Source organism: Algoriphagus aquatilis (assembly GCF_042657405.1).
Lineage (GTDB): Bacteria > Bacteroidota > Bacteroidia > Cytophagales > Cyclobacteriaceae > Algoriphagus > Algoriphagus aquatilis.
Window position 1 is genome coordinate 57,672 of the sequence record NZ_JBHSKS010000002.1, and the last position, 56,979, is coordinate 114,650.

Annotated in this window: 53 protein-coding genes and 2 tRNA genes (2 of these 55 running past the window's edge); 32 read left to right on the forward strand and 23 right to left on the reverse strand. The window is 43.2% G+C overall.

Annotated features, from left to right (window positions below; translation table 11 throughout):
• Window positions 1-1,108, forward strand: the 3' portion of a protein-coding gene (locus ACFPIK_RS02535) for a THUMP domain-containing class I SAM-dependent RNA methyltransferase (protein ID WP_377911896.1). The gene continues 53 nt to the left of window position 1, outside the view; only the last 1,108 of its 1,161 coding nucleotides appear in the window; its start codon lies off the left edge, out of view; the stop codon is at window positions 1,106-1,108.
• Window positions 1,109-1,218: 110 nt separating this feature from the next.
• On the opposite strand, the gene ACFPIK_RS02540 is transcribed toward ACFPIK_RS02535, so the two are convergent.
• On the reverse strand, window positions 1,219-1,410 hold the full coding sequence (locus tag ACFPIK_RS02540) for a hypothetical protein (protein WP_377911898.1): 192 nt from the start codon (window positions 1,408-1,410) through the stop codon (window positions 1,219-1,221).
• Window positions 1,411-1,672: 262 nt separating this feature from the next.
• Here ACFPIK_RS02540 and ACFPIK_RS02545 point away from each other — a divergent pair, with 262 nt between their 5' ends.
• The gene (locus tag ACFPIK_RS02545; RefSeq protein ID WP_377911900.1) at window positions 1,673-4,411 is read left to right on the forward strand and encodes a carboxypeptidase-like regulatory domain-containing protein; all 2,739 of its coding nucleotides are present in this window, start codon (window positions 1,673-1,675) and stop codon (window positions 4,409-4,411) included.
• On the opposite strand, the gene ACFPIK_RS02550 is transcribed toward ACFPIK_RS02545, so the two are convergent.
• The 6 genes from ACFPIK_RS02550 to ACFPIK_RS02575 form a co-directional block, all read right to left on the reverse strand.
• Window positions 4,408-4,749 carry a nucleotidyltransferase domain-containing protein gene (locus ACFPIK_RS02550; protein ID WP_377911902.1) on the reverse strand — a complete coding sequence of 114 codons (342 nt, stop codon included), beginning with the start codon at window positions 4,747-4,749 and terminating at the stop codon, window positions 4,408-4,410. The genes ACFPIK_RS02545 and ACFPIK_RS02550 overlap by 4 nt on opposite strands.
• On the reverse strand, window positions 4,746-5,147 hold the full coding sequence (locus ACFPIK_RS02555) for a nucleotidyltransferase substrate binding protein (protein ID WP_377911904.1): 402 nt from the start codon (window positions 5,145-5,147) through the stop codon (window positions 4,746-4,748). The genes ACFPIK_RS02550 and ACFPIK_RS02555 overlap by 4 nt, the downstream gene beginning before the upstream one ends.
• A gap of 75 nt (window positions 5,148-5,222) precedes the next feature.
• A complete protein-coding gene (locus ACFPIK_RS02560) occupies window positions 5,223-7,319 on the reverse strand; it encodes a M28 family peptidase (RefSeq protein WP_377911906.1) in 2,097 nt (698 codons plus the stop codon).
• Window positions 7,320-7,462: 143 nt separating this feature from the next.
• Window positions 7,463-8,764 (reverse strand): amidohydrolase family protein, encoded by a 1,302-nt coding sequence (locus ACFPIK_RS02565; RefSeq protein ID WP_377911908.1) that lies wholly within the window; start codon window positions 8,762-8,764, stop codon window positions 7,463-7,465.
• A 24-nt stretch (window positions 8,765-8,788) separates the two neighbouring features.
• Entirely contained in the window at window positions 8,789-10,180 is a 1,392-nt protein-coding gene (locus tag ACFPIK_RS02570; protein WP_377911910.1) for an amidohydrolase family protein, read from the reverse strand.
• Window positions 10,181-10,184: 4 nt separating this feature from the next.
• Entirely contained in the window at window positions 10,185-11,882 is a 1,698-nt protein-coding gene (locus tag ACFPIK_RS02575) for an amidohydrolase family protein (RefSeq protein ID WP_377911913.1), read from the reverse strand.
• A gap of 227 nt (window positions 11,883-12,109) precedes the next feature.
• Here ACFPIK_RS02575 and ACFPIK_RS02580 point away from each other — a divergent pair, with 227 nt between their 5' ends.
• Genes ACFPIK_RS02580 through ACFPIK_RS02600 form a run of 5 tightly spaced genes read left to right on the forward strand, consistent with a single transcriptional unit; the run spans window position 12,110 to window position 17,918 of the window.
• A complete protein-coding gene (locus tag ACFPIK_RS02580) occupies window positions 12,110-12,469 on the forward strand; it encodes a response regulator transcription factor (protein WP_377911915.1) in 360 nt (119 codons plus the stop codon).
• A 5-nt stretch (window positions 12,470-12,474) separates the two neighbouring features.
• A complete protein-coding gene (locus ACFPIK_RS02585; protein WP_377911917.1) occupies window positions 12,475-14,052 on the forward strand; it encodes a hypothetical protein in 1,578 nt (525 codons plus the stop codon).
• On the forward strand, window positions 14,045-15,508 hold the full coding sequence (locus ACFPIK_RS02590) for a glycosyltransferase family 2 protein (RefSeq protein WP_377911919.1): 1,464 nt from the start codon (window positions 14,045-14,047) through the stop codon (window positions 15,506-15,508). Before ACFPIK_RS02585 ends, ACFPIK_RS02590 begins: the two co-directional genes overlap by 8 nt.
• Window positions 15,508-16,734: a YaiO family outer membrane beta-barrel protein gene (locus ACFPIK_RS02595; protein ID WP_377911921.1), complete on the forward strand. Its 1,227-nt coding sequence runs from the start codon at window positions 15,508-15,510 to the stop codon at window positions 16,732-16,734. Before ACFPIK_RS02590 ends, ACFPIK_RS02595 begins: the two co-directional genes overlap by 1 nt.
• Before the next feature lie 14 nt (window positions 16,735-16,748).
• Entirely contained in the window at window positions 16,749-17,918 is a 1,170-nt protein-coding gene (locus tag ACFPIK_RS02600; protein ID WP_377911922.1) for a hypothetical protein, read from the forward strand.
• A gap of 162 nt (window positions 17,919-18,080) precedes the next feature.
• Here ACFPIK_RS02600 and ACFPIK_RS02605 read toward each other — a convergent pair whose 3' ends face one another.
• On the reverse strand, window positions 18,081-20,027 hold the full coding sequence (locus tag ACFPIK_RS02605; protein WP_377911924.1) for an LTA synthase family protein: 1,947 nt from the start codon (window positions 20,025-20,027) through the stop codon (window positions 18,081-18,083).
• Between the two features lie 149 nt (window positions 20,028-20,176).
• Here ACFPIK_RS02605 and ACFPIK_RS02610 point away from each other — a divergent pair, with 149 nt between their 5' ends.
• The 5 genes from ACFPIK_RS02610 (at window position 20,177) to ACFPIK_RS02630 (ending at window position 24,232) form a co-directional block, all read left to right on the forward strand.
• Window positions 20,177-20,719, forward strand: a complete 543-nt coding sequence (locus ACFPIK_RS02610; protein WP_377911926.1) for a class I SAM-dependent methyltransferase — start codon at window positions 20,177-20,179, stop codon at window positions 20,717-20,719.
• Between the two features lie 9 nt (window positions 20,720-20,728).
• Window positions 20,729-20,971 (forward strand): DUF3253 domain-containing protein, encoded by a 243-nt coding sequence (locus ACFPIK_RS02615; RefSeq protein ID WP_377911928.1) that lies wholly within the window; start codon window positions 20,729-20,731, stop codon window positions 20,969-20,971.
• Window positions 20,972-21,003: 32 nt separating this feature from the next.
• Window positions 21,004-21,585 (forward strand): peptide-methionine (S)-S-oxide reductase MsrA, encoded by a 582-nt coding sequence (msrA, locus tag ACFPIK_RS02620; protein WP_377911930.1) that lies wholly within the window; start codon window positions 21,004-21,006, stop codon window positions 21,583-21,585.
• A 175-nt stretch (window positions 21,586-21,760) separates the two neighbouring features.
• A complete protein-coding gene (locus ACFPIK_RS02625) occupies window positions 21,761-22,258 on the forward strand; it encodes a hypothetical protein (protein ID WP_377911932.1) in 498 nt (165 codons plus the stop codon).
• A 306-nt stretch (window positions 22,259-22,564) separates the two neighbouring features.
• Entirely contained in the window at window positions 22,565-24,232 is a 1,668-nt protein-coding gene (locus ACFPIK_RS02630; RefSeq protein WP_377911934.1) for a DUF6909 family protein, read from the forward strand.
• A 36-nt stretch (window positions 24,233-24,268) separates the two neighbouring features.
• Here ACFPIK_RS02630 and ACFPIK_RS02635 read toward each other — a convergent pair whose 3' ends face one another.
• From ACFPIK_RS02635 to ACFPIK_RS02650, 4 genes are all read right to left on the reverse strand, one after another.
• Window positions 24,269-24,718 (reverse strand): DUF4440 domain-containing protein, encoded by a 450-nt coding sequence (locus tag ACFPIK_RS02635; protein WP_377911936.1) that lies wholly within the window; start codon window positions 24,716-24,718, stop codon window positions 24,269-24,271.
• Window positions 24,719-24,866: 148 nt separating this feature from the next.
• Window positions 24,867-25,685 (reverse strand): sterol desaturase family protein, encoded by an 819-nt coding sequence (locus tag ACFPIK_RS02640; RefSeq protein ID WP_377911938.1) that lies wholly within the window; start codon window positions 25,683-25,685, stop codon window positions 24,867-24,869.
• Window positions 25,686-25,783: 98 nt separating this feature from the next.
• Window positions 25,784-26,530, reverse strand: coding sequence for a sialate O-acetylesterase (locus ACFPIK_RS02645; RefSeq protein ID WP_377911940.1), 747 nt, complete (start codon window positions 26,528-26,530; stop codon window positions 25,784-25,786).
• Between the two features lie 191 nt (window positions 26,531-26,721).
• Entirely contained in the window at window positions 26,722-28,173 is a 1,452-nt protein-coding gene (locus ACFPIK_RS02650; RefSeq protein WP_377911942.1) for an amidohydrolase, read from the reverse strand.
• Between the two features lie 928 nt (window positions 28,174-29,101).
• On the opposite strand from ACFPIK_RS02650, the gene ACFPIK_RS02655 reads away from it, so the two are divergent.
• From ACFPIK_RS02655 to ACFPIK_RS02685, 7 genes are all read left to right on the forward strand, one after another.
• On the forward strand, window positions 29,102-29,812 hold the full coding sequence (locus ACFPIK_RS02655) for a 6-phosphogluconolactonase (RefSeq protein ID WP_377911944.1): 711 nt from the start codon (window positions 29,102-29,104) through the stop codon (window positions 29,810-29,812).
• Between the two features lie 272 nt (window positions 29,813-30,084).
• Window positions 30,085-30,158 (forward strand) — tRNA-Asp (locus tag ACFPIK_RS02660).
• A 28-nt stretch (window positions 30,159-30,186) separates the two neighbouring features.
• Window positions 30,187-30,260 (forward strand) — tRNA-Asp (locus tag ACFPIK_RS02665).
• 403 nt (window positions 30,261-30,663) lie between these two features.
• A complete protein-coding gene (locus tag ACFPIK_RS02670; RefSeq protein WP_377911946.1) occupies window positions 30,664-31,611 on the forward strand; it encodes an acetyl-CoA carboxylase carboxyltransferase subunit alpha in 948 nt (315 codons plus the stop codon).
• Between the two features lie 116 nt (window positions 31,612-31,727).
• Window positions 31,728-32,567 carry an MBL fold metallo-hydrolase gene (locus ACFPIK_RS02675; RefSeq protein WP_377911948.1) on the forward strand — a complete coding sequence of 280 codons (840 nt, stop codon included), beginning with the start codon at window positions 31,728-31,730 and terminating at the stop codon, window positions 32,565-32,567.
• A complete protein-coding gene (locus ACFPIK_RS02680) occupies window positions 32,557-33,366 on the forward strand; it encodes a patatin-like phospholipase family protein (RefSeq protein ID WP_377911950.1) in 810 nt (269 codons plus the stop codon). The genes ACFPIK_RS02675 and ACFPIK_RS02680 overlap by 11 nt, the downstream gene beginning before the upstream one ends.
• Window positions 33,363-33,923, forward strand: coding sequence for a 1-acyl-sn-glycerol-3-phosphate acyltransferase (locus ACFPIK_RS02685; RefSeq protein WP_377911952.1), 561 nt, complete (start codon window positions 33,363-33,365; stop codon window positions 33,921-33,923). Before ACFPIK_RS02680 ends, ACFPIK_RS02685 begins: the two co-directional genes overlap by 4 nt.
• A gap of 148 nt (window positions 33,924-34,071) precedes the next feature.
• Here ACFPIK_RS02685 and ACFPIK_RS02690 read toward each other — a convergent pair whose 3' ends face one another.
• From ACFPIK_RS02690 to ACFPIK_RS02710, 5 genes are all read right to left on the reverse strand, one after another.
• Window positions 34,072-35,172: a lipase family protein gene (locus ACFPIK_RS02690; protein WP_377911954.1), complete on the reverse strand. Its 1,101-nt coding sequence runs from the start codon at window positions 35,170-35,172 to the stop codon at window positions 34,072-34,074.
• Window positions 35,173-35,195: 23 nt separating this feature from the next.
• Entirely contained in the window at window positions 35,196-36,290 is a 1,095-nt protein-coding gene (locus ACFPIK_RS02695) for a formylglycine-generating enzyme family protein (RefSeq protein ID WP_377911956.1), read from the reverse strand.
• Window positions 36,291-36,358: 68 nt separating this feature from the next.
• A complete protein-coding gene (locus tag ACFPIK_RS02700) occupies window positions 36,359-37,363 on the reverse strand; it encodes a helix-turn-helix domain-containing protein (protein WP_377911958.1) in 1,005 nt (334 codons plus the stop codon).
• 182 nt (window positions 37,364-37,545) lie between these two features.
• Window positions 37,546-38,088: a ferritin gene (locus ACFPIK_RS02705; protein WP_377911960.1), complete on the reverse strand. Its 543-nt coding sequence runs from the start codon at window positions 38,086-38,088 to the stop codon at window positions 37,546-37,548.
• Between the two features lie 97 nt (window positions 38,089-38,185).
• Window positions 38,186-39,532, reverse strand: a complete 1,347-nt coding sequence (locus ACFPIK_RS02710) for a M20/M25/M40 family metallo-hydrolase (protein ID WP_377911962.1) — start codon at window positions 39,530-39,532, stop codon at window positions 38,186-38,188.
• A 67-nt stretch (window positions 39,533-39,599) separates the two neighbouring features.
• Between ACFPIK_RS02710 and ACFPIK_RS02715 the strand changes: the two genes are divergently transcribed.
• From ACFPIK_RS02715 to ACFPIK_RS02730, 4 genes are all read left to right on the forward strand, one after another.
• Window positions 39,600-40,115, forward strand: coding sequence for a DinB family protein (locus tag ACFPIK_RS02715; protein ID WP_377911964.1), 516 nt, complete (start codon window positions 39,600-39,602; stop codon window positions 40,113-40,115).
• Window positions 40,115-40,915 (forward strand): PhzF family phenazine biosynthesis protein, encoded by an 801-nt coding sequence (locus ACFPIK_RS02720; protein WP_377911966.1) that lies wholly within the window; start codon window positions 40,115-40,117, stop codon window positions 40,913-40,915. Before ACFPIK_RS02715 ends, ACFPIK_RS02720 begins: the two co-directional genes overlap by 1 nt.
• Window positions 40,916-40,919: 4 nt before the next feature.
• Complete coding sequence (locus ACFPIK_RS02725; protein WP_377911968.1) at window positions 40,920-41,612, forward strand: potassium channel family protein; 693 nt, start codon at window positions 40,920-40,922, stop codon at window positions 41,610-41,612.
• Window positions 41,613-41,690: 78 nt separating this feature from the next.
• Window positions 41,691-43,175 carry a S10 family peptidase gene (locus ACFPIK_RS02730; RefSeq protein ID WP_377911970.1) on the forward strand — a complete coding sequence of 495 codons (1,485 nt, stop codon included), beginning with the start codon at window positions 41,691-41,693 and terminating at the stop codon, window positions 43,173-43,175.
• 227 nt (window positions 43,176-43,402) lie between these two features.
• Here the strand turns inward: ACFPIK_RS02730 and ACFPIK_RS02735 are convergent, their stop codons facing one another.
• Window positions 43,403-44,281 carry a glutamate--tRNA ligase family protein gene (locus ACFPIK_RS02735; RefSeq protein WP_377911972.1) on the reverse strand — a complete coding sequence of 293 codons (879 nt, stop codon included), beginning with the start codon at window positions 44,279-44,281 and terminating at the stop codon, window positions 43,403-43,405.
• Between the two features lie 114 nt (window positions 44,282-44,395).
• Here ACFPIK_RS02735 and ACFPIK_RS02740 point away from each other — a divergent pair, with 114 nt between their 5' ends.
• Window positions 44,396-45,127: a peptidase associated/transthyretin-like domain-containing protein gene (locus ACFPIK_RS02740; RefSeq protein ID WP_377911974.1), complete on the forward strand. Its 732-nt coding sequence runs from the start codon at window positions 44,396-44,398 to the stop codon at window positions 45,125-45,127.
• Here the strand turns inward: ACFPIK_RS02740 and ACFPIK_RS02745 are convergent.
• Window positions 45,124-45,612, reverse strand: coding sequence for a DUF4442 domain-containing protein (locus ACFPIK_RS02745; RefSeq protein ID WP_377911976.1), 489 nt, complete (start codon window positions 45,610-45,612; stop codon window positions 45,124-45,126). The genes ACFPIK_RS02740 and ACFPIK_RS02745 overlap by 4 nt on opposite strands.
• A 109-nt stretch (window positions 45,613-45,721) precedes the next feature.
• Here ACFPIK_RS02745 and ACFPIK_RS02750 point away from each other — a divergent pair, with 109 nt between their 5' ends.
• Window positions 45,722-46,519, forward strand: coding sequence for a M48 family metalloprotease (locus tag ACFPIK_RS02750; RefSeq protein WP_465251612.1), 798 nt, complete (start codon window positions 45,722-45,724; stop codon window positions 46,517-46,519).
• Between the two features lie 104 nt (window positions 46,520-46,623).
• Here the strand turns inward: ACFPIK_RS02750 and ACFPIK_RS02755 are convergent, their stop codons facing one another.
• Both ACFPIK_RS02755 and ACFPIK_RS02760 read right to left on the reverse strand, forming a co-directional pair.
• Window positions 46,624-47,430: an exonuclease domain-containing protein gene (locus ACFPIK_RS02755; RefSeq protein ID WP_377911979.1), complete on the reverse strand. Its 807-nt coding sequence runs from the start codon at window positions 47,428-47,430 to the stop codon at window positions 46,624-46,626.
• On the reverse strand, window positions 47,420-48,787 hold the full coding sequence (locus ACFPIK_RS02760; RefSeq protein WP_377911981.1) for a UDP-N-acetylmuramate--L-alanine ligase: 1,368 nt from the start codon (window positions 48,785-48,787) through the stop codon (window positions 47,420-47,422). Before ACFPIK_RS02760 ends, ACFPIK_RS02755 begins: the two co-directional genes overlap by 11 nt.
• Before the next feature lie 141 nt (window positions 48,788-48,928).
• Between ACFPIK_RS02760 and ACFPIK_RS02765 the strand changes: the two genes are divergently transcribed.
• The 3 genes from ACFPIK_RS02765 to ACFPIK_RS02775 all read left to right on the forward strand — a co-directional run bounded on the left by ACFPIK_RS02765 (window position 48,929) and on the right by ACFPIK_RS02775 (window position 52,304).
• Entirely contained in the window at window positions 48,929-49,636 is a 708-nt protein-coding gene (locus tag ACFPIK_RS02765; protein ID WP_377911983.1) for a lycopene cyclase domain-containing protein, read from the forward strand.
• Between the two features lie 79 nt (window positions 49,637-49,715).
• Complete coding sequence (gene dnaB / locus ACFPIK_RS02770) at window positions 49,716-51,302, forward strand: replicative DNA helicase (RefSeq protein ID WP_377911985.1); 1,587 nt, start codon at window positions 49,716-49,718, stop codon at window positions 51,300-51,302.
• Window positions 51,303-51,305: 3 nt separating this feature from the next.
• Complete coding sequence (locus ACFPIK_RS02775) at window positions 51,306-52,304, forward strand: zinc-binding dehydrogenase (protein ID WP_377911987.1); 999 nt, start codon at window positions 51,306-51,308, stop codon at window positions 52,302-52,304.
• Between the two features lie 30 nt (window positions 52,305-52,334).
• On the opposite strand, the gene ACFPIK_RS02780 is transcribed toward ACFPIK_RS02775, so the two are convergent.
• A complete protein-coding gene (locus ACFPIK_RS02780; RefSeq protein ID WP_377911989.1) occupies window positions 52,335-52,667 on the reverse strand; it encodes a tetratricopeptide repeat protein in 333 nt (110 codons plus the stop codon).
• Between the two features lie 74 nt (window positions 52,668-52,741).
• Between ACFPIK_RS02780 and ACFPIK_RS02785 the strand changes: the two genes are divergently transcribed.
• The 4 genes from ACFPIK_RS02785 (at window position 52,742) to ACFPIK_RS02800 (ending at window position 56,452) form a co-directional block, all read left to right on the forward strand.
• Window positions 52,742-53,479 (forward strand): electron transfer flavoprotein subunit beta/FixA family protein, encoded by a 738-nt coding sequence (locus ACFPIK_RS02785; RefSeq protein ID WP_377911991.1) that lies wholly within the window; start codon window positions 52,742-52,744, stop codon window positions 53,477-53,479.
• A gap of 35 nt (window positions 53,480-53,514) precedes the next feature.
• Entirely contained in the window at window positions 53,515-54,483 is a 969-nt protein-coding gene (locus ACFPIK_RS02790; protein ID WP_377911993.1) for an electron transfer flavoprotein subunit alpha/FixB family protein, read from the forward strand.
• A gap of 5 nt (window positions 54,484-54,488) precedes the next feature.
• Window positions 54,489-55,088, forward strand: a complete 600-nt coding sequence (locus ACFPIK_RS02795; protein ID WP_377911995.1) for a bifunctional nuclease family protein — start codon at window positions 54,489-54,491, stop codon at window positions 55,086-55,088.
• Window positions 55,089-55,168: 80 nt separating this feature from the next.
• Window positions 55,169-56,452: a NupC/NupG family nucleoside CNT transporter gene (locus ACFPIK_RS02800; protein WP_377911997.1), complete on the forward strand. Its 1,284-nt coding sequence runs from the start codon at window positions 55,169-55,171 to the stop codon at window positions 56,450-56,452.
• Window positions 56,453-56,524: 72 nt separating this feature from the next.
• On the opposite strand, the gene ACFPIK_RS02805 is transcribed toward ACFPIK_RS02800, so the two are convergent.
• Window positions 56,525-56,979, reverse strand: partial view of an acyl-CoA dehydrogenase family protein gene (locus ACFPIK_RS02805; protein ID WP_377911999.1) — the end only. It continues 751 nt past the right edge of the window; the window shows 455 of its 1,206 coding nt (coding positions 752-1,206); its start codon lies off the right edge, out of view — the gene reads right to left on this strand; the stop codon is at window positions 56,525-56,527.

The following is a 56,979-nucleotide window of genomic DNA, read 5'->3' on the forward strand; positions in this document are numbered from 1 at the left end:
GGTCATGTATCTTGAGCAGGAAGTTCGGGAATTAGGATTTGTACCCAAAGAAGTAACTCGGACAGGCATAGAGCTGATCGCTTCGATGGAGGATTGCATGGATCTCAATCTTCACCTCCGCACGGCTTCCCATGTGCTTTATGAGATCAAATCTTTTTACCTCCGAGGGGCAGAGGATATTTACCGACGATTCAAAGCCATTCCTTGGGAAGACTATCTCGATGTGGATGGGTATTTTTCAGTGAATTCGGTAGTGGAAAATGAATCCGTAACAACGCCGCTGATCGTGAATGTCAAGGTGAAGGATGCCATTGTGGACCGTTTCCGAGAGTTGAAAGGTAGAAGACCGGATTCGGGCTCGGATTTTATCGGCATGGTTTTTCAAGTTTTTTGGAAAGAAACGCAAGCCTCGGTTTACATCAATACCTCAGGTGAAACGCTGGCCAAGCACGGTTACCGCAAGATCCCCGGAAAAGCACCCATGATGGAAGCTCTTGCAGCTGCAACAATTTATGCAACTGAGTGGAACACCCGAGTACCCTTTATCAATCCCATGTGCGGTTCGGGTACCTTGGCGATTGAGGCGGCCTTGATGGCGTCCAAGCGCTATCCGGGGTTGTATCGAACTGAATATGCCTTTCAGCATATCCTCGGCTACGATCCGCAGGCTTTTTTGGCTAAAAAGAAAAAGCTGGAAAGTAAAGTCATCCATGATCCTGGTGTGGTCATTGTTGCTTCTGATATTTCACTACAGGCCATTTCTTTTGCCCAAGAAAATGCGGCCTTCGCCGGAGTGGAGCACATGATTGATTTTCAAGTGTGTGATTTTGCGGAAACCGAAATTCCGGAACGACCTCGAGGTGTGATTATGTTTAATCCTGAGTACGGAGAGCGATTGGGTGAAAACGATGAACTCGAAGTGACCTACAAACGAATGGGGGATTTTATGAAGCAAAAATGTGCCGGATACAGGGGTTATATTTTCACCGGAAATCTGGAACTAGCCAAGAAAGTAGGACTAAAGGCGAGCCGAAGGATTGAATTTTGGAATGGGACGATTGACTGCCGATTGCTCAAATATGAAATGTACGAGGGGAAGAGGGAGTAGGTAGCAGGCAGTGGTCAGTCTCAGTAAGTTTAGAAGTATGAAGTGAGAAAGCTGAATCAGTGGTCGTGTTTACAATTCAGTAGACCTTTTTCAGTATTAAGTTTTGAAGTTTATTTCATACCTACCAACCGAAAGGGAAGCATAAAGAGATTTCTGACTAGGTCAAAGCTTAAGTTGACCGCAAATCCTAAAAGCCGGAAGGGTAGAAGCAAAAGCCAAATGATCGGATATAGGATCAAGGCAGCGATAGCTAATGGCCAACAAACGATAAAAAGGAAAATCCAAAGTAGAAAGGTAAGCATTGAGTTCAGGTTTGGTTGCTTGGTGTCAAATTGCATTCCAAGATAAAAAAGATGCCTTCCCATTTCAGAAACATGATATTTACCATCAAGCTTGTTTAAAAATCGGACAGTTTTCTGCGGACACTTTTTGTAAAGAGACAGGAAGGAGCGAAGTCTCGAATAAAGGCTATTCGGATAAGCAAAAAGATGGGTGCAAAGGCTGTAATGGGGGAAATTAGCTTATATTCGAGAGTTAGGTAACTAATTGTCCCCCGTGATTTTCATGCGCCTGTTTCTTTTGCTATTGTTTTGTATGGGAAATGGATTCTGTTTTTCCCAATCCATTTCCGGTACGGTGCGAGAAAAAGACTCGGGTTTGCCGCTTCCGTTTGCCAATGTGTTTGTCAACAATACGACCTTAGGATCTTCAACAGATGCCGCGGGTCGGTTTCAGATCAGCGGAAATTTTACCAATGAGATTGAGTTGGTGGCCTCTTTTGTAGGCTATTCGACCGAGGTAAAGACGATTTCTTTTCGAAACAAAAAAGATGTACAAGTCGACTTTGTCCTGGCTTTCAACGAGAGTAATCTTACCGAGATTGAGCTCAAAGCCAAGCGTGATAAGTCCTGGGAGCGGGAATTACGCCGATTTAAAGAAGTCTTTCTTGCTTTGCCAGACGATCCCTACAGATCGCAAATCGAACTTGAGAACCCGTGGGTGGTAGAATTCGAAAAAGTCAAACCTGAAAAAGGTCCGAATTACCTTCAAGCTTCTGCGCAAGAGCCGTTGAAAATTACCAACAAGGCTTTGGGATATAGGATCGATTATTACCTCGAGGATTTTCGGGTATTACGAAATGGGTCAAGGTTTTATGGTCAGGTTTTTTATTCCCCCATAGATTCTTCCGACGAAAAAGAGATCAATAAATGGGAGGAGGCGAGAGAATCCAATTTTCATAGCTCACTCCGTCATTTGAATCAAATTCTTCTCTTGAATAGTTCTGATTCTGTTTATTTCAAAGTTTACCATGCATTGCCTGAACAGATGGATCGTCGTCGAACCAATGATTTTCAGGAAGAATTGAATGAATCAATCGTGTTGGTTTCCAAAGACTCAATCCTAAGAAGGCCTTTGGGGGATGGCAATTTTCGGATTTTTCTACAGGGCAGGATGGAAGTTCACCACTTGGACAAGCCTTGGCGAAATGACTATTACACCAACATTTATCACGCGATCAGTTGGATTCAGGCGCCGGATGGCTACTACGATGTGGATCGAAAAGGTGTTCTGCTCAACCCCACCCAACTCGTCCTTTCTGGCTATTTAAGCCGGCAGCGAATGGCCAGGATCCTTCCGCTTGATTTTGAGCCGGAAGGGAATTTTGTCACAGAAGAAGCCCTGCAGGAGGTGATCACAAGTCCTGCCATCCGCTTCAACCGACTTCGTGAAAAGGCCTGGCTTACAACCAATAAACCTTACTTCTATCCTGGGGAGACAGCTTGGGTTGGAGGCCGGATGCTGTATCAGGGACCGACCATGGCCGATTCCCTCAGCCGGGTGCTCTACGTGGACTTGATCAATTCCAAGTTGGAAGTCATTCAGTCGGCCACGTTTCCGATTGAGCAGGGGAAAATTTCAGGAGGATTAGCTTTGTCAGCGGATTTAGCTCCTGGAGATTACGTGATGCGAGGATATACCCATTGGAATCAGAATTTTGGGGAGCTCGATCAGTTTGTAGCTCCGTTTCTGGTGATGGAATCAGGGTTTCAGCCCAAAGTAGAGGCTGTCGAATCGGAATCCGTACAGGGAGAGATCACCGTAAAGCCTGATTTTTCGCTTAGCGATTCGCTGAGTTACCGGGTGATGGATCTCAAGCTGGAGTTTTTGGATGAATTTCAAAATCCGATTGACGGAGAATTTATTCTATCCCTGACCGATGGGGAAACGGTGGTGGAATTAGGACAAGCCAATTCCCTGGAAGAGGAGTTGAACTGGCTGGACAAAAAACTTCCGGATGACTTTGACTCACCGCTTTCTTATCCGATCGAGTACGGGATTTCCGTTCAGGGGAAGTTTATCGCTGACAACAAACGTCGTCCGGCAATCAATCCGATTACGGTGGTTCGGGGAGATTTGGAAGATTATGGTCAGGTGATGACAGATTCACTGGGTAATTTTTGGGCAACCGGATTGTATTACAAAGACACTGCACAGATTGCTATAGCGGCGATGGACGAAAAGAGAAGGCCCTATGGTTCGGTGGAGCTTTTGCCGCTGAATCGTCCGAAAGTATCAATCAATCATCCGAAGTTATCCTATACCAAGGAACCCATTCTCATTGAAAACAAGGAATTGGATGTTTCCGGAGATTACATTTTGCTCGAGGAGTTTGTGAAAGAAGAAGTCAAGGAGCGGGAAACCATGGCTGAGCGGAATTATGATTATGGAATACCTACTCGAGAGATGGGGCAGGAGGAATTGGAAAAAATGGCTACTTGGGAGCAAGTCTTTGGAAAATTAGCTTCATTTAGCAATTATAACTATGGGGAGAATACCGGTCCTCCGATGGTCATCTTGAACGGACAAAAATTTCCTTTTATAGATCCCGGTGAGATTTTAAGTACTTTGGTGCCAGCTGAGGTGGAGTCGATAAAATTATACACTGACAATCTCAGTAAATCTATTTTTGGTATGCTAGGCTATGCAGGAGTGATAATGATTGAGACCAAAAAAGGGTTTAGAACAGGGCCTGAATCCGATAGGAAATTCAATTCTGAAGGTTTCCAAATCTTTCCAGTACCTGGATTTACAGATTTCGCAGAATTCCCCAAAAACCCGCCTTCTGACCAATACCTAAAGAGAAAACCTACTGTTTATTGGGAGCCAAATGCCGAAACCACAGAGGGTCTGTTTAAAGCCAAGGTGAAAGTGCCTTATGGTGTGAAATCGATCCAAATCCGCGTGGAAGGCAGAACTTCGGATGGAGAGGCTTTTTCAAAAATGCTGAAGATTGAACTTTAGCGTCCTCTTTGGTAGATGGCCTTCCCCACTCGCTGAATATGTTCCAAAAGGGAATCGTTCTGAATCTGGTGTAATATTGCCACATCAAAAAAGTAAGGCTGATAGCTATCGTCCAGATCGTTCCAAAAGGCGAGTTGATCGGATAGTTTGAGATCTTTTCCTATCAACACCATATCCACATCACTACCGGGTCTATAGTTTCCTTTTGCTCGGGAACCATACACCACGATCTTTTCGATCGAAGGGTATTTTCTGGCAAATGCCCTGATTTCCTCCAATTGGGAGTCTTTCAGACCCAATTCGGATGCTAAAATCTCATTTGCTAAGGATAAATTCATTCTTTGGTTTCAAGGTTATCGAGCAATTGCTTTATCAACGGGTAATACGTAGTGATTACGTCTTCCTCTATAGATTCGGCAGTATCTTGATTATAAGTGTGTGAGGTGAGATTTCTACTTTTTACCATTTCCATCCAAATTTCTCCATCGGAGATCAATCCTAATTGAAAGGCTTGACGAAAGGTGTCCTTTGATCCCATAAGTTCGGTATAGCCCATTTCTATCAGGTAATCTTTTAAAGTAGTCCAAGCTAGTTCATAGGTGAATTCAAAGGCTTTTATCAAACCTTGCCTTTCTAATTCATTAAGATCAGGAGTTTTTACAGCTTTTTCCAGTTGAATAAAAGCCCTCTTAAAATTTTGAAGTCTCTGCTTCCATCGGACATCCATGTTTTCCATGATTCCAATTTAATCACATCCAAGGGACAAAAAAAACCGCGAAAATCTCTCTCCGCGGTTTCTTTTTTCTGCTGGTTAATTGAGTTGACTCGTAAGCTTATCAATCTTTTTGCTCAGGTTCAAAATTGCCTTAGCATAACGACTGTCCCATTCCTCCAGTCTGCTCGTGTTCTTGATGGCAACCTCATATTGGATTCCCGGGAGGATCCAGGAAGCATAGCCTGAGAAAGGGTCATTGCAAACATAAAGTGATTTGTACCACTCTCCATAATACATGCCCTTTGGATCGATCCAGCTTTTTTCCAGACCGATCAGCCCTTTGTTGATTTTATGAAGGGATTTAGCGGAAAGCTTTCCGTTGGAAAGTCCGCTTTCTAAAGCTGTTTGATAAGCTGCAGAACTTGCCTCCAAAGCTCCCAAAGCTGTGTCAACCTGGTCAAAGCCTGTAAAATTGGTGTCAATGGTTTTTACATTTTTAACTGCCTGCTCAAAGTGTCCTTTCAAATCTTTGGCATAGCGTGGCACATCGTAAGGAATCACCGCAGCATTCGCCTGACGAATTGCTACCAATCCAAACAACTGGGCTACTGCTCCTCCCATTTTGAAACTTGGGTCAGAAAACTTCGAGTAGTAGTGGAAATTGTCATAGTTGGAATGATAAGCTGTAGGTCCGCCTGAACCACCGCTGAGGGATGGAATGCCCACATGCATGTAGAAGGCGATGTGATCTGAGCCACCACCTAAATTCCCGATTCCGGGCTCGGGATTTTTTCCTGCCCAGATTTCAAACACAGTTTTGGCTGAATCTGGATAAGTGACCTCTTTTGAAGCGTCGATGATGAGTTTTTTCAAGGTTGGCGCAGCAGAAGCACCGAAGTTTCTTCCTGATACACCACCGTCAAAGTTCATGTACGAAATGGTTTTGGCTCCTAGTTCTTTTTTCAGGTGCTCCACCCATTCGGTCGAACCAATGACTCCTTGTTCTTCTGCATCCCAGTGTCCAATCAAAATGGATCGGGAAGGCTTTTGACTGTTTTTATACAACTCTCCCAATGCTTCAGCAAAGGTCAACAACATGGCAGTACCCGAATTTGGATCTGTCGCACCAAAAGACCAAGCATCGTAGTGGCTTCCCATGATGATCCACTCATCAGGAAAATCTTTCCCCACAAACGTACCCACCACGTTATTTGCTCGGATAAAATCAGGCTTTTGATCTACCATCACACGGACTTTTAACTCAGGTCCACCTGTGATTCGGTACTTGAAAGGCAAACCACCCTGCCAGGCTTCAGGCGCTTCCGAACCGGTCATTCGGCTCAGGATTTCTTTGGCAGCTCCGTATCCGATCGGTGTGACTGGTATAGTATGGAAATCCACATCAGCCGGATCATCCCGCTTGATTTTCTTTGTTCCATCCAAAGGAAGAGCAGGTCGATTGGGCGTCAGAGGATCACCTGTGAAATCCAAGGTCAACATCGATCCTCTCTGGATGGTAGTTTCATTGAAGAAGGGACCTTTTGGATATACTTCACCACGGGTAAAACCAGAATCCTTTGGATCGGTATACACCACCAAGCCAATCATTCCGTATTGTTCCGCGTATTTCGCTTTATAGCCTCGGAAATTGCCTCCATAGCGTGCCACGGCTACTTTTCCAGCCAAGGGAACACCCATTTCGGCAAGCTTCATAAAGTCTTCTCGTGTGCCATAATTGACATATACCACCTCTGCAGTGACATCTCCGCTTCCTGAAAAGGCATTGAATCCCAAATGCAGTCTAGGATCTGCAGAAAATGGGTCGTCGGGTAAGGCACCTTCTTTCTGAGACAGCGTCATCTGAACAGGCGAGATGATCTGCAATTCAGATTTCCCGGGGTGATTGGGTAGGTACACGTCATAAGGCCAAACTTTAACATCCATGCCCGCGTCAGCCATGGTTTTGACCATGTAGTCTTTGACGAGTTCATTTTCCGGAGTACCGGCGATATGCGGGTTCTTGGTGAGTTCGGAAAGATGAACTTTAAATCTGTCGAAGTTGACAGCTTTTAGGAAGTCCCCTTCAAACTTCTTTTGTTCTGCCAGTTGGGAAGGAAGAAAACCATCCTGCTGAGCCAAAGCCTGAAAGGAAAGGAGGGAAGCCGCGGTGAGAGCGAATAATCGTTGTTTCATGGTGCTGAATGTAATATTTCAAAATTGGAAGATGGCAAAACTGAGATTTGAGTCAATTTGTGAATTGAAATTTTCCAATCTTCCGATTTTCAATTAATAGTAAAAAAAGCCACAAGAATAAATCTCATGGCTTATTGGAAGGATTATTTCGATTTTAATCCAGGAGATCTTTCGAGGAATTCCTGATATAATCGGATGTGTCTGTTTGACATCGGGATTCGGTATCCGTCAATGAAGACATGGATGATTTGGCTTCGAGTCTCAAAAGGGTCACCTGTCGAGACGATCAGATTAGCTCTCTTTCCAGCTTCGACAGATCCATATTGATCGGCGATGCCAAAGATCTCTGCAGGATTGATGGTGACTGCTTTAAGCGCTTCTTCTTTTCCAAGTCCATATGCAGCGGCAAAGGCAGCGTGGAAAGGCAGGTTTCTTACATTTTCTTCTTCATCAGTCCTTAGGGCTACTTTTACTCCGGCTTTGGCTAGCTTACCTGCGTTGGTATATGCTGCATCGTATCGGTCAGACTGACGAGTTGGGAGTTCCTGCACAGGACCTGTAACTACTGGAATACCGGCTTTCGCAATTTCCTCAGCTACTCTCCATCCCTCGGCTACTCCAGTGAAGATCACCTTGATATTTTTTCCCTGCACCCATTTGATGGCATTCTGTATATCAGAGGCAGCATTGACTTCGATTAGAAGCGGAAGCTCTCCGGAGATTACCTTAGCCAGCTGATCCATTTCTGGATAGTATGACAACTCAGCACCTGACTTTTTCAGTTCGAGGTAGCTTTTGGCATTGTCCCAGATATCATTGGCATCTTTCAAGGCTTTGTCTGAGTCTTTTTTGATATCCTCTTCAGATCTGCGATCGAATCGACCACGTCGGCCTGAACTTGGGAAGGTCATTGCAACTGCTTTGAATCCTCCGTACATCTGATCAGGTGTGTAGCCATTCAAGTTGATCAAGGCAGCTGTACCTGGAAACAATCCTCCGGAAGGAACTGTCAATACTGTAGTCACTCCGGAAACCCGGGTTACTCCGATGGCTTCAGAATTAGGATTGACTGTCGTCAAAGCCTGCATGTTTGGAGTAACATTTCCATTTTCTGCATAATCCACGGTCTCAGGTACAGAACTTACTTCAACCAAGCCAAGGCGTGTGCCGCCATCAATCATTCCCGGATAGATAAACATTCCGGTACAGTCGATAACTTCTGCATCAGAGGCATTTATATTGGTTCCCACTTGGGAGATTTTACCGTTTTCCAACAGGACAGAAGCGTTGTTCAAGGTTCCTTTGGTCACGGTGACTACGGTAGCATTTTTCAGGAGAAATTTACCGGTGCGAGGTTTTACAAATTCCCCGTCGATCTGGGCCATTGCCACCACGGGAAGCAGGGCAAGAATAGAGGCGCAAAAGGTTTTTAAAATTCGGTTCATGTGATTCTTGAATTTTCGGGGTGATTAGTGTTTTTCGTGGTAGAAAGCTCCTTGGAAGGCTTCAAAGTAAGCATCTACATCTTGCATGCAGCGATGTGCTTCTTCATTGGCTCTCAGGAAAATCGGTTCCACCATTTCGGTGGCAGCAACAAGCTGTCGCTGGTCATCCTTGTCCGCTTTGATGTCGAAGTATTTCACACCATCCACAAAGGTCATTTGTGGTACTGCATAAGAAGAAAGCGGATGGGTATCGAAAATCACGATATCCGCCTGCTTACCCACTTCGATAGAACCCACTTTATCATCTATTCCCAACTGCTTGGCAGGGTTGATCGTGATCATGGCCAAAGCTTCATCGTCTGTCAAACCTCCGTAACGCTGAGTTTTGGCAGCCTCATGATAAAGGTGACGAATTAGTTCAGCAGAGTCAGAGTTGATTGAGGTAATTGCTCCGTTACGCTGAAGGATGGCTGCGTTGTAGGCTGTGGAATAATAAACTTCCATTTTATATGCCCACCAGTCTGCAAAGACCGACGCCCCCATGGTGTATTCGGCAATTTCAGGAGCTACTTTGAAGCCTTCGTTGGTATGCTGGAAAACGAGCTTCTTGATGTTGAAATCCTTTGCTACATTGATTAGCATGTAAATTTCATCTGCACGGTAGGAGTGGCAATGGATGATGATTTTGCCGTCCAGAATATCCGCCAACGTTTGTAGACGCTCACTGTAAGCAGGAGGGGTAAGGGTGTTTCCCTTGGTTGCTTTCGCAGCATGGTAAGTTTCCCATGCTTTTTTGTATTGGAGTGCTTCGCTAAAACCATTTCTCAACACTGCTTCCACACCCATTCGGGTACGAGGCTGAATTCCGTTTCCACGTCCGTGTACTCGGGTTGGGTTTTCACCCAAAGCAAACTTGATCGTACGCGGAGCGTCTTGCATGATGATGTCTGCAGGGTCTTTGGCGCCCCATCGGTGTTTCAAGGTTGCGTTTTGTCCACCTACTACGTTGGCTGATCCGTGCATGGCATGAGAAATAGTCACCCCACCTGCCAAGGCACGGTAGATTCCGATTTCAAAAGGATTGACCACATCTTTCATTCGGACTTCTGAGGTGATCGGTGCGGAGGCTTCGTTCACTACATCCAATGCGACGTGTGAGTGTGCGTCGATGATTCCAGGCATCACGTATTTGCCTGTGGCATCAATGGTCTGAACACCGGCAGGTGCTGCAATATTTTTGCCGATTTGCTTGATGATTCCGTCTTGAACCAGTACATCCGAGTTTTCCAGATTTCCTTTGGTGACGGTTAATACAGTTGCGTTTTTAATCAAAACACTTCCTTTGGGAGCTTGTGCCTGAGCGGTACTCAAACCTAGGCCCAAGAAAGCAGCAAGTATAAAATTGAGCTTTTTCATCTGTTTAGTTGCTTAGGCTTGGTGAAGAAAGAGTGGCTTTAACTGGGAAAGAACCCATTTGAGGAACAGAGAGAGAACCTTCCATGGTATTGCCGTTGATTTCCCCGGTGACCGTGACGTTGAGACTCATTCCTCCGGCAGATACTGCAAAATCAAAGCTTAATGTTTTTCCATTGAGTGTAGCATTTTTGATCGGAGAGGTGACTTTACCTGATCCGGCAGGATCGTCATAGCTGATGGTACCACCCAAAACACCGTTTTCTCTTTTCAAAACGATTTCACCACCAGAGCTTCCTGCAGGTGTTTCAGAGGTATATTCCCAAACGCCCTCTACCGAAGTGCCAGCCGCTCCAGTTGATTTTTGTTCTTCTTTGGCAGCTTTCTTTTTTACTTCGTAGGTGAAAATATTTCCATCTACAACCACATGCTTGATTTGAGCATCTTCATGGAATACAGCGTCCGTCGATACAATTAGATTAGCCATTTTACCTTTTTCAATAGAACCGGCTACTCTTGAAATTCCTAAAATGGAGGCAGGATTGGTAGTAAGGGCTGCAAAGGCAGCTTTTTCGCTCAGACCGTTTTTGATCATCGTTTGAATGGCCTTCATGGCATCGCCTGGCTTGGCGTCAGCCGTAGAAAATGCAAATGGAATCCCCGCCTTTTCAAGCATTGAAGCTTGCTTAAGCGCTTTTTCATAGGATTCTTTCACGCGCTGGTATTGGGCTTTTGTAGCATCTGTTACCCCTTCAGTTTTCTGTGATTTTACAGCCTTATCGTCCGGCACTTGTAATTTGATCAGCACCGGAGTGCCTGAGGCTTTGATTTGATCGATTACGGTTTCGTAATTTTCAAGTCCGGTTAAGACCAGTTTAAATCCCAGCTCCTTTTGCAATGCTAATGCTCTTCTGATTTCAAGATCTGATGAAGCAGTGAACAGCACAGGAATCTGCTTTTGAACAGCAGCTGCCATAGCAGCTTGAGTGGGAGTAGTCTGAGGTCTTTTCACCCCGGCAGTGGAAGCATACATTTTTTCATGCTCAAGGGCTAAGGTGGTATTCTGATAGACATCTCTGAACTTTGCCATAACCCCTGCTAAAGTTGCAGGATACATGTTTCTAGAACCACGGAAATTTGCAGCTAAACTGGAGTTAACCTGAATAAGGTTTGTAGCATTTCCGTCACCCAAAACCATGATAGCGGCCTTTCCAGGGAGCATGCCTCCATCAGGGAGAATTTGGCTGATGGTAAAACCAGTCTTTCTCCAATCATCCACTTGATTTCCGCTGATCGCAAATTGATCTACGGCAGATCTCCATGGAGTTATTCCAGCAAATTCATCGGGTGGATTAGAGGACACGAGGTCTTTGGGTCTTTCTGCCTCTTTGGGTCTGGTGATTCCCATAGAACCAGCACCATCTATAAATCCAGGATAAACAAATAAGGAGTCCCCTGAAATGATTTTAGCTTCTTTAGGTATCTGGAGTCCAGATCCTACACCCAAAATCACTCCATCTTTGAATATAACGGTTGCTTTGGTGCCAGCTTGTCCAGGAGCTGAGATGACCGTTGCATTGGTGATAGCGTAGGTTGAGGTAACCCGCCTTTTGCCGGTAGGGTCACTTTGACCCCATACGGTTTGGCTGAGTATCCCCATCACCAAGCATCCAAGCATGCTTGCTTTCAGAAATAGTTTTTTCATTCGTTTGATGGTTATTCTTTAGTCAGCAAGCTAATAAATGCCCTTTGACTATTTAGGAAGATTTTTTTTTTGAAACTTTTTTTTTGACAAATGGCTCTGAAAGAAGGCTAAAATGCGAATAAGTGCATTTGATTTTCACCCTATATAAATTCTCCTTATTTGAATGGTATAATCTGTTAGATAATAGGTTTGAGATGCTATATTTAAGATTAGAATAACCGTTTATTATGAAAAAGATCCTTATTATTGAGGATGATCGCCTGATTTCCAGCCTCGTCCAGTTTCGATTAAAGAAAGATGGCTATGATACACTTTTGGTGCAAGATGGAAATGAAGGTGTAAAAGCCATTGACTCTTGGCTTCCTGATCTAATTATTACAGATGTGATGATGCCATTTAAAAGTGGAATAGAGATTATCCATCATGCAAAAAAGAATCACCCAGATACTCCAATCATTGTGCTGAGTTCGCTTGGTGAAGAAGAACAAGTTGTGTTGGAAGCCTTCAATTTGGGGGTAGCTGATTTTATTCCAAAACCATTCAATCCCAATGAATTGGCCATACGAGTTAAAAGGGTTTTGAGATAGGTCATATGAGAAGAAAACTACTTTTAACTTTCCTATTTATTGGATTGGGAAGTTTTTTAGCTTCCGCTCAAGAGAATTTGGTTCCTAAAGACAGTGCGGAATTTTTGAAATTTATCCTACTACAAAAAAATGTCCCTGGACTTGGATACAAATGGAAAATTGAAAAAAGTACTAATCAAGCTACCATAGATTCTCTAAATACTTTTGAGTTTTCCAAGACTGATTCTGGTTATTATTCTAAAGTCTTTGACGACTTTGATCTTTTAAAGATTCAGGAAAATGAGCTAATAGAAGACAGCGTGGCTTGGGCTTTAACTTTTTATGTTTTTTCAAGTCCATCTACTCTTTCAGCTACTCAAGAATACGTGGCTAATCTGATTCGGAATGGTGATTTTCAACCGGTTTTTGAAGAAAGTGATCCTAGGGAAGACTTGGTAGCATTAGCTCAAAAAGCTCCTTATTCACCTTTATTGAAGTTTAAACTTCTGTTTATTTCTGATTTCAAATTATTTATTGTTACAGGTATAATTGTTTTCTTTTTTGTTGTTTCTATAGGCATGATCATTTTTATGATATTCCTAAAATTGAAAAAAACAAAAAGAGATAACCTCCTCCAAGAATATGAAAATAGAATAGTAGATCCTCTTACCAGCCTTCTTTTTGAAAAGGAATTGGAAGAGATACATGCTATGAACACGGTGGATTTTTATGAATATTTTTCAAAGGATGATATTAATAATCAATTATTTAAAGAGGTTTTAATTGATAACATTATTGGCCTCAATAAAAAAATGAAAGGCGAATTCAAGGGTAAATTAAAATTGATTTACCAGAAACTTGGATTGGATAAGTTTTCCCTTGAAATGTTGGATTCTCCCAAATGGCATAAAGTTACCGAGGCCCTGGTTCAGATTAATGAAATGGATCTGTCGGAAGCGTTGACACGTGTAGAAAAGCTTGCCAATTCCGAAAATTTCCACGTCAGATCGCAAGCAGTAGCCACCTTGCTGAATTTGTCCCAAAAAGCAGACTTAACCTTTTTGAAAGATCAAAGCTTCCCATTGTCTGATTGGCAGCAAATGAATTACCTGCGCATTATCAAGTTTGTAAACAACTTCAAGCCTCTTAGAATAGAGGTTTTGTTTGAATCTACTAACCCATCAATCAGAGTTTTTGCCATTAAACTGGTAAGAATGCTTGGACGTGTGGACCTTATTGGCCATTTGTCAAACATCAGCCAGGAGGCCTCAGAAGAGGAGAAATTGGAGATTCTTGAAACGTTTGAAGTGCTTGGTGCTCACATGGAGATCCACTTCATAAATGATTGTTTACAATCTGAACATGAGAAAGTGGCATGGTATGCCGCAAAGGCTGCCGCCACCTTGGGAGACACGGCTACGGTGGATATCATTTTCAAAAGATTAAATACTGGTTCCTATTCTTTTAAGCTCAAAAAACAATTCCTAAGGGCACTTTATCATCTTGACAAATTGAAATTTGACCAAGTCACCTTAGGTAAAGTCGATCCCACCACGGTTCAATTGAGAGCTCACATCCTAGACCCTATGTTAAGCTATGTATAACTTTCTTTTTTACTTTCTTCTGGAAGTTTTTGGATGGATGTTTTTGATCCTCAGCTTTGGTGTAATCGCTATATACATTACCCTGATGATATTGAGTGCATTGGAGATGAGAGATTACATTCGGAAAAATCGATTTGCCGATTATGGAGATATCATTACCTCTCCAATTGCACCTGGTGTTTCTATCTTGGCGCCTGCTTTCAATGAAGGAAAAACTATTGTGCAAAATGCGCAAAGCTTACTTTCTCTTCACTATGGCAAGTTTGAAGTCATCATCATCAATGATGGCTCGAGAGACGACACCCTGAATAAACTCATTGACTCATTCGATCTTGAAAAAACCAATTTTGCATATCATCCTGAAATCGAAACGAAGCCGGTAAGAGGAATTTACAGGTCCCGTAATATTTCCTATAGAAGGCTTATGGTTATAGACAAAGAAAACGGAGGAAAAGCCGATGCTTTGAATTCCGGGATCAATGTGGCCTCTATGGATATTCTTGCCTGTATTGATGTGGATTGCATTCTTTCAAGTGACTCCATCAGCCGAATGGTGCGTCCATTTATGGAAGAGACTAACAGGAAGGTCATCGCAGTAGGTGGGGTAATCGGGATTGCAAACAATTGTGATGTACAGGATGGTACTGTGACTCATTACCGAATACCAGAAACTACCTTGGGAAAATTTCAGGTGATTGAATACTTCCGAGCCTTTTTGATGGGAAGAATGGCATGGTCCAGAATCAACGGTTTGATGCTTATTTCAGGAGCATTTGGTTTTTTCAAAACTGACCTTGTCCGAAAAGTGGGAGGCTATTTTCCCAAAACAGTGGGTGAAGACATGGAGCTGGTCGTGCGGATGAGAAGGTATATGGATGAGCAAAATATTCCTTACAAATTGGGCTTTGTGCCCGATCCGCTTTGCTGGACAGAAGTTCCTGAAAGTGAAGAGGTACTGTCTCGTCAACGTAACCGATGGATGAGGGGTACGATTGAGACTTTGCAGCTTCATAGGACCGCGCGGTTTAATCCAAAGTATGGTGTATTGGGTATGGTTTCCTATCCCTTTTGGTCCATTTTTGAGAAGTCCGGGCCTGTTTTGGAAATTACCGGATTGATTTATACCCTGATTCTTTTGTTCACAGGAGACTTCAGTGCCATCTACTTTTTTGCCTTGTTGGCTTTGATGTATTTGTTATCCTTGTTGGTATCAGCATTCAGTGTCTTGTATGAACAAGTGGCTTTCAACAACTACAAGGACAAGAAGGACCTTAGAAAATTAATCTGGATGATTATCATGGAGCCATTTATTGTACACCCAAAAATTATTTGGTGGGGATTGAAAGGCCATATCGACTTTATCAAAGGAAAAGGTGGATGGGGTGGAATGATCCGAACAGGATTCAAAAAAGCAGATGACAAAAAGAACATTCAAACCTCAGCCTCAACCAACTGATGAATAGAATAATACTCTCTTTAGTGCTCATCCTTTCACTTACTTTTGGATCAAAAGGCCAAGAGTCATTTGATCCGGATGAATTATTAGGTCAAGCTAGGACACTTATCCTCGCAGGCAAATACCAAGAGGGAAGAAAAATAGCTTTCCGTGCTTTGGATAAATATCCAACCTATGCGGATATCCTGATTTTGGTGGGGAGAAGTTATGCCTGGGAAGGGAAAAATGATTCCTCTTCGATCTATTTTGAAAGAGCAATTATTTCATCTCCAGCATATGCCGATGCTTATTCTGGCTTTTTGGACAACCTGTTTTGGTCGGACAATCTTCCAAAAGCTGATGAAGTCCTTAAAATCGCAAAATCCAATTTAGGTGATCCATTGCCTGATCCAATCGCATACAGAGAATCCAGACTTCTTTATTTCAGAGAGCATTACGAAGAAGCTTTCGCGATCGCAAAGCCGCTTTTTGATAAAGGTTACAGCCAAGAAGGAATACTTGGATATATGCAAAATCTCCAAAGGCTGTTAAACACCAATGCAGTAGGGGCCACCTATGATTACGATACCTTTTATGGAGATATTGCTTCTTGGCATACGTGGTCAGTCTATGCCCGTACCCGTACCAAGTTGACTGGAGCATTTATTGCAAGGGTAACCCAATCATCGAGATTTGATCGGTTTGGGACTCAATTTGAGTTAGATGCCTATCCCTCAATTGGGAAAAATGGCTATGCCTATCTCAATTTGGGAGGTTCTGGTGCCAGCTTTTTTCCTAAAGTCCGATTCGGAGCCTCATATTTTCATAATCTTCCCAAGGCCTGGGAGGTGGAGGGTGGATATCGATACCTAGGCTTTACCACCGCTACTCATATATTGACGGGTTCGGTAGGGAAATATGTGGGCAATTGGTGGTTGAATCTCAGGACAAATGTGATCCCTTCTTCTACGTCTACCGGCACTTCAGGTCAGTTTACGGCTAGGTACTATTTCAAGTCTGCAGAGGATTTTTTCAGCATACAGCTTGGAACAGGGGTTTCTCCTGATGAAGAGACCAGAGACCAAACTCAGCTGTTGAATTCCTACAGAGCTCGTCTGGGGTACCAGCATTTAGTGACTTCCAAATTTATGATTTACGGGTTTACCGGATATTCGAGAGACGAATTATCAGTAGACAACTTTAGAAACAACCTCAATCTATCTGTAGGTTTTGAATACAGGTTTTAAGCCAGCCCTTGTCCATGAAAATAGAATTAAAACTTTTTTTGACCCGATTACTTCCATTCATCTTGATCCTGATCGGCATTCCTTTGATCAGTTATTTGATCTGGTTTTCTACTCCCACCCAGCTTGCAGATATTTTGATCATCGATAAAACTGTCAGGGACAAGTCTTATTCCGAGCATCAGGGGATATTTTGGACGATGGAGCACGGTAAAATTCAAAATTCGTCCGGCCATTTTTATGACAAGTCAATGGATTACCTCGGTTTTTTTCCAAATGGAACTGAAACTAGGGGAGAAAAAAGGGACTTGACTGGGAAATCAAAAAGCCAAATCGATTCGTTGGTTGCCAAAAATGACCTCATCTTTTTTGCTGATACCTATGGTGTATTTGAGAATGACTTTGATAAACCGCCCGTGGAAAGCCCAAGTAAGAAAATATACGGCGGCATGGACCTGGCTGAAATTCAGCTAATCAGTAGTGCCAAGCGTCAGGGAAAAACGGTCATTGCAGAATATAATTCAATGGCCTCACCCACACCCAAACCAATTCGAACTGAATTTGAAAACCTAATGGGGGTGAAATGGACAGGTTGGATAGGCAGGTATTTTGATGAGCTGGATACTGTTCAAAACAAAGACATACCCAGATGGATGATTAGTCAATACCAAATTCAACATGGAAAATGGGATTTGATAGGTCCGGGTTTAATCTTTTTGAAAGAAAGCGGAGAGATTGAAGCCTTTATTTTCAATAGGGATGTCCTTAATAAAACTCCTCTGATCCGGACTCAAAAAGTGAATAAACATGGGTTTTCATTGCCTCAGGTAGTTCCCTATCCAGATTGGTTTGATGTGGTATTGATAGAGCGGGATTATCAGGTAGTTTCTTATTATGATATCAACCCTACCGCTGAAGGCCTAAAGCGATTGAGAACGATGGGTTTGCCTAGATTTTTCCCGGCTGTGGTCTTTAGGCAATTGGATAAAAGCAGGCAATATTATTTTGCTGGGGATTTTTCAGAGATAAAGGAAGACTTGGGTTCTCCTAGATTCTCAGGCCTTCCGTTCCTTTGGAGATCTCTGTATGTGGCCGCTGATTTTTCAGATCGTCGAAGTTTCTTTTGGAATTATTACAATCCTCTTTTGGAGCAGATCATGGATGAAGCTCTAAAAGCTAAAGATTAAATCAACTATCTATCATTCAAATTCCTTTCGGTTAGGGTATAAGAGCTTTCGATTTTCGTTGACTCCTCACCCACGGTTGAATTGGCTTCTCATCACGCAGTAGCTGATCAAGAATCATCGTTTTTGATCAGCAAATAGCTGAAAAACCGGAATACCCGCAGTTTAGTTGCTAGACAGCGTAGGTGGAGGAAGGAGTTTTCTGGTTTGAACCATGTAGTTGTTTTTGTTTTTAAACTCCTCAAATTCTCCAATTAGTCGATTCAAAACATCTCCATCATCAATAGGATCGATGTTTAAACCATCAGAAACTAAAAATACCTGACCGTCAGACAGGAAAAACTCTCCATGGATGTAGTCTAGGAGCTGGTTTTTGTTTCTCATCAAAGGCATGGCAATTTTTGACTGAAAAGTCCTGGCTGTATCCAAAACTTGACCTTGCCAAGTAACTTCCTCCGGTAAATTAATTCCAGCATTTTTTTCCAAAAAGGCGAGAAGGGAAGGAGTGATTTCATAGTGACTGCTTAATCCCTTGAAGTAATCCCTGCGCTTAATTAAAGGAGAATAAATCATCAGCGGGACATGAAAACGGTCTATTCTGGAGGACATCGGAACCTCAGGCAATCTATGGTCACCGGTGATGACAAAAATGGTGTTGCTGAATTCAGGCCGTTTCTTGTATTCATTTATAAAAAGCTTCACCGCATCATCAGCATACAGTACCGTCATGTAAATGTCCTGATAAGCCATGTATTCTGCCACTTTCTCAGCACTCAATCCCAAGTAATCGGTCAAATGAGACTTTAATTTTGCAGCATAGGCTTCCCTTTCCGGAACGAGGTAGGGGTCGTGTGAAGTTTGGGTCTGAAAAATCCTGACTTGAGGCTTTTCTGGATTTAGTGGTAATTTCTGCAACCCATTTTTGAAAAGTTCCTTGTCTGCATATCCCCAAGAAAATCCATTTTGGGAGGGTGACTTAGGAAAGCCTGAAAGAAAAGTGGATTCATCCTCGAGTTGATGTACTTGTTGGTATTCCAGAAAGTTGGAGACTTTGTCAAAGTTTCGATCGGCACCTATGAAATACCTTACTTCATAATCGTTTTCTCTGAGCACGCTCAATAAGGATTGATGATAAGGGAATTCTTCCCAAAGTTCAAGAAACCCTTTTTCTCCAAAAGGTAAACCTCCAAATACACCCGGTAAGAGTCCGAAAGTTCGACCTGTGGATGAAATGGCATTTGTCCAAACCAATGAATGTTGCTCCAACGAATCCAAAAAGGGAGTGAACGAACCCAAGTAGGCATCTTTTCCGGAGTAGGCTTTACCCAAGCTTTCAATGAAAATAAAAACAATATCAGGTCGTCTTTGGAGCGAATCGAAAAATGGACCTAAAACATCAGGATAATTGCTTTTATGAACAAAAGGGTATTCATCGTTGGTAAATTCTTTTTGCACCAAAAGGTCTTCGTTGCTGCCCCTCAGATAAAAATCAAAGTAGTATTCACCTCCATAGAGCCAATAATCAAACGCTTCCTCAGTCAAAAAACGGGATTTGTTCAATTCAACATTTCGTCTGGTTTCACTGGTACCGGCACTGATGAGGTTAGGTAAAACTGCGAAAGAGACTACCATGGAAAATAGTACTCCTGTCAGAAACAAGGAAAGGTTTAGCTTAAGCGGGATAAACTTGATCCCAAGGTTTAAAAGCCAAAGCAGGAAGGCAATCAATACGATTCCCAGGATGCCATTAGTGAAATTCAATTGGCCGGATGAGGATATCGTCAGTACGAGGTCATTCCAATTGTAGGCAAAAAGGTCTTTTCCAAGAGGCAAAAGCGTTTTGGTAAAGTAAAAAATCAGTGCTACATGGATAATTAAGGCCAAGGTCATTACGCCTTGTGCTAGGATTTTTGCAAAACCTTTTGACACGAGGGATAAGGTGAGAAAAACGATGAAAACAAGACCTAGGAAGTAAAAAATCCACTTTAGATCTTCTAAAACACCATACATGACTACGTCTGAAAAAGTAAAATCTACCACGTGATTGTTAAAAATCAGCAGTAGCTCAATCACCCTGAAGAGTAACATTAACACCAAAAAAATCAAGGACATACCCCAAAAATTCCTAAGTACTTTCTGAGTTTGATCCAAAAATGTCGATCGGATTTCAGCCTTTTGGGCCATATTTTCTTAATTAAGTTTTGTCAGTTTTTCCAAAATATAAGCCAAAATCAGGTATCTTCCATGGTCATTTTCACAATATGAGTAAATCAGATTTGTTGGTTGAGCTTTATTCCAACCTTACTACCACAGGAGCTGTGACTTTTAGTTCTAAAGCTTTAGTTAAAAAAATGTTGTCCTTTACTGATCTTGCACACGCTGATTTGGTAGTCGAACTGGGAGGTGGTGATGGAAGCATCACACAAGGTATTGTGGATCGCTTAAATCCCTCTGCGGAGTTGCTGGTTTTTGAAATCAACCCGTCTTTTTGTGCAGCTATGAAGAAGCAATTTCCTCAAGCTAATGTCAAGATCATCAATGATTCTGCGGAGCATATTGCCAATTACATCGGCTCGAGAAAGGTGGATTACGTGCTTTCTTCTTTGCCCTTTAGTTTGATTCCCAAAGAAGCCACGGATCAAATCATGAGGCAGTCAAGAGAATGCTTGAAGCCTAAAGGAAAGTTTATACAGATTTGCTATTCCTATTTGCTCAAAAAACTATTTCTTAAATACTTCTCAAAAGTAGATGCCAAATTTACCTTCAAAAATCTCCCGCCGGCTTTTGTGATGGTTTGCCATTAATTTGGAGAAATGGAAGTATTGAGGACTGCTATTCTTGATTTTTGCTACAGGAGAAATTCAAGTTTTTGTCCCTCTGAAGTAGTGAGGAAACTTTATCCTGAAGATTGGAGGTATTTTATGCCCGATGTTCAGGAAGTTATGATGGCTATGTATCGGGAAGGGCTCATCCTAGTCACCCAAAAAGATCTGCCGGTTGATCCGAATGAGCTTCCCAAAGGACCGGTTAGAATTTCCCGTATAAAAACTTATTGAGATTTTCTGCAGTTGTATTCCCAAAAAAATCAATGACTTTCAATTCTCAACTTCCTCTTACAAAACTTGAAATACCTGTTGGCTACGAGGTGATTTTACTTGGAGGTGGATGCTTTTGGTGCACTGAGGCTGTTTTTCAAAGGCTGGAAGGTGTCAAAGAAGTGATCTCCGGCTATGCAGGTGGACTGGTCGAAAAACCCACTTACCGGCAAATCTGCACCGGAACCACGGGCCATGCAGAAGTTATTCAGGTGATTTTCGATCCAAACAAAATTACGCTCGAGGCCATTCTTGAAGTTTTTTGGGCAACTCATGACCCCACCACGCTCAATAGACAAGGCGCAGACGTAGGTCCTCAGTATAGATCTTCCATTTTTTATTTGCTAGATGCCCAGAAGGAAATTGCTTCAAGAATGAAATCAGAGTTAAATCAGGCTCAAGTTTTTGATGCTCCGATTGTAACAGAAATTACTGCATTTACCAATTTCTACCCAGCTGAGGATTATCATCAGGATTATTACAATCAAAATGGCATGCAGCCCTATTGTCAGTTTGTGGTAAGGCCCAAAGTAGAAAAGTTAAAGAAACACTTTGCTGATAGACTAAGAAAATAAGAAATAAAGACTAGGATCTGTTGTATTTTTAGTTTAATATTTTTTTCTTGATAGGGATTTTAATTTTATCAGAATGATGTCGTTGTTGAGTTTTTGGAGATCAGCCTTATTTCTTTTTTCAATTTTGTTTTTTCCTTTTTCCCAAGGATTTTCCCAAGAGAAAGTTTCGGACAAAATGGGAATCCTGCTTGCCGGGCAGTCTATGGAATATGACTTTAATCCGATAGCGGGTATTACCTACGAGCGTGGCTTATCCAGAAGAGGTAGTTTGGAGTTTGGTCTTTTTTATAGGACAAACCAGCAGGACATCTATTTATCTATAGACGGTCCGAATTTTTCGATCGGCGAATGGACGAGGGTTTCTGAAGGGTTTGTTTCGATTCCAATCCTTTACCGAATTTCCACTCGATTTGCTCAGATTTCCCTTGGACCTCAAGTTGAAATTTTTTCTACTTGGGGGCAACGAGACCAGGGGGAAATTTCCCTAACCGACTATCGTATCAATCCCGGGGTCACGTTTGGACCACTGTTGAAAATTGGGAAAGAGTTAAAATTCAAAGAAACTCTTATTCTAGAACCTGAAATTAGGCTTGGAATAAGGTCTTTTGGTTTCGGAGAAGGTTTTTTTGGTTTGGGTCTTAGGCTCAAAAAAGAAGTGCATAAAAGAAACTGATTCACTTGATTTTTAAACCTTCATGATACATTAGGATCCGTTGTGAGAGGTCAAAATGCTAGAAAATCAAGCGTTTAACAAGTGAAGCATAGTGTCGCTCCTGTGAATGAGTTAAATGCAACAAAGCGATTGATTTTAAAGCATTCTGTGCTCGGAATAGGAAGTCTAGTTCATCATGCGGGTTTAATCTCCAAATCGTATGGATATCCTAATAAGGGAAAGTAAATCGGCTCAATTTGCTCAATCTCGACTGGCTAAATCAGGTTTTATCTCTAATTTCGCCGAATTAAACTGATTTTTATGCAAATGAAGAGAACCAGAGCCCAAGAGTCCCGAGCAGCAATAGAGCGCTTATATATTACGATGCGCCATCTTTTTAACCGGGGTAGTTACAAGCCTATGGGTGTGTCAGGCGAGGGACTTATTCAAGCTCTGATGACTCTGAGCCCGGAGATTTACGGGTCGCTTACCGATACCGAAAAGATCGAATTAGACGGTTTGCTTTATGTCATGGAGCGCTTGCCTAAAGGAATCGAAGAGTGTCGCTACATCCGTCTGATCAGCCGAGAGGGGTATGAGACCTCCCATTTGGTGCCTTTGGTGCCGCCCCGTCGTAAGCGGAATTGTTATAGACTCGACGAACAAATCATGTATGTGGAGATGACTCGTGGCCGGTCGGATATCTACGATATCTTGACCCACCTTTCGTTTCTCTACATCGAATCCAATAAAATTTACCGAAACAGCACGGATCCCAAAGGAAGGATTTCTTCCAATTGGAGCATGCTGGAGGAGTTTGTCCAAAGAGAACAGCGAGGTGAGGAACTCGATATTGAATGTGCTTCTGCTTACCTGAGTCATATCATAGGACGAACTTTTGAAGAAACCATCGCTGCCGTTGGTAAATTTTCCAAAAGCTCCAATTCCAATAGCCTTTTCTCCATTGTTTATCACTTGGGCAAATTGGCAATGGAGGAAAAAACACAAGGCCTGGATAGAGAAATCAGCTTCTCAGCTACGCTCCGGGAGCGGGTAGGACACCATGTTTATGGCGAACTTTGGGCAGATCGAATCAAGGAAACCTTACTCGAGAAAGGGCTGATCAATCGTCCGATTCACATCATTTCTGCCAACCTGCACAGTGTCCTGAATACCATTTACGCGCATCAGGCACTCGGATCCAAGAGTTATGAAGAGATCGAGCAAATAGCTACTGATATTTCCATCAAAGCCAAAAACAATCAAGGCAAAAAGATTCAGGAATATGCTGAAAAGCACGGATTCATCGATTTGCCAGATGAATCAGGAACCAACATCGGGGCTCAGATCATTGATACAGCACACTTGGAAAAGAGTTCTCTGATCCCGGGTACATCGCTTCCGGAGGAAAAAGAAAAGCGCCCGGTGTTTGTCGTCATGGATTATGCCTTTGGTGAGCAAGCCTATGAGTGCTTTGATGAGTTGCTAAAGCCTTATACCAAAAACGGTAAAAAGTATCCACTCAATGTAGTTTCAACTTCCATCATGGGAAAAGCAGGCATCCTGCATGGTGGCAAAGGCGACTTGATGGTGCCAAATTCTCACGTATTTGAAGGAACTGCCGACAATTACCCGTTCAAAAATGAGCTGAAAAAGTCTGATTTCGAAGGGTATGGTTTGGGTGTTTACCAAGGTTCGATGATTACTGTGCTAGGTACCTCCCTTCAAAATAGGGACATTCTGACTTACTTTATGGAGTCATCCTGGAAAGCAGTAGGCCTGGAAATGGAAGGCGCTCACTACCAAAAAGCGATTCAGTCGGCATCCAAAATCCGCGGAAATATCCGCTCCAATGTCAAGGTACTTTATGCCTATTATGCATCAGATAATCCGTTGGAAACAGGCAGTACGCTAGCTTCGGGAGCATTGGGTATGGAAGGCGTGAGACCCACCTATCTGATTACCTACAAAATTTTAGAGAAGCTGTTTAAGTAATCTCAAACGTCCCAGACCCATAAGGTCTGGGATTTTTTATTTCTCCTGAACCACTCGAGTGGAGTGAAGCATGTCCAGTCTCCAACCTCTTTCAGTTCGGATGGCAGTCGCACTTTCCAACCAATAGAGTTCACGAAGGACTTTTCCGTCCCGGGAGATCGTGGCGTAATTGTGATAGGCTACCCAGGCCCGGTCTCCTTCGACTACGGTCTTGATAAACTCAAATCGGTTGGTACGGGTAGGAGGGTTGGGATTGCTTTTTGCCTTGCCGAGGTAGTCTCTGATAAACGCCATGTCCCATAATTCGCCGTGCTCCAATAGTAAAAAGTCCTCCGTGTAAAAGTCGGTAAGCTTTGTCGCATCATACTTGGAGAATATTTCATCAAAGGAGTTTTGGATCAATTGCTCCACCTGAAGCTGATCAGCCGATTGTGAAAAAGCGGGAGAAGTAAAAAGAAAGACGAATAGGATAAATAGGTTTTTCATGTGTTTATAATTTAACTTTCATTTGCCACATGGAATGCTAGGGATAATCATTCGCCTCCCGAAACCAGTTCGGGACAAGTTGTGTGAGAAGCATTTTCTCATGGGCATTTCATAAGGTTAATTGATTGGGAAAGAGAACATTCAGATTTTATGCCTTTGAATCTTCTGACTTTTTTCGAATAGAGAGAAAAGGACTTTTCATCAGGTAAAGAAAAGTTTGCTTGTCTTCAGAGTCAAATTCATCCAATCCAAAGTCATTCTTTTTTACAGGAATCCATTTAAAAGTTTTGAAAATCCTATCCCAAAGGATAAAGATGTCGGCAAAATTGGAGTCGGTGTACTGTTGATCTTTGTGGTGGTGTACCCGATGATGATCCGGCATGACGAGCACCAGTCCAAGCGTGTGATTTAACCACTTCGGGTATTTCAAATTGGAATGCTCGAGAAAGAAAAAGATGTACACAATAAAGTAGTAAAGTGCCAAAGCTGTCATATCTGTGCCGAAGAGCCCTGCAGTGATGACATTTCCGGTTTGGTAGATAAAAATGATCTCCAATGGATGAAACCGTAAGGTGGTGGTGGAGTCCATGTGGGTATCGCTATGATGAACCCGATGCAATCTCCAAAGCAGGGGAACTTTGTGTGATGCCCGATGAATCCAATAGGTGGTTAGATCATACAAGGCTACACCCAAGGCAAGTTTGACCCAATAAGGCCACTCAGCCCAATGCAAAAGTCCGATTTGGTTGAGTGTCAACCATTCGATCCATTGCAGTTGGATTCCGAGAAAAATCAGGTTCAAAAGGGTCAAGGAAAGCTGGAAAAGGAGGTTTTGGAAAAGGTGCTTCCCTCGGTTTTTGAAGGGATAAGGATTGACGGTCACTTGTTCCAAAAAGAAAAAAAGACTCAATAAGCCAATCAACATATAGTTTGGATCAATGCTCAGGATGTAGTTGATCAGTTCCATACCTCTACAGTTTCAGTTGAAGTGAATATAAATCAATTCGACCAACCTTCCTAAGTGCAATACCCCCTTTACGATTTTGCCATTGATGTTTGAGGACTTCACTCCACTACGATAAATCCCCGTTGGATATAAGCCTTCGCAAAGCTGATTCCCATGGCGCGCTGTCCTTCGGAATCGAAGTGAATGAAATCACCTTTATGGTTCAAGTCCTTGGTTTGGATCAGATAAGAAAAGGGATCGGTTTTTTGGTAGTCTTCCATTTTGGCATTGATGGCTTGCCAGGATTCATCCGTTTTGGAAAAAGAACCCAATCGTCCAAAGCAGATGCTCAGATTAGGATTCCCGACCTCAGCCCTAAACTTGCTGAATAAAACCCCCAATTGCTTATCGTAAATGTCGATAGTCTCCCGTGATGCCGCATCACTTTCTCCCTGATGCCAAAGGATGGCCTTGATGGTTCCGTATTGTTTCCCAATGGCTACTTTTTCCTTGAAATTGGAAAATAGAGACACATTCCGATACGTCTCATCGCCGATCCATTGCTGTATGGCACTTCCGCCAACTGCTGTGGGAAGTAGCAAAATGGAAACGCTGTCGGGAATGTACTTCAGCAGTTCTTTGCCAAAGGAAAGTCCGCAATCCAATCCGGTCAGGGTGGGTTCGTAGAAGTGAAGCGGTTCTTTGGCAAGAATTACCTCTCCGGTTTTGTTGATGGTCAGAATCCGAGGATCGGGAATCGTGTCCATCGGTTCGACTTTTCCCCGTCCCGCCATATTGGATTGACCTGCTAGAATAAACACCCACAGGTTTTCTTTGGCAGGAATTGCTTCAGGCTTCTCTTCCAACTTTGGGAAAAATTCAGTTCGTGGATCTTTTAGGGTTTCACTAATCCCTAACATAAGAAAAAAGAGAAGGAGGGTTTTTGAATAGGTCATTGGGATCTTGTGATCTTGAGTAATATGAATTTAAAAGAAAAACCACTTCGTCAAGCGTATACTTATCGAAGTGGTTGTTTTATAATTCTAATTCTAATTTATCAATATCCAGCCTTCAATGGCGGAGGGCCATCAGGGATAATGCCCTTGTAGACATAGTCTCCTTTTTTCTGCTTGAATTCGGCTTTGATCTCGTTTCTCAGGGTTTCGTTTTGGTACAGATCCACCATGGTCATGGCAAGTGCTTTGGCTGCATAGCCCATTCCTTTGTGGCCGATGGACATCCCCACAGAGGCGACTACCGCCCAAGAATGCCAAGGTGTACCGGTGGGGGCTACGGTTGCACCCATTCGGATGGTAGGCACGACCCAGCTGACATCACCTACGTCTGTACTTCCGCCCATGCTGTGCTCTTGGGTTTCTTCCATCGGCTTAATCTCAGAGATCACCCCTACGAGCGGTTTGCCATTGGCTTCCTGTATCTTTTTGGCAAATTCCTGTTCTTCTGCAGTATAGGTGATCGCTCCTAGGCTTTCAATGTTCTTTTGCATCACCGCCGAACCGGTTCGGTTGACCAGGATCTCATGCACACCGGATACGAGTTTCACTTCGTGGGATACATTAGCCATGATGGCAGCTCCTTCGGCCATTTTTTCCACGTGTTTCCATACCGGCATAAGTCCTTCACGGCTGGTATCACGTACTCTCACCCAAAGTCGGCTGTAGTCAGGTACTACGTTGACGACTTGTCCACCATCTTGGATATGGTAGTGAATGCGAACAGTAGGTTTGATATGCTCGCGGTAATAGTTGATGCCTGTGGTGTAGAGTTCGAGGGCATCGGAAGCGGAGCGGCCATTCCATGGATCACCGGAAGCGTGGGCCGCCTGTCCTTTGAACTCAACGATAAAGTCTACCAGAGCCAGTCCTTTTTGGACTTCGGTTTTGGTTTCGTCGGCAGGATGCCAGTCCATCATGATGTCCACATCGTCCATCAGTCCGGCACGGATCATCCAGAGTTTGCCGAAGTATTTTTCCTCGGCTGGAGTACCATAAAAGCGGATCGTGCCTTTCAGTTTGCCGGAAGCGATGAGATCCTTGATGGCAGATGCTGCGCCAAGGGATGCAACGCCGAAAAGATTGTGACCGCAGCCATGACCCGGTGCTCCGGCATGGAGTGGGCTTTTGAAAGGGACTTTGTTTTGGGAAAGGCCCGGTAAGCCATCAAATTCTCCCATGATACCGATGATCGGGCTTCCTGAGCCGTATTCTGCCACAAAGGCGGTTGGGATTTCGCCCACGCCTCGGGTGACTTTAAAACCGAGTTTTTCGGCATAGGCGGAAAGAGCTGCGGAAGATTGGGTTTCTTGAAAGGCGATTTCTTCAAAAGCCCAGATTTTGTCGCTGAGCTCCATCATGTCTGCAAACCGGGAATCGATGGCTTGCTGTACGGATTGCTTGAGCGGATCGGGTTTTGGGGCGGCTTTTTTCTGTGCCATCAGTGGACTTGCAACGAGCATCAAGGCCAAAGCACTGAGGTAAATTTTTCTCATAAGGTAATGGTTGGTGTTTGGTAAACTAAGATGGGGATAAGTTAAGAAGGAAGAAGTGATTTTTCAGCCGCAACGGGCTCGAAGGTGAAATAAGAGTTCATAAAGCTTAACCGCTAAGGTCACCAAGGATAAATTAGAGAGCTCAAAGGTTAAACCGTATAGGTCTGGAATAATGGGGAATTGCCACGAAGGCATCAAAACGCAAAAGATTTGGATTCGAAGAAAATCAAGGACACACCTATGAGTTATGCATGTATCTACCGTGGTTTTTAATCTTTTTTTCTATCAAGGTTATTCTCCTACCGAAGCAATTGCCACGAAGGCATCAAGACACAAAAGTTTTGGATTCGAAGAAAATCAAGGATACTCCTATGTGTTATCTATGTGTCTAGTGTGGTTTTTAATCTTTTTTTCTATCAAGATTATGCTCCTAACCGAGTAATTGCCACGAAGGCATCAAGACGCAAAAGATTTGGATTCGAAGAAAATCAAGGATACACCTATGTGTTATCTATGTGTCTAGTGTGGTTTTTAATCTTTTTTTCTATCAAGATTATGTTCCTACCGGAGTAATTGCCACGAAGGCATCAAGACGCAAAAGATTTGGATTTAAAGAAAATCAAGGATACCCCTATGTGTTATCCATGTGTCTAGTGTGGTTTTAAAATGTCTTTTTCTATTGCGTTGGTACAAGCTTTCGTTTCCAAACCAGCTTTTGGTGTCCAGCGCTAGGGGTAGCTTTGACTTTTTTTCTACCAAGATTATGCTCCTGACGGAGCAATTGTTTCAGTGTGAATTAAGGAATAGGGTTTTTCTATGTGCCTATTGTGGTTTAATAAATTTCAGTTTTAGAAAAATAAATGACTTGAAAAGGATTTTGATTGATATTTAAGAGCCTATTTGATTTACTCTTTAAAAGAATCCCAACATGAATATCCACTACCTCCCTGACTTTGAAACCATGAGCCGTAAGGGCTTTGAACTTGTCAAAAATGAAATTGACCGAAAGCCAAATCTGTTGTTTTGCGTGGCGAGTGGGGGATCGCCTTCGGGGCTATATAGCCAACTAGTAGCTGAAAAGGCAAAAAATCCAAGCTTTTGCAATCAGCTACGCGTGATCAAATTGGACGAGTGGGGTGGTTTGGAGGAAGGATCAACCTTTACTTCAGAGCTCGATGTGCAGACCAAGTTTGTTCAGCCTATGGGGATTTCTTCAGACCGCTACTGGACCATCGATCCTTTCACAGCTGACCCGGAAGGGGATTGTCGTCAAATGGAAGGGGTGATTCAACGAGAAGGTCCTTTGGATATCTGTATTTTGGGGATTGGGGTGAATGGACATATTGCCTTGAATGAACCTGGAGAGGTATTGAAACTGGAATTTCATGTCTGTCAATTGGCCGAGTCTACCCTGAATAATGGCATGATCAAATCCCTCAAGCAACCTCCAACATTTGGAATGACGATGGGAGTGGGGAATATCCTTCAATCCAAAAAGATCTTGATTTTTATTGCAGGTTCAGGCAAAAAGGAGGCTTTTGAACGCTTGTTAAAGCCGGAAGTAAATACGCAGTTTCCTGCTTCCCTGCTTTGGCTTCATCCCAATGTGGATGTGCTGGTGGATGAGCGAGTGGTTTGATGTTTGCCACTCAGGCTCAAAGGCGCAAAAAACTGACTTACCAAATTCATTTTTGAAAAACAGGGAAGTACTAGAAAAAGTCCATGACTACCTTTGGAATCTTCTCAATTTGGTTGGTTAAAGACCAATTGGAGGAAAATCTATTTCTGTTTTCAAAATTATCTTTTTGAAAAAGAATCAGATAAACCCCGAGTTCCAAAAAAATAAACTTGATGTCTTGCTGTTAAAATTCATTTATCTACCTTTGCACCACTTCAAAAGTGAAGGTAAACGGAGTGGTAGTTCAGCTGGTTAGAATGCCTGCCTGTCACGCAGGAGGTCGCGGGTTCGAGTCCCGTCCATTCCGCATAAGATTAATTAAAGCTTGACCATTAGGAGTGGTAGTTCAGCTGGTTAGAATGCCTGCCTGTCACGCAGGAGGTCGCGGGTTCGAGTCCCGTCCATTCCGCTTAAAGCCTTAGAGAAATCTAGGGCTTTTTTGTTTTATTCCATTTGGCCACGAAGACTCAAAGGCGCTAAAGAAAATGGTTTGGTGAAAGGAATCTGCACTAATAAAAGATTTAAAAAGACGGTCTCGTGGTCGAGTCCTCTGGATGCTCGGGACAGGCTGTCCATTCTCCTTAAAGCCTCAGAGAAATCTGAGGCTTTTTTGTTAGTAGGCTTTTTTAGTTTCTTCCTTTTCCTTCCATTAAAAAATATTGTCGAACTCTAAGGATCAAAATCACCCTGAATTTTGAAGTTTATTGATTTTTTTAGGCTTGAAAACGAAACCAAGAAAGTCAATTAGACACCCAGCTCTTGTTGACGGTAACTAGATATCCTTATCTTTGCCTCTTCCAAAAATCACCAAAATGGTATTAGAATTCGAAAAACCCATTGCTGATTTAGAGCAAAAACTTCAGGAAATGAAAGACTTGGCTAAGGGCCGGAACATTGATCTAAGCAGTGATATTGAGTCTTTAGAAGAAAAAATCCTGGCTTTGAAAAAAGAGACTTTTGACAATCTCACTCGCTGGCAGCGTGTGCAGCTTTCCCGACACGCAGACAGACCCTACTCGTTAGATTACATCTATGAGATTACCAATGACTTCATAGAGCTTCATGGAGATCGTACCGTAAAGGATGACAAAGCCATGATAGGTGGGCTAGGAGATATTGATGGCCGTACGGTCATGTTTATCGGACAGCAAAAAGGCCGAAATACCAAGCAAAGACAGGAACGTAACTTTGGGATGGCCAATCCTGAAGGCTACCGTAAGGCACTCCGCCTGATGAAAATGGCCGAGAAATTTGGAAAGCCTATTGTGACCTTGATCGATACTCCGGGTGCATTTCCAGGATTGGAAGCAGAGGAAAGAGGTCAGGGTGAGGCGATTGCCCGCAACTTGAAAGAGATGTTTCTGCTCAAAGTGCCGGTCATCTGCATCATCATCGGTGAAGGTGCTTCCGGTGGTGCATTGGGTATTGCTATTGGTGACAAGGTATATATGCTCGAAAATACTTGGTATTCAGTGATTTCTCCTGAATCCTGTTCTTCTATCCTTTGGAGATCTTGGGACTACAAGGAGCAGGCAGCTGAAGCGTTGAAACTGACAGCCAAAGACATGAAAACCAACGGATTGATCGATGACATCATACCCGAACCACTGGGAGGTGCGCATAAAGACCTCAAAATGATGTCTAAAACCATCAAAGAGGTAATCTTAAATGCACTCAAAGAACTCGATAAAATCAAACCTGAAAAACGCATTGAGCAGCGAATTGATAAGTTTTGCTCCATGGGCGTGGTGGTTGAATAGTAGAAAGAGAGTAAGAGATTAAGAGATTGCGGAAACGCAAACCGATATAGCCAAAAAGCAATCTATCCACCCTGGGAAAGGTTGCTTTTGGTTTTTAAACCCAAGAAGAACCCAAGATGGAATTGTATACGGTAGATACTGGATTTTTCAAATTAGATGGTGGTGCTATGTTTGGAGTGGTGCCCAAGTCTCTTTGGTCTCGCACCAATCCTGCTGACGAAATCAACCTTTGTTCTTGGGCTATGCGATGCCTTTTGGCAGTAGATGGAGATCGGGTAGTTCTGATCGACAATGGGATAGGGGATAAGCAAGACGCCAAATTTTTCTCTCATTACTACTTGCATGGAGAGGCTTCTTTGGATCAAAGCCTCAGAAATCTGGGCGTACATCCCACCGATATTACCGATATGTTTTTGACCCACTTGCACTTTGATCACTGTGGGGGAGGGATTCGGTATGGTTCACATGGGCAATATGAACTTACCTTTCCTCGTGCGACGTATTGGTCCAATTCGGATCATTGGAATTGGGCAACCAAGCCTAATCCAAGAGAAAAGGCATCTTTTCTCGAAGAAAATATCCAACCGATGCAGGATCACGGAGTCTTACAATTTGTGGATTTGGAGAAAAAGTCACTTTTCCCAGGCTTTGACGTGATGACTGTAGATGGGCATACTGATAAGCAGATGCTGCCGAAAATCAGCTACAAAGGCCATACGGTGGTTTTCATGGCGGATTTACTTCCCTCTGTCGGCCATATTCCTTTGCCGTATGTGATGGGCTATGACACCCGACCATTGATTACGATGAGTGAAAAGCAGGCATTTTTGGAGGAAGCTGCACGCGAAAAGTATGTGCTTTTCCTCGAGCATGATCCTGTCAATGAGTGCTGCACGGTAAAAATGACCGAGAAAGGCGTACGATTGGATCAAACTTTCCGTCTCGATGAGCTCTAAACTTAAAATTGGTCTTGCCCTTTCGGGAGGCGGTGTTCGTGGGATTTCTCACTTGGGAGTCCTGAAGGCACTTAATGAGCTTGGAATCTACCCCACCAAAGTGACTGGTAGTTCCGCTGGTTCGATCGCCGGGGCAATGTATTGCCAAGGCTATCAGCCCGAAGAAGTATTGAAAATCATTTTGGAGACCAACTATTTCCGCTTCATGCGGCCTGCAATTTCTTGGAAAGGCATCCTCAAAATGGAAAGCTTGGCAGACCTGTTTAAAGTGTACCTGCCTCATAACGAATTTGCGAAGCTCAAAACTCCGCTTACCGTGGCCGCTACAGATATCCGAAAGGGAAAAGTGGTCTATTTTGATGAAGGAGAATTGATCAAGCCGATTTTGGCTTCTTCCTGTATTCCTGGCATGTTTGAACCGATCCAAATTGGTAACCGATTTCTGGTAGATGGTGGAGTGCTGAATAATCTTCCTGTGGAGCCCTTGGAAGGGATTTGCGATGTGGTGATCGGTGTCAATTGCAATCACCTACCGGAAGAAAGCAATATAAAAAACATGAAAAATCTGATCGAGCGATCGGTGATCATGACGATGAACTTCAATGTCTATAGCCGAAAATCCAAGTGTGACTTTTTCATCGAAGCACCCGGTTTGGGAAAATACGGCGTGTTTGACATTAAAAAAGCACCAGACCTCTTTCAGGCAGGATACGATCAGACCATGCGTGTGTTTGAAGAAAACCCATCCATGCAAGACCTCATTACTTCACCCCAAAAAGAAACAACTGAAACGCTATGATGAAGGCACTTTCCCGATTTATCTTCTGGATTACCGGATGGAAATTGAATGCCAATTGGCCGAAGGGACTTAAAAAGGCTGTCCTGATTGCTATTCCTCACACCTCCAATTGGGATATTCTGTATGCCCGTGCGGCTTTTTACCTAATGGATATTCCGGTTCGATTTACGATCAAAAAGGAAGTCATGATCGGTCCTTTGGGTTGGTTGCTTTCAGGACTTGGGGCTATTCCCATTGATCGAAAAAGGATCCCCGGAGGAAGAAAACAGACCTACACCGAGGCAATGGTACAGATGCTAAAGGAACGGGATGAGCTGGTGGTCATGGTGACTCCAGAGGGAACACGAAGTGCGGTAAAAAAATGGAAAACAGGGTTTTATCACATTGCACTTGGAGCGGATGTTCCGGTGGTAGTTGGCTATTTGGACTATAAAAAGAAAGAAGCTGGGATTGGACCCTGTATCTATCCTAATGGGGATATGGATGGGCAAATCGAGGAGATGAAAGCCTTTGGCCGAACCGTCACCGGAAAGCATCCGGAGAAGGGCATAATTTAGTATAGATACTTAGCGCTCCGTTTAACTTTTCCAAAGTTCTGAACTTTGGAAAAGTTTCTTTTTTCAACCTGTTTGTTCTTTTATTTCAAGAGGAATTATCCAAAGATCTTTCAAAGCCGGGAACCTCGAACCTCGAACTTTCTTTAACTCATTTTACCTCGTACTGCTGCTTCAGAAGAAAATAATACGGCCGGATCATGTGATGCTGGAAGACTTTATCCTTATTGTCAGGAAATCGGTCCCAATAGGCATCATTGGTCTGAAGGATAATAAAATTGCCCGCCCGGGTAAAGTGGTTGCTTGGATAAAAATCAGGTGATTGGAATTCAGGCAGGGTCTTTAGCACTTGTTTTCCTGCAAATTTGCCGAGGTATTTTTCAAAGTTTTCCTGTGCCTTGCGGGTGGGTTTATTGAGTTTGTTATACACTTTCCGAAAGACCAGCTTTTGAGGAAACTTTTGCTTTTTGATAAAACTGCTAGCATCCGAAAATGGATTGGTGGCATTGAAGTCATTTATCGTTTGGATGGAAAACGGAACTTCAGGTACCCAATCTGCGGCATTGACCACATTGTAGGCCCAACCACCCTGAGTAATAAATTCGTAGTGGTAGGCAAAAAACAGGTTTCCAGGCTTTGGTGCAGCACTTGCATAGGTCTTAATCCGGATAGGTTCTTTCCAGCGCCCTTCCTTTTGCAATTGATAAAGATGGGAGGTCATCAAGTAGGTGATCGCCCCTCCTTGACTATGACCAGAGATGACAAAATCCCGATATCCAGCCAGATACAATGAATCCATCTTTGGAACCAATGTTTCTGCCAAAGCTCCTGTAGAAAGTGTCCACCCAACATGTACTGCAGCCTTAGGATGATCTGCAAATTGGTAATTGAACTGGTAGTCCTCTCTGATTCTCAAGCTTCCCTTAGCTGGAATCATCGCAGCATAAAAGTTAGCCAACCAGGAAGTAGGATTATTTGCAGTGCCTCTGATGGTAAGCCAGGCTGTCTTTTTTCCATCCTCAATCCACAGATACCATTTGTTTTCAAGTCCTACCAAGGGTGATTCATACACCTTGTTGAATTTTGGATTTTTTGGGATTCCGTTGGTGAAAGAAGTGTCATTGACGCTACCCGCTGTGATGGTTAAGAAATCCCGGTATTCTTCCGGGGAAAAGCCTGGTTGAAGCTGGGAAAAAGTTTGGTGTCCAATTAAGAAAGCTAGTGAAACGGAAAAAATGAATTTTTTGATCATTTGTCGGTCTTTCAATACAGAATTTACAAGGTAGAGTTTGAGGCAGGTTTAGAAGCATCTTTGACCAGTCGGAATCCCACATTGGAGGTGCCCGAATCAAAGGCATGACCTTGACGGGCTGAGGGCCGGTAATTGACGCAATAGTTGGCAGCACAGAGGAATGATCCCCCTTTGATCACTCGCTCCATGGCGTAGGGATTGTTTGGATTGTAGCAAGGATTCATGCCTGCGTCAAGCTTTGGGGCGTGTCCGGCAATCCGAGCGTATTTGAGCGCATCGTACCAATCTGAAGTGAGCTCCCAGACATTTCCGATCATGTCAAACAATCCAAACGTATTGGCTTGAAATGCTTTGACCGGTGAGGTGCCGAGGTACCCGTCAGATCCTTCGTTACGATTTGGGAAATTGCCCTGAAAGGTATTGGCCAAGAATTTTCCTTCAGGAGTGAGTTCATCCCCCCAAGCAAATCGCTTTCCGTTGACGCCACCTCGAGCTGCAAATTCCCATTCAAACTCTGTTGGCAATCTTTTTCCTGCCCATTTGGCGTATGCTTCTGCATCTTCATAGGCAATGTGAACTACAGGATGATTTTCTTTTCCTTCAATGCTGCTTTCAGGTCCCTCGGGATGCTTCCAATTGGCTCCGATTTTCCAAACCCACCATTGGGAAATGTCTGTCAATGGAACGGGCTGAGTAGGTGGGGAAAAAACCAAGGATCCGGGCTGAAGTGCCGCATCATCGGGCTTGGGTGTACCGGGAGGCAATTGCTTTTTCAATTCTTCCCAACTGATCGCTCTTTCTGCAACAGTTATATAGCCTGTGGCTTTGACAAACTCGGCAAATTGTGCATTGGTGACTTCTGTCTCATCCATCCAAAATCCGGAAACATCCACATTGACTGCAGGCTTCTCGGCATCGTAGGCATCAGAATCATTGGTACCCATGGTGAATTCCCCTCCAGGGATCCATACCATTCCCGGTTCTTTGATTGGTGGTTCAGGATCTGAAAAAGTAACAAAAGATTCTTCTACTTCTTGTATGCTTTCTTTAGGCTCAGATTTACAAGCCCAAATACTCAGCAAAATCACTACTTGGAAGGCGTATTTGGTCGAATTCATTTGCCCAAGATACCGAAATGATCAAAGGACTCAAATGGAAAATAGACAGTTGGCAAGAAGAGTTGAAATCAAATCAAGGCAATTTTGGCCTGTACCTTTTTTCGGAGTTTATTGAAAAATTGCTTGCGTTCCTTTTCTCCTGTACCGCTGATGAGGGTGGACTTTTTCATAAGGTTTTCCAGGTTGCGAAACATGCTTTCGTTGAATTGTTGATCCACCGATCCAGCAAAATACATGACGCTGTGATTGAGATAGGTGATTTTAGTATCGCCGATCTCGGCCATAAAGGTGTTGTCTCCCAAAACAATTTCATTGACATAAAGCCTATACTCTGCACTTTCTGAAGTTGGGGATTGGCCCAAAAATGACTTTTTTCCATTTTCCGCCATTTTCTCTAAATGGTCTATCACTTCAAGAACGCATTGATATAGGCGGTTTGTGATGTCAGAATTTGCGATAAGCCCCATTTCATGATAGACTTCAATTTGCCGTAGCGTGGTGGTTAGACTTTCTTCATTCCATATTTCCGAAGTGGGGACCCGGTTATATACCCGCAGTATTTTCTGGGTGATTTCCTGAAAAGGGGCAAAGTAATTTTTGTCTGTACTGAAGATGTCATTTTTTAGACTTTCCATGTCCAGGATGGATTTCATCCAAAAGAAAAACTTAAATCCAGCCAAAAGCGGGTGATAGTAATGATGAAAAGGGGGCATGTCTTTGACCAAAAAGTACACGTGTTTTTTGCTGAAACTATTGACCAGATTCAATTGGGCAAGCACATCCTCCATCCAATCCATAAAGGCGCTCGCTGTTTTGTTGGGAAGTCTTCCCTGAAACAGAATCGAGTTGGAGTTTAAGGAAAAGAGGTTGTCCAAGGAGATGTTGAATTTGCGGCTGAGCTTACTTAACTCTTCCAAGTCAAGTAGTTTTTCTCCACGGATTCTGCGGTAAGCACTGTCTATGCTCAAATCCAACGTCTCAGCTACCTCATCCACCAGAGAAGCATGGGATGGAATGGCTGATTTTAGCCTTTGGAAAAACTGGATCTGTAGATCAAAGGTTGAATTACTCATGAAAGTGCTTTTTAAAAATCAGATGAAAATCGAATTTGAATTAACACATAAAAATCAGATCACAAAAGAGACTGGAAGAGAATAAATCATGGTCATTTGAATAGGTGAATTTTGATTCAACCTATCTTATGTAAAGCAAAAAAGCGGCAATTGCCGCTTTTTTGATACGTACTAAGACCTTCCTATTGACCGGAATCTGCTGCTGCATGTAGTTTGCCCAATTCCTGATCAATGGTCCAAAGGCCAATGCCTTCTTCTCCGATAATGTCAAATAGCTCAAGCGCTCTTCGTGACATGGTTTCTTCTTCGCGTTGTTCGGTTACATACCACTGCATAAAGCTGAAAGTAGCGAAGTCTTTCACCCCGAAAGCATGGTCAACAATGCTGTTGATCGATTTGGTTACTTTGATTTCATGCTCCAAAATCAATTCAAAAACCTCTCTCAAGGAATTGAAGTGATGTCTCACGCCTGTAATTTCCGGCTGAATGGCATGACCTCCCGCCTCGTTTACATATTGAAAAATCTTCATCATGTGCATTCTTTCCTCATCTGCGTGCGTGTAGAGGTATTTGGCAGCATTAGCATAGCCCATCATATGACACCATGAAGCCATAGACAGGTAATAGGCAGATGATTTGCCTTCCATTTCAATCTGCTTGTTGAGTAAAACCTCGGTATCTGGAAGTAAGGAACGCTGAAGCGTTACGATTTCTTTCTGTTTCATAGAAGTAGTTTATAAAATGTTACTTCAATCTAACTAAATCAGCCCACTCAAAGATTCCCGAAATGCCTTTTTTCTTGAAATTTAGAATTGGTTTAGATCAACGGGTCTGTGGAGAAGGGAAAACGGCCAAGCTTTCTTCACCTGATTCACTTACTGATTGAACAGCGAAGAAATAGTTGTCCTTGCTATATGGAAGGGAAATGGTGGTTTCGGTGGTGAAAAATTTCTTTTCCCACATCGGTGAGGAGGTTTCTCGCATCAGCACATAATATCCTTTGACCTTTCCTTGTATTGGAGCTTTCCAGTTTAGTGTTGACTTATTGGTTAGACCTCTGACGTCAATTCGAACTTCCTGAGGCATTCCAGCAGAGTTGGCTAGGGAGGCCGCAGAAGACAGGTTGACGGCAGACACTTTTCTCAGGTATTCAAAATCCATAAATTCAGGTAGATCTCCATATTGGATTCCATTTTCCTCCCGCACATTTTCATGCTGATGGAGAAAGTTTTCATTCATTTCGGACATTCTCACAGCGGTAAATCCATTGCGCATAAAAGGTGTCTGATCACCTCCTCTGAGGAATCTATCGCTTCGGTAGATCAACTTCACCTCCATGTGATCGACATAGCGCTCTCCTGTTTCCTTGATGTATCGGGCCAGCTGACGGGAAGGGCTGTCATTGTCCGAGTTGGTAGAGCGACGGATGGTGGCACCTCGTTCATCCTCTGCCAAAGGAACAGTTTCGGAGAAAATCCGCATCAGGGTGTTGTTGCTGATAAGTGTTTCGGATGAGTTGCTGTTACCTACAATGTCGTTGTTGAGGACAGCTTCGATCTGCCATCCTTCAGACTTGGCTTTGTCGGCTAGGTAGGTGGCGCCTTTGAGTCCCTGCTCTTCACCGGTAAATGCTACAAACAAAATAGTAGAGGAAAACTCTTTCTGTGCCAGCACTCTCGCTAATTCCATCACCACAGCCACACCGCTACCGTCGTCATTGGCTCCTGGTGCAGCACCTTCGAAGTCCATCACATCACGATTTCTGGAATCCAAATGTCCGGAAACCACCACGATGCGCTTATCAGCCGGATTGGTACCTTTGAGCGTGGCAATCACGTTGGCAACTTTGGAGTCAGCTACGATTCTGCGTCCATCGCCTGGAGTCATAAACTCTTCGATCTGAGCAGTCATGCGACCATTTGAAGCTTTGGCAAACTCATTGAATTTTTTGAGCACGTAGCGTTGTGCGGCAATCATGCCGTTTTTTTCATCCGTATTCAGTGTATGTCGGGAATGAAAAGAGGATAAGTCGTAGATGTATTTTTTTAGGCTATCTGCGGAAACCTGCTGCACTAGTTTTTCGATCACGGGATTTCGGATGACCGCCTGCTGTGCAAAACTGCCCAAGGATAAAATCGCCAAGGCTAGGGTGAATAAAATTTTACGCATGGTAGGTTTGGTTTTTTTTGTTAGCCCTAAATTTATCCCTCTGACGATACTTCTCTCAAAAAATTACATGAAGACATTCTCTCTCCCCAAAAAAGGCGAATATCCCAGCTACTATGAGACCTACTTGGATATAGTTCCGCCAGCGGATTATTCCGAATTGATCCTAAGTCAGCTTATTGAAATTCGCAATCTCTTTGCCTCTAAGCCACTAGGCTGGGAATCCATCGCCTATGCGCAAGGCAAATGGACCCCAAAGGAAGTTTTGGGACACATGATCGATACCGAGCGAATCATGACGTTTCGGGCCTTATGTTTTGCCCGGGGAGAAAAACAATCCCTTCCCGGATTTGATGAAAATGAATACGTACAGTCTGCTGATTTTTCAAAGAACTCACTGGAAGATTTGTTGGAGGACTTTGAGGCACAGCGAAGAGCTTTGCTTACCTTGGTGAAGACACTTTCCGAAGAAACGCTAGATGTCCAAGGACAAGCCAACGGAAAGCCAATCACCCCAAGGGCTTTGCTTTGGATTATTGCAGGCCATTTTATTCACCATGTTCAAGTTTTAAACGACCGATATTAATGTTGCAAATCCCTATTGCAGTGGTGGATGCGTTCACCTCAAAGCCATTTTCCGGAAATCCAGCCGGAGTTTGTCTTTTGGAGCAGGCCCTGTCCAAGGAACAGATGCAGGCGATCGCCATGGAGATGAACCTCAGCGAGACGGCTTTTGTGGAGCGAACTCAGGAGCATGGGAATTTTTCTCTTCGTTGGTTTACGCCCACACTCGAGATCGACCTTTGCGGTCATGCTACCTTGGCTTCTTCCCACTGGATGCTCCAATCTGGCTGGTCAAAAGAAGGAGAGACGGTGAGATTTCAGACCCGAAGCGGAGAATTGAGAGTGAAGTGCAGTGCCGAAGGATCCATCATGGATTTTCCACTGCTTCCTACTTACACAGATACGCATCCCTTTTTCTCAGCTGATTTGTTTGGGAAAAAGATCATTCAAGCCGCTCAACTGAAGAAAAACTGGATTTTTGAGTTGGAAAATGAACAGGCTGTCAGAGAATTAGTGCCCGATTTAGCTCTCATTGCAGCCCACAGTGAGGAAGGATTTATCATTACGGCCAAAGGGGATTCCTATGATATTGTAAGTCGGTTTTTCGGTCCAAATGTCGGTGTGCCAGAAGATCCGGTCACCGGATTTGCACACTGCGCGCTGATGGATTATTGGAATCAAAAGACAGGAAAAACTCAGTTGAGGGCATACCAAGCCAGCAAAAGAGGAGGGGAGCTTTTTCTTGAAAAGCACGACGATCGGGTTTTTATTCAAGGAAAAGCGGTTCAGGTTTTGACCGGACAAATCACCATTTTCTCTTGAATAGATGAGAAAGCATTTACAAAGACTGGTCAAACATATCAATAACTACTGGCTGACAGACGCTAGTTTCGTAGTCTTGTTGTTGGTACTCCTATTCACCGTTTTTGTACTTCCAATTCTGATAGAATTTCAGCAAGTAGAATTGATTTTTGTCAATGTGGTGTTCTTGTTTCTGTTTTTTACAGGGATTTGGTCATCCACCAATAGCTTCTTGATTTTGCTAACCTCCAGCTTGTTTTTTACCCAACTGATCCTTCGTTTTTTGAGGTTTAGTGATTTGCCCGTAGAGTTTTATCTGGCAGAGCGAGTGATAGGCTTACTGAATATGATTGTATTCATATTTCTGAATTTCAGGATTTTATTCAGAAATGATGAGATCAATTTTTACCGAGTCATAGGAGCTATAAATGTCTATTTGCTCTTGGCGATTTTAGGAGCCTTTTCATTTGAGATCACCAATTTGCTCCTGGGAGATTCGATCTCAGGACTGCATGAATTCAGTGGTTTGGACAATGATTACTCAGCCTATATTTATTTCAGTCTGGTGTCATTGACGACAGTAGGCTTTGGAGATTACATCCCGGTAAACATTGTATCCAAGATGATTTCGGTTTTTCTGTCGGCAGTCGGTATTCTCTATCCTGCAATTGTTATTTCCAAATTAGTCGGCACCAGCAACCTGAGAAAGGAACATTAATTTTCCATTCCTGTAAAATGAGCCCTAAAAAATCACGAATTACCTCTAATTTCTAACCCAATAATCAATGAGATACCTATGAGAAAAATTTACTTGAGCATGCTGCTACTACTTTTTGTAACAGTAGTTTTTGCCCAGACGACCAGAAAAATCGAAGTGGAATCCAAAGTGGAATCTACCGCCGAAGTCACTATCAAAGGCAAGCGGGTGCCTTATAAAGCCACTGCAGGTACCCAGCCAGTTTGGGATGATAAGGGAGAGCCTATCGCTTCCCTTTTTTATACCTACTACGAGCGTACCGATATTGCCGACAAAACCAAAAGACCTCTGGTGATTTCTTTCAATGGCGGTCCGGGTTCGGCTTCTATCTGGATGCACTTGGCTTACACTGGGCCAGTAATCCTGAATATCGACGATGAGGGATATCCGGTACAGCCGTATGGCACCAAGTCTAACCCACATTCCATTCTTGATGTGGCAGATATTGTCTATGTGGATCCTGTAAATACGGGCTATTCCCGAATTGTGAAGGAAGATACGCCACGTAGCACCTTTTTTGGGATCAATGCGGATATCAAATACTTGGCAGATTGGGTGAATACCTTTGTGACCCGTCAAAACAGATGGGTTTCGCCAAAGTACCTGATCGGAGAAAGCTACGGCACCACCCGAGTGGCAGGTTTAGTTTCTCAACTCCAAAATTCCCACTGGATGTATTTTAATGGGGTGATTTTGGTATCCCCAACCGATATGGGACTTGAGAGAGGTGGTCCTGTGAAAATGGCGAACTATTGGCCATACTATGCCGCTACGGCTTGGTACCATAAGGCACTTCCTGCCGAACTTCAGGCTAAAGATCTGGATGAAATCCTAGCGATCGTAGAACCGATGGCCATCAATGAGATTCTTCCTGCCATGACCAAAGGAGGCATGCTTTCGGAAGCAGAGCGTGATGCGATTGCTACCAAGATGGCTTATTACTCTGGTTTGAAAAAAGAAGCTATCCTACAATACAACCTAATGGTGCCAACAAGCTTTTTCTGGAAAGAATTGCTCAGAGAAAGAGACGGAATGACCGTAGGCAGATTGGATAGCCGATACAAGGGTTTTGACAGAATGGAAGGGGGTTCGGTCTACGATTTTGATCCTGCTTTGACGAGCTGGAATCATGCTTTTGCTCCGGCATTCAATCACTATGCTAAAAACGTCCTAAAGTTTAACACAGACCTGACCTACAACTTGTTTGGCCCTGTCAATCCTTGGGACAGAAGCAATGAGACAACCGGAAATGACTTGGGAACGGCTATGAGACAAAATCCATACTTACATCTGATGGTACAGTCTGGTTATTATGATGGGGGTACGGATTATTTCAATGCGAAATACAGCACCTGGCACATCGATCCCAATGGGAAAATGAAAAACCGTATTGATTTCAAAGGCTACCGTTCCGGTCACATGATGTATCTAAGAGCGGAGGATTTGGCGACTTCCAATGAAGATATCCGCCAATTCATCCAAAAATCCGCTGTAGCACCAGGTCAGCCTGCGAAATACAAATAAGAAAAAGTTAAACTGAATGCTAGAAATGGCCCCGAATCTAGTTTGGGGCCATTTTTTTTAAACCCGGATTTTGCATTAGGGTCCGTAGTGAGAGGAAAAAATGCAAGAAAATCAAGTATTTAACGAATGAGTCATAGCATCGCTCTGGTGAATGAGTTAAATGCAGCAAAGCGGTTGATTTTAAAGCATTTTTACCTCGTAATAGGAATTCTAATGCATATTCCGGGTTAAAATGAAAAAAGCTGATTGAGGTCTTGGTGGTCTAGAAACTCTTGTTCTTTTCCCAGCATTTTTGCGAGAAGCAAATGAATGTCCTGAAGTTTTTTTCCTTCCTTTCGCAAAAACTGAAGAGAAGTATCACCTGCTGATTTGGAAAGTTTGGACTGATTGGGCCCTTTGATCAGTTCGTGATGGAGAAAGGTGATTTTTCCAAATCGCTCTTCTCCTAATAGTCTGGCCAAGTCAAGTTGTGCTAAGGTAGAGGCATAGAGATCTTTTCCCCTTACAATTAAGTCTACCCCAAAATGAAGGTCATCTACTACCGAGGTCAGGTGATAGGCAGGAAGTCTGTCCTTTTTTCTCACTACATAGAAAGCCGTCTCCTCGGGTATCAGGTCAGTTTTTTGAAGACTCGGGTATTCGGTGAATTGGGTGAAATCTGCCTCTAGCGTATTCACTCGCCAAGCTGTATCGGGTTTGTCCAGCTGGATTCTGCGATCCAGGCATTGTCCCAAATAGTACCCCCGGGAATCTATTTGCTGGATTTTATTTCTCGAGCAGTCACAGGAAAACACTTTTCCAGTCGACCGTAATTTGGTCAATGCATATTCGTAGAGTTGCATACGGTGCACTTGAGACCATTGGGTTTCTACTTCATGAATCGATTTTGGCCCGAGGTCAATTGGGATCTCTAGGAAATCAAGCGTGTCAAAGATATCCTGTACATACTCCGGTCGGTACCGTTCCCTATCCAAATCGTCAATTCTTAACAAAATCTTTGCTCCATGTTTTTTGGCTAAAGCCTGAGTGAGTAGAAACGAATAGGCATTGCCAAGGTGAAGAAAACCGCTAGGGGTCGGGGCAATTCGGGTCAGTGAATACTTCATAATCCAAAGGTAAAGATTTAGGCTACTACAAGTCTCGAGAAAATCTGCTCTCTTGACGTTCTTTAACAGCGATTCATTTTTCGCTAGGCTAACACTTCCTACTTTTGAGTCTTCATGAAATCACCTTCACTTCTATTCTTTTTCCTACTGATCGCCGGGCAATCATTTGCTCAAAGTTCCTATTCTGGAAATGTCATTGATGCTTGGGATAAAAAATACCTCGAAGGGGTGGAAGTTTCGATAGCGGGAAAAGGAAAAACAGTAACCAACGCCCGAGGATATTTTTCCATTCAGGCATTTCTTGGCGATACACTTACCTTGACTTTCCCTGGATTTATAGAGCGAAAGCAAATCTTGGGAGAGGAGAAGTTTTTTCTTTTGGAGCTCCAGGATCGCGCCAGATTACTGCCCACGTTTCAGGTCAAAGCTGAGCCTTACCGTTTTCGATTCAGAGATGGCAAATTGACGTTGGTCGAAAATGAAGAATACACCGAACAAAAGTTGAGTCAGGAGATTACGGGTGGTGCAGATAAATTTTCCCCTAATCCCAATTTCACTATTTACGGACCTATCAGCTACTTCACTAAGCGCAACCGACAGCTGAGGGAATATGAGGAAAAATTGGATTGGCTGAGACGGCGTGCAGGTTATCTGGAAGTGATTGACTCGGATTCAGTAAGGACTGAATTAATGGCTAAATACCAATTAGACCGGTCCAAATGGGATCAGTTGATAATCCGATTCAATGAATTTCACCAAAGCCATGACTTTTTGGACTGGAATAAAGAGCGGGTTTTGGAGGCCCTTTCTGAGTTTTTCAGAATCGAAAGCTTCCTTGGAAATTAGCTTTTCCTTTTGAAAGACCAAGTGATGTAAAATTTGGCGACGGTTTCCCCTGAGGAGTTTTTTCCAGTAGAAACCATGGTCAGCTGATCTGTGGCTCCAGGTTCCATGCTTTCAATCAATTCAAAAAGCGCTGTTCCCTGATCACAGGTAAAGGTGATTTTGGTATTTGCCTTTTTGAAATATTCAGCCCGAAAATCAACCACGAGCATGCTGAAGCTGCCCTTTCCTGCAAGCGCCAATTGGCAAAGAGCCCCTGTGCTAAGCTCTGCTGCACCAGCCAAAGCAGCGAAGTAGATGGATTTGAAGGGATTTTGAGACCTCCAAAAGTAGGGGATGGTGACTTCGCAGGATTCCATTTCCAGTGTTCTGACTCTCAATCTCCAGAAAATAGCTGAGGGCAACTTGACAAGCATGGCCAACCAAAAAATGTAGGGGTTAGTCATTTTATTTCGGTAACTTATAGCATCCTGCGAAAGTGTTTTCATGGTATTCAAATTTGGAAAACTGGAATTTGAGTCAAATTAACAAAATTTGTCGCGGTACCGAACCTTGGTATCCTTTTTGAAATTTTACCTAACACTAATTATTAGAGATATTATGAAAAAGTTAGCCCTGATTTTTGCACTCGGATTGCTCATGTACTCTTGTGCCAAAGTGCCATTGACCGGTAGAAGTCAACTGGCTCTAGTACCTAATGCGGAACTTCAGCCACTGGTAAATGAAGAATACCAAAAAGCTTTAAAAGCCAATAAGGTCCTCACTACTACCAAAGATGGTCAGATGGTAGTGAGAGTCGGTAAAAGAATGGCTGCATCCGTTGAAAAATACCTGACCGACAATGGATATGGTGAGCTGGTAAGTGAACTGGCTTGGGAATTTAATCTGCTAGAAAGCGAGCAAATTAATGCTTGGTGTATGCCTGGTGGTAAGGTTGCGTTTTACACGGGTATTTTGCCTATTACAAAAGACGAAACAGGTCTTGCAGTGGTCATGGGACATGAAATTGCCCACGCGGTGGCATCTCATGCTCGTGAAAGGATGTCCAATGGTCTCTTGCTGAATTTTGGAGTGGGAGCTCTTTCTTCGGCTATGGGCCAAAATCCAACGTTGACCCAACAAATTTTCCTTCAATCGGTAGGTGTAGGGTCTCAATTAGGCATGCTGAAATTTTCTCGAAAGCACGAGTTGGAGGCAGATGAAATGGGATTGATTTTCATGGCTATGGCAGGTTACGACCCGCGTCAAGCTCCTGTGTTTTGGGAGAGAATGGCCGCAGCAGGTGGTGAAGCTCCACCGGAGTTTCTTTCTACTCACCCCGGTCCAGACCGACGTATCGATAGACTCAATGCCAACATGGCCAAAGCCATGGAGTACTACAACGCGGCAAAGTAATACTTGGAGTTAAAAACAGTTCGGGGTTCAAAGTTCGTTGTTGATCAACTTCGACCTTTGAACCCCGAATTATTTCACAAATAACTCAATCCCCAATAACTTCTTTATCGATTCGTGAGTGCTCTTAGCTTCACTTGAGTCAGTTTTCGCTTGGTATCGAGCGGGAAATCACCTTTCATCATCCACTCGTAGTAGCCTGGTTCTTCCTTGAGTGCCTGCTCAATAGTTTTTCCTTTGTGTTTTCCAAAGTTGAAAATTTCTTGCCCTTGTGAATTGAAGACAAATCGACCCGCGAGATCGACCATTTTTTCATTCACAAGTTCGTGGATTTTTTTCATGTCGTTTTCAAAGACTCCAAGCTTGTTTCCCTGAAGATCTTCTACCTCTTCACCAAGGTATCGCTCGATTTGTGCTCGGAATACATCTACAGTAGCAAGTGTATCAGCTTCTGCGCTGTGTGCGTTTTCGAGTTTCTTACCGCAGTAAAATTTGTAAGCTGCGCTTAGATTGCGCTTTTCCATCAGATGAAAGATCTTTTGCGCATCCAACAGATTGCGTCTGTCGAGATCAAAATCGATCCCTGACCTCAAAAACTCTTCAACCAATAATGGAATATCATATTTCAATACATTGAAACCTGCTAAATCCGACTGTCCGATAAAGTTGAAGACCTCACGTGCTATGTCTTTGAAGCTGGGTTCATTTTTGATGTCTTTATCGTAGATACCGTGAATAAGTGAGGCTTCCAAAGGAATAGGAATACCGGGATTGACTCTTCGGGTATAGATTTGCTGACCACCGTCGGGTGTGAGTTTGACGATCGAAATCTCAACAATTCGGTCAGTGGACACATTCGTACCTGTAGCTTCCAGGTCAAAAAATGCAATGGGGTTTTTAATGTTAAGCTTCATGAGTTTGAAATTTGGCTTTTAACGGTTCGAGATCAAGGTTGTCATAGTTGCCCGAACTCATCAAAAGCAAGTTGGTATGGGAAAAATCCTGTGACAGGAGAAAATCTTTTAAAGCTGCACTTTCTGTAAATAGGATCAAATCTTTTCTTTTAAATCCTTTTCTCAAGGTCTCTTCATCCATCAATTCCAGCTTTTTGAGGGCAACTGCATGCGGATTGAGATAGATGACAGCCACATCGGCCTCATCCATGCTATTCGCATAGTTTGGAAGAAAAGCCTTGTTGAGCGAGGAATAGGTGTGTAATTCCTGAACAGCAATCAGCTTTCGCTCGGGAAACTGATTTTTCACTGCATTGACGGTGGCCTTGAGTTTGGACGGCGCGTGAGCAAAGTCTCTGAACAGGATTCCAGTTTCTCCTTTCGCTAAAATCTCTTGTCTTTTAGCTGCCCCCTTAAATGTCTGAATGGATTGGTAAAATAGTGAAGGTTTTACACCCAGAGATTCACAGATGTAGAGCGCACCTTGGAGATTCTGAAGATTGTGGTCTCCGAAAATTCCGATTTCGACTTCTCCTGTAGAGGTAATTAGGTAGGTTTTTCCTTCTTGGATACGCGCTAAATGTGCCTTGTAAGGAACTTTTTGACCTTGAGTCGAAGATTGTTTAGCAGCACTTTTTACCAATGGATCTACCTCACAGTAGATTAACTTTCCGTCAGCAGGTGTTTTGTCCATCAACTTGGAAAACTGTGCTTTATACTCTTCAAAATCAGGAAAGACATTAAAATGATCCCAAGCGATTCCGCTGACCAAAGCGATGTCGTGATGGTAGTGGAAGAATTTTGGAGTTCGGTCAATGGGAGAAGTCAGGTATTCATCGCCTTCGATGACGATTACAGGTGCATCCGAAAGCCTGACCATCAGTTCAAATCCCTCAATTTGTGCTCCTACCAAGTAATCAAAATCTACTCCCTGATCCTTGAGTACATGGAGAATCATGGAGGTGATGGACGTTTTTCCGTGTGAACCGGCTATGACTATGCGTTTTTTGTTTTGGCTTTGATTGTAAATGAACTCGGGAAACGAAAATACCGGGATGCCCAATTCTTGCGCGCGAACCAGCTCAGGATTGTCTATCCGGGAATGCATACCCAGAATGATTCCATTGAGCTCAGGATTGATTTTTTCAGGGTACCAACCCAATTTTTCAGGTAAAATTCCTGCCTTTTCGAGTCGGGTTCGTGAGGGTTCGTAGATCTCATCATCACTGCCGGTGACTTGATAACCTTTTTGTACCAATGCAAGGGCAAGATTATGCATCACTGCGCCACCAATTGCGATGAAATGATAATTGTTCATAAGGTGAAAAATCTTGGAATTATTAAGCCTTCAAACTTAACCAGAAAATGATACAGAGGAGTCGATATCCTGATTTTTCATTTTTTGGATTTTTTGAGGGTATGATTTTGGCTATTTTCGGCCATTAAATTTTTATTGAAGATGTTACCTGATAAGTTCGCCTATTTGACGATGTCCTTACTCTACCTCCTGGCATGGTGGGTGATTTATTTGAAAAGTCCCTGGAAAAGTGGCATGGTCAAAGTAGGTCTGGTAGGTGGATTAATGGGGATTATCGCTGAAGTTTGGTATTTCCATGATTATTGGAGGCCTCCGATGATTTTGGCTGAAGGCTGGCCGGGTATTGAGGATTTCATTATTGGGTTTGCCATGTTTGGGGTGGGTGGGTATATCCATGCTGCCTTTACCAAAAGGGAAATTGACTATGACCGTCAGACCCCGGCCAAAAACAAGGATCTATTCATTCTTTGGGTGATTGGGTGCCTAAGCCTGACCATTTTCAGCTTGGTATTCAAGATTCATTCGGGATATGTCACCTTTTTGACCTTTATGGGTCTTGCTGTTTACATTTGGATTCAGCGTCCCGATTTGATCAAAATATCCTTGGTCTCTGGATTTGCCACATTGGCGATCGTGATTTTGATTTATTACATCACGTTTGGTGTCCTTTATCCTCACTTTTGGGATACCTATGGAATGTTGAATGATGAGCCTATTTTGGGATACAAAATCATGAGTATACCCGTCTCTGAGATGTTGTGGCATTTTAGTTGGGCGATCCTTTGCTCCATGTTTAGAGGTTTTAGAAATGGGGTTTATTACAAAGAACCTTTGCCTGCCCAGGCCTGAATTTTGCTGATTGTGGTATGTTGATAAGTTTTGGAAAACTTGTTCAAAACTCTTGCATTCCAGCTGATACATTTGTTTTATGACAGAGAATACCAATTCCCCTCGGATCACCCGGAAAAAACCCACTTACGATAATCCAGTTAATCTGCTTGGAAAAATTCCACCACAAGCCGTTGAACTTGAGGAAGCAGTATTAGGTGCTTTGATGCTGGAAAAGGACGCCTTGACTAATGTCATCGACATTCTCAAAGTAGAGAGCTTCTACAAGGAATCCCACAAAGTGATTTTTCAGGCGATTTTAGATCTTTTTTCCGAAAGCCAACCCATCGACCTATTGACTGTCACTACACAGTTGAGAAAAAATGGCGCTTTGGAAATAGCTGGAGGGGCGTTTTATGTCACAGAACTTACTTCCAAAGTAGCTTCGGCTGCCAATATTGAGTACCATGCCCGGATCATCACCGAGCAATCCATCAAGCGGGAATTAATCCGAATCTCTTCAGAAATTCAAAAAGACGCATTTGAGGACACCACTGATGTATTTGAGCTCTTGGACAAAATGGAGCAATCCATGTTTGAAATATCTGAGAAAAATGTTCGGAAAAACTACTCCGACATGCGGTCTATCATGCGGGATGCAATTGCCGAACTTGAAGAGCGGAAAAATCAAAAGGATGGACTTACAGGTGTTCCTTCAGGATTTACAGCTCTGGATCGTGTGACAGCAGGATGGCAAAAATCGGATTTGGTCATCATTGCGGCTCGACCTGCCATGGGTAAGACTGCCTTCGTTTTGTCGGTATTGCGAAATGCCGCCGTGGATCATAGCCGACCCGTGGCGATTTTTTCCCTGGAAATGTCTGCTGTTCAGCTGGTAAACCGACTCATTTCTTCCGAAGCAGAATTGGATTCTGAGAAGATCAAAAAAGGGACTTTGGCTGATCATGAATGGGCTCAGCTAGTCCATAAGACGGCCAAGCTTTCCAAAGCGCCGCTTTTTGTGGATGACACGCCTGCGCTTTCCATCTTGGAACTCCGTGCAAAATGCCGAAAGCTGAAGGCTCAGCATGATATCCAAATGGTAGTAATTGATTACCTGCAGTTGATGTCTGGTGATTCGAAAAGCGGTGGTCAGGGAGGTAACCGTGAACAGGAGATTGCATCCATTTCCCGAGCCTTGAAAAAAATAGCCAAAGAGTTGAGTATTCCCGTCATTGCCCTTTCGCAGCTTTCCCGTGCTGTAGAAACTCGGGGTGGCGATAAGCGACCTCAGCTTTCTGACCTTCGTGAATCTGGAGCAATCGAGCAGGATGCTGACATGGTGATGTTCCTTTATCGTCCCGAATACTATGGCATCACCGAGGATGAGGAGGGAGCATCTACTGCAGGGGTAGGTGAAGTGATTATAGCCAAGCACCGAAATGGTTCTTTGGAGAATGTCAAACTCCGTTTTATCGGGCGATATACCAAGTTTACGGATCTGGATGGGGGAATCAACTACCCGCCAAATCAGGCAGGTGAAGTGGGCTATACTACCAAATTCACATCCAGTGTATCCGGCGTTTCCTCATTCGATAGCGGACAAACTATCAAAATGTCTTCCAAAGCCAACGAAGATGACATTGACAGGGCATTCAACGGAGGAACTGACAAATCCCCATTTTAATCCATGAAAAGCATTGTTTTAAATAATGAATTGGATGCAAAAATCCAGTTCATTGATTCACCGTTGCCAAGTGCAAATCAAGAGGAGGTAGTGGTCAAAATCAAAGCTGCTGCACTCAATCACCGCGATGAGTGGAGCAGAAAAGGTCTTTATCCCAATCTGAAAAACGGAGTGATATTAGGCTCAGATGGGGCTGGTGTGGTAGAAAGTGTTGGTGCTGATCCACACTCTTATTGGATTGGTAAAGAAGTGATTATCAATCCTGCCATCAATTGGGGCACAAGCCAACTCGCTCAATCCAAAGATTTTGAAATCCTAGGAATGCCTAGAAATGGCACTTTGGCCGAGTATGTATCAGTACCCGCCGATCGCCTTCATGAAAAACCGGCACACCTATCTTGGGCGGAAGCGGGAGCTTTACCTTTGGCGGGATTGACTGCCTACCGGGCTTTGGTGTTTCAAGGTCAGGTAAAAGCCGGAGATAAAGTCTTGGTAACAGGTATCGGTGGAGGAGTAGCCCAGTTTGCTGCTCAGTTTGCCTTAGCTTTGGGGGCAGAAGTCTATGTCAGCAGTAGCAGTGACGCCAAATCGGCTAAGGCTTTGGATTTGGGGATTTCTGGGGTTTTCAATTACAAATTGGAAACTTGGACTCAAGAGGCTTTAGAAAAAACAGGAGGTTTTGATCTAATCATTGATGGTGCAGCAGGCGATACGCTGAATAATCTAATTGCTGTAGCAAAGCCAGGTGGAAAAATCGTTTTCTACGGAGCCACAATGGGCAATCCCGGCAAACTTGAGGCTAGGAAGATCTTTTGGAATCAGCTCAAAATCATGGGATCCACGATGGGTTCTGATCAAGATTTTAAAGAAATGCTGGAATTGGTATCGTCCAAAAAAATCCGTCCTGTTATTGATCAGGTGTTTCCGTTGCATGATGCAGTTGAGGCATTTGATAGAATGAAGGCAGGTGCTCAATTTGGTAAAATAGTGTTGACTCCCTGATCAACGGTTTCTCAACCTTGGTTGAAATGATCATTCTTGATCTGTTTCAAATAGAAAGTTTTGATAAGCGTTTCTCAATTCTTTAAGTGCTTTTTCTTCTTGGGTAGCCAAAGCCAAATCAATTCCAGTTTCGAAGATTTTCTTCGCCTTTTCCAGTTCGTTCAGTTCGAAGAAAAAGTGTGCAGAGGGGAAATATACAGGGAGATAATTCGGGAATTTTTCCAATACGTAGTCAAACATTTTGGCTGCTTCGGAAGGATCTTTTTCTCTGATTTCTAAGCCTAAGGCGTAATAGTTAAAGGGGTTTTCAGGTTCTTCCAGAATGTAAGTTCTCAGCAGTTGAATCCTGTCCAAATAGCTCATGAATTGTTTTTTTAATTAGGCTTTGCCTGTTATTTTCACGCGAAATAAATCTAAAATAATCTAACTCTAAACCAATGAAGATTCTTGTTTGTATCACACACGTACCGGATACGACTTCCAAGATTCAATTTACTGCCAACAATACCAAGTTTGACACTGCGGGAGTTCAGTTTATTATCGGTCCCTATGATGACTATGCTTTGGCCCGTGCGGTAGAGCTTCGTGATCAGACGGGAGGTACCTTAACTGCTCTGAATGTAGGTGAGGCTGAGACCGAACCTACGTTAAGAAAAGCCTTGGCTATCGGTGCAGACGATGCTATCCGTGTTAACAGTTTCCCTAAAGATTCTTTTTTTGTGGCAACCCAAATTGCACACTATGCCAAAACAGGAGGGTATGATTTGATTTTAATGGGTAGAGAATCCATCGATTTCAATGGTGGAATGGTTCATGGCATGGTAGGAGAGCTGTTGGGAATGCCCTCTTTTTCTCCAGTCATGAAATTGGATTTGGAAGGTAAAACGGTGAAAATGGCCCGCGAAATCGAAGGCGGTAAGGAGTATTTGGAAGCTCAATTGCCATTGATTGCAGGCTGTCAGGAACCAATTGCTGAATGGAAAATCCCCAATATGAGAGGAATCATGTCGGCAAGAACCAAGCCTTTGACTGTGGTAGAACCGGTTTCGCAAGAAACGCAAGCAGAAGCTACCGGCTATCAACTACCTCCTGCCAAAGGTGCGGTGAAATTGGTAGACAAAGACCAAGTGTCTGATTTGGTAAAGTTGTTGAAAAACGAAGCCAAAGTACTTTAATTCATTTTGTTTAACTTATTTTAATTCAATAGAATATGTCAATTCTAGTATATATAGAGCACGCAGAAGGTAAAGTGAAAAAGACCAGTCTTGAGGCTGTTTCTTTTGCACATGCCTTGTCGGCTAAGACAGGTGAAGGAAATGTAATTGCCGTTGCATTGGGTAGTGTAGAATCATCAGAACTTGCATCTGTTGGTAAAGCTGGAGCTTCCAAAGTACTTCATTCAGCAGATGAGCGATTAAATGCCGGTGTTATTCAAGCTCATGCTTCAGCTGTTGCACAGGCATTTGCCTCAGTTGGGGCTAAAACCTTGGTTTTGGCTAAATCCTCTTTGGGGGATGCGGTAGCTGCCCGATTAGCCATCAAGCTTCATGCGGGTTTGGTTTCCAACGTGGTAGAATTACCAACCCTAGGATCTACTTACGTAGTCAAAAGAAGCATTTACACCGGAAAAGCATTTGCTGAAACCACATTAACCACGGAAAACAAAATCTTGGCTGTGAAAAAAAATGCGGTGGATCTCAAAGAAGATGGAGCTCTTGCTGCGGTAGAGGCATTTTCTGTTTCTATACCCGATTCTGATTTTGCTTCCAAAATTGTTTCATCTGAACGAGCTACCGGTGAAGTATTACTACCGGAGGCAGATATTGTGGTCTCAGGTGGTCGAGGAATGAAGGGCCCTGAAAACTGGGGAATGATTGAAGACTTGGCCAAAACTCTCGGGGCTGCTACCGGTTGTTCAAAGCCTGTGTCAGATATTGGTTGGAGACCTCATCATGAGCATGTTGGCCAAACAGGGGTAAAAGTTGCGCCTAGTTTATACATCGCAGTAGGAATTTCAGGTGCGATTCAACATCTTGCAGGGGTTAATTCCTCAAAATGCATCGTAGTGATCAATAAAGATCCAGAAGCACCTTTTTTCAAAGCCGCGGATTATGGTATTGTTGGAGATGCTTTTGAGGTACTACCTAAACTTACTCAAGCACTTAAAGCAGAACTTTAATTTTTGTGAAAAAGCTGGTCGAACTGGAAATCTTGGGACTTTCGTCCAATCATTCTCAATCAGGATCATTTACCCTGGTCATGGGTGAGGTGGATGGAATAAGGAGATTGCCTATTGTGATCGGAATGTTTGAGGCACAGGCTATTGCCATTGAAATCGAAAAAATAATTCCCAACCGGCCTATGACACATGATTTGTTTAAGTCGTTTGCCGAGAGTTTTCAATTTGAAATAGACCGAATAGTCATTTCAGATATGAAAGAAGGGGTGTTTTATGCGAAGATTCATTGTAAAAACAGCCTTACCGAAGTTGAAATTGACAGTAGGCCTTCTGATGCGATTGCGATCGCAGTCCGTTTTGGAGCAGCTATTTTCTGTGCTGAAAAGGTAATGGCAGAGGCAGGGCTGGAGTTTTCTGAAGACGAAAAGAAGGAGGATACCAAGCCTTCTTCCAAACCAGCAGTTGCAAAGCAGTCATCTGCCAAAGAAAGTTCGCTAAAAGATTATAGCCTGGACAAGCTAAATCAGCTTTTGGAAAAGGCGATTAACAATGAAGACTATGAAAAGGCAGCCCGAATCCGGGATGAGATCAATAAAAGAAACTAATAACCAAGCCCTGAATTTCTTCAGGGCTTTTTTCTTGCCTAAGATTGGCCTATTTTTAGCCCTCGTTTCAATCAACTTGCATGGAGTATCTAAGAGGAGCCCTAGGTTTGGCCGTCATTGTATTGGTGGCTTTTATTTTTTCATCCAATCGTAAAAAAATTGACTGGAGATTAGTCATCATTGGCATTTCGCTTCAATTGGTATTTGGATTTTTAATTACCAAGGTTGAGTTTGTAAAAGATGGCTTTCAGCTGCTTTCGGAAGGATTTGTCAAGTTTTTGAGCTTTAGTGAAGCGGGTGCCAGATTTATTTTCGGTGATCTGGCAGGTGATAGCTTCGGATTTATTTTTGCCTTTAAAGTTTTACCCACCATCATTTTCTTTTCCACGGTATCCTCCGGTCTGTATTACCTAGGCATCTTGCAAAAGATTGTCTATGGGATTGCTTGGGTGATGGCCCGTACGATGAGACTTTCAGGTCCAGAGTCTCTTTCCGCAGCTGGAAATATATTCTTGGGACAGACCGAAGCGCCACTTTTGGTTCGCCCATTTATCCCTCAGATGAGTAAATCTGAGCTAATGTGCCTCATGACAGGAGGAATGGCTACCATCGCAGGAGGTGTGTTGGCTGGCTATGTCGCATTTTTGGGCGGAGATAGTCTAGAGGAACAGAGTAAATTCGCGGCCTATCTTTTGGGAGCATCCATAATGAATGCCCCTGCAGCAATTGTACTTTCCAAAATTTTCATACCTGAAACCGAGAAAGAAATCGTTCAAGACAAACTGGAAGTCAATAAAGAAGCGATGGGCGTGAACCTCATTGATGCCATGTCTATTGGTGCTGCAGAAGGTCTAAAATTATCTCTTAATGTTGGAGGGATGTTACTTGCATTTATCGCGGTCATTGCTGCCGTAAATTATGGACTCAGTGGCCTGATTGGAGAGGTAACCGGACTTAATGCCTGGGTAGATAGCTCTACCAGTGGCCAGTTTAAAGGGTTTTCTTTAGAATATATTTTTGGTCAGATCTTTCGTGTTTTTGCGTGGGTGATCGGGGTCGAATGGGTTGACACGCTTCAAGTCGGCAGTCTTTTGGGCCAAAAAACGGTCATCAACGAATTTGTAGCTTATTTAAGTTTGGCTGATATGAAAGAAGCCGCCTCAATAAGCGGAAAATCTGTGGTTATAGCCACTTATGCACTTTGCGGTTTCTCCAATTTCAGTTCGATTGCTATCCAACTTGGAGGCATATCGATTATTGCACCCAATCAGCAGGGAAATCTCAGTAGGCTTGGGCTTAAGTCATTGATGGCGGCATCATTGGCTTGTTTGATGACAGCGACTATAGCCGGGATGCTGTTTTGATCAGACATCTCAAAACAAGGAATTCTTATTTTACCCTAAAATAAAATCCCGGCCATCGGCCGAGATTTTTTGTTATTTGAAAGCTGGAATTCCTGTTATCTCATTTCCTAAGATTAGGAGGTGGATATCATGTGTACCCTCGTAGGTGATGACGGATTCAAGGTTCATCATGTGTCTCATGATTGGATATTCGCCGGTAATTCCCATTCCTCCGTGGATTTGACGGGCTTCACGGGCGATATTTAGCGCCATTTCCACATTATTGCGCTTGGCCATGGAGATATGGACTGTTTTCGCTTTTCCTTCATTCATCATTTTTCCCACTTTCCAAGCCAAAAGCTGCGCCTTAGTGATTTCGGTAAGCATTTCAGAAAGTTTCTTTTGAGTTAGCTGAAAAGCGCCAATGGGTTTTCCAAACTGGATTCGCTCGGCAGCATAGCGTCTTGCAGATTCATAGCAATCCATTGCAGCCCCGATCGCACCCCAAGCAATTCCAAACCTCGCAGAATCCAAACACATCATTGGGG

What these genes read in the sequence shown, in the direction of transcription:
- ACFPIK_RS02545 (WP_377911900.1), top strand. Translation starts at nt 1,673, where the DNA reads ATGCGCCTGTTTCTTTTGCTATTGTTTTGTATGGGAAATGGATTCTGT.
- ACFPIK_RS02780 (WP_377911989.1), bottom strand. Translation starts at nt 52,667, where the DNA reads ATGAGCTATTTGGACAGGATTCAACTGCTGAGAACTTACATTCTGGAA.
- ACFPIK_RS02705 (WP_377911960.1), bottom strand. Translation starts at nt 38,088, where the DNA reads ATGAAACAGAAAGAAATCGTAACGCTTCAGCGTTCCTTACTTCCAGAT.
- ACFPIK_RS02730 (WP_377911970.1), top strand. Translation starts at nt 41,691, where the DNA reads ATGAGAAAAATTTACTTGAGCATGCTGCTACTACTTTTTGTAACAGTA.
- ACFPIK_RS02570 (WP_377911910.1), bottom strand. Translation starts at nt 10,180, where the DNA reads ATGAAAAAGCTCAATTTTATACTTGCTGCTTTCTTGGGCCTAGGTTTG.
- ACFPIK_RS02740 (WP_377911974.1), top strand. Translation starts at nt 44,396, where the DNA reads ATGAAATCACCTTCACTTCTATTCTTTTTCCTACTGATCGCCGGGCAA.
- ACFPIK_RS02625 (WP_377911932.1), top strand. Translation starts at nt 21,761, where the DNA reads ATGGGAATCCTGCTTGCCGGGCAGTCTATGGAATATGACTTTAATCCG.
- ACFPIK_RS02580 (WP_377911915.1), top strand. Translation starts at nt 12,110, where the DNA reads ATGAAAAAGATCCTTATTATTGAGGATGATCGCCTGATTTCCAGCCTC.
- ACFPIK_RS02670 (WP_377911946.1), top strand. Translation starts at nt 30,664, where the DNA reads ATGGTATTAGAATTCGAAAAACCCATTGCTGATTTAGAGCAAAAACTT.
- ACFPIK_RS02760 (WP_377911981.1), bottom strand. Translation starts at nt 48,787, where the DNA reads ATGAACAATTATCATTTCATCGCAATTGGTGGCGCAGTGATGCATAAT.
- ACFPIK_RS02785 (WP_377911991.1), top strand. Translation starts at nt 52,742, where the DNA reads ATGAAGATTCTTGTTTGTATCACACACGTACCGGATACGACTTCCAAG.
- ACFPIK_RS02725 (WP_377911968.1), top strand. Translation starts at nt 40,920, where the DNA reads ATGAGAAAGCATTTACAAAGACTGGTCAAACATATCAATAACTACTGG.
- ACFPIK_RS02655 (WP_377911944.1), top strand. Translation starts at nt 29,102, where the DNA reads ATGAATATCCACTACCTCCCTGACTTTGAAACCATGAGCCGTAAGGGC.
- ACFPIK_RS02615 (WP_377911928.1), top strand. Translation starts at nt 20,729, where the DNA reads ATGGAAGTATTGAGGACTGCTATTCTTGATTTTTGCTACAGGAGAAAT.
- ACFPIK_RS02800 (WP_377911997.1), top strand. Translation starts at nt 55,169, where the DNA reads ATGGAGTATCTAAGAGGAGCCCTAGGTTTGGCCGTCATTGTATTGGTG.
- ACFPIK_RS02720 (WP_377911966.1), top strand. Translation starts at nt 40,115, where the DNA reads ATGTTGCAAATCCCTATTGCAGTGGTGGATGCGTTCACCTCAAAGCCA.
- ACFPIK_RS02590 (WP_377911919.1), top strand. Translation starts at nt 14,045, where the DNA reads ATGTATAACTTTCTTTTTTACTTTCTTCTGGAAGTTTTTGGATGGATG.
- ACFPIK_RS02775 (WP_377911987.1), top strand. Translation starts at nt 51,306, where the DNA reads ATGAAAAGCATTGTTTTAAATAATGAATTGGATGCAAAAATCCAGTTC.
- ACFPIK_RS02765 (WP_377911983.1), top strand. Translation starts at nt 48,929, where the DNA reads ATGTTACCTGATAAGTTCGCCTATTTGACGATGTCCTTACTCTACCTC.
- ACFPIK_RS02700 (WP_377911958.1), bottom strand. Translation starts at nt 37,363, where the DNA reads ATGAGTAATTCAACCTTTGATCTACAGATCCAGTTTTTCCAAAGGCTA.
- ACFPIK_RS02715 (WP_377911964.1), top strand. Translation starts at nt 39,600, where the DNA reads ATGAAGACATTCTCTCTCCCCAAAAAAGGCGAATATCCCAGCTACTAT.
- ACFPIK_RS02585 (WP_377911917.1), top strand. Translation starts at nt 12,475, where the DNA reads ATGAGAAGAAAACTACTTTTAACTTTCCTATTTATTGGATTGGGAAGT.
- ACFPIK_RS02550 (WP_377911902.1), bottom strand. Translation starts at nt 4,749, where the DNA reads ATGAATTTATCCTTAGCAAATGAGATTTTAGCATCCGAATTGGGTCTG.
- ACFPIK_RS02735 (WP_377911972.1), bottom strand. Translation starts at nt 44,281, where the DNA reads ATGAAGTATTCACTGACCCGAATTGCCCCGACCCCTAGCGGTTTTCTT.
- ACFPIK_RS02605 (WP_377911924.1), bottom strand. Translation starts at nt 20,027, where the DNA reads ATGTCCTTGATTTTTTTGGTGTTAATGTTACTCTTCAGGGTGATTGAG.
- ACFPIK_RS02685 (WP_377911952.1), top strand. Translation starts at nt 33,363, where the DNA reads ATGATGAAGGCACTTTCCCGATTTATCTTCTGGATTACCGGATGGAAA.
- ACFPIK_RS02600 (WP_377911922.1), top strand. Translation starts at nt 16,749, where the DNA reads ATGAAAATAGAATTAAAACTTTTTTTGACCCGATTACTTCCATTCATC.
- ACFPIK_RS02560 (WP_377911906.1), bottom strand. Translation starts at nt 7,319, where the DNA reads ATGAAACAACGATTATTCGCTCTCACCGCGGCTTCCCTCCTTTCCTTT.
- ACFPIK_RS02555 (WP_377911904.1), bottom strand. Translation starts at nt 5,147, where the DNA reads ATGGAAAACATGGATGTCCGATGGAAGCAGAGACTTCAAAATTTTAAG.
- ACFPIK_RS02610 (WP_377911926.1), top strand. Translation starts at nt 20,177, where the DNA reads ATGAGTAAATCAGATTTGTTGGTTGAGCTTTATTCCAACCTTACTACC.
- ACFPIK_RS02695 (WP_377911956.1), bottom strand. Translation starts at nt 36,290, where the DNA reads ATGAATTCGACCAAATACGCCTTCCAAGTAGTGATTTTGCTGAGTATT.
- ACFPIK_RS02595 (WP_377911921.1), top strand. Translation starts at nt 15,508, where the DNA reads ATGAATAGAATAATACTCTCTTTAGTGCTCATCCTTTCACTTACTTTT.
- ACFPIK_RS02755 (WP_377911979.1), bottom strand. Translation starts at nt 47,430, where the DNA reads ATGAAGCTTAACATTAAAAACCCCATTGCATTTTTTGACCTGGAAGCT.
- ACFPIK_RS02790 (WP_377911993.1), top strand. Translation starts at nt 53,515, where the DNA reads ATGTCAATTCTAGTATATATAGAGCACGCAGAAGGTAAAGTGAAAAAG.
- dnaB (WP_377911985.1), top strand. Translation starts at nt 49,716, where the DNA reads ATGACAGAGAATACCAATTCCCCTCGGATCACCCGGAAAAAACCCACT.
- ACFPIK_RS02675 (WP_377911948.1), top strand. Translation starts at nt 31,728, where the DNA reads ATGGAATTGTATACGGTAGATACTGGATTTTTCAAATTAGATGGTGGT.
- ACFPIK_RS02640 (WP_377911938.1), bottom strand. Translation starts at nt 25,685, where the DNA reads ATGGAACTGATCAACTACATCCTGAGCATTGATCCAAACTATATGTTG.
- msrA (WP_377911930.1), top strand. Translation starts at nt 21,004, where the DNA reads ATGACTTTCAATTCTCAACTTCCTCTTACAAAACTTGAAATACCTGTT.
- ACFPIK_RS02745 (WP_377911976.1), bottom strand. Translation starts at nt 45,612, where the DNA reads ATGAAAACACTTTCGCAGGATGCTATAAGTTACCGAAATAAAATGACT.
- ACFPIK_RS02650 (WP_377911942.1), bottom strand. Translation starts at nt 28,173, where the DNA reads ATGAGAAAAATTTACCTCAGTGCTTTGGCCTTGATGCTCGTTGCAAGT.
- ACFPIK_RS02575 (WP_377911913.1), bottom strand. Translation starts at nt 11,882, where the DNA reads ATGAAAAAACTATTTCTGAAAGCAAGCATGCTTGGATGCTTGGTGATG.
- ACFPIK_RS02680 (WP_377911950.1), top strand. Translation starts at nt 32,557, where the DNA reads ATGAGCTCTAAACTTAAAATTGGTCTTGCCCTTTCGGGAGGCGGTGTT.
- ACFPIK_RS02540 (WP_377911898.1), bottom strand. Translation starts at nt 1,410, where the DNA reads ATGCTTACCTTTCTACTTTGGATTTTCCTTTTTATCGTTTGTTGGCCA.
- ACFPIK_RS02635 (WP_377911936.1), bottom strand. Translation starts at nt 24,718, where the DNA reads ATGAAAAACCTATTTATCCTATTCGTCTTTCTTTTTACTTCTCCCGCT.
- ACFPIK_RS02690 (WP_377911954.1), bottom strand. Translation starts at nt 35,172, where the DNA reads ATGATCAAAAAATTCATTTTTTCCGTTTCACTAGCTTTCTTAATTGGA.
- ACFPIK_RS02710 (WP_377911962.1), bottom strand. Translation starts at nt 39,532, where the DNA reads ATGCGTAAAATTTTATTCACCCTAGCCTTGGCGATTTTATCCTTGGGC.
- ACFPIK_RS02630 (WP_377911934.1), top strand. Translation starts at nt 22,565, where the DNA reads ATGAAGAGAACCAGAGCCCAAGAGTCCCGAGCAGCAATAGAGCGCTTA.
- ACFPIK_RS02565 (WP_377911908.1), bottom strand. Translation starts at nt 8,764, where the DNA reads ATGAACCGAATTTTAAAAACCTTTTGCGCCTCTATTCTTGCCCTGCTT.